49 protein-coding genes and 1 tRNA gene (1 of these 50 only partly in view) are annotated in these 56,439 nt (G+C 64.1%); 35 read left to right on the top strand and 15 right to left on the bottom strand.

Going from position 1 to position 56,439, the window contains the following annotated elements; genetic code table 11:
- Positions 1–69 precede the first annotated feature (69 nt).
- Entirely contained in the window at positions 70–2,631 is a 2,562-nt protein-coding gene (gene mutS / locus ACLD02_RS11250) for a DNA mismatch repair protein MutS (RefSeq protein WP_410298738.1), read from the bottom strand.
- Positions 2,632–2,872: 241 nt separating this feature from the next.
- Between mutS and ACLD02_RS11245 the strand changes: the two genes are divergently transcribed.
- The 11 genes from ACLD02_RS11245 to ACLD02_RS11195 all read left to right on the top strand — a co-directional run bounded on the left by ACLD02_RS11245 (position 2,873) and on the right by ACLD02_RS11195 (position 14,312).
- Positions 2,873–3,325, top strand: coding sequence for a helix-turn-helix domain-containing protein (locus tag ACLD02_RS11245; protein WP_410298737.1), 453 nt, complete (start codon positions 2,873–2,875; stop codon positions 3,323–3,325).
- The gene (locus ACLD02_RS11240; RefSeq protein ID WP_410298736.1) at positions 3,325–3,888 is read left to right on the top strand and encodes a PIN domain-containing protein; all 564 of its coding nucleotides are present in this window, start codon (positions 3,325–3,327) and stop codon (positions 3,886–3,888) included. The genes ACLD02_RS11245 and ACLD02_RS11240 overlap by 1 nt, the downstream gene beginning before the upstream one ends.
- 119 nt (positions 3,889–4,007) lie before the next feature.
- Entirely contained in the window at positions 4,008–4,277 is a 270-nt protein-coding gene (locus tag ACLD02_RS11235) for a CopG family ribbon-helix-helix protein (protein ID WP_410298735.1), read from the top strand.
- Between the two features lie 139 nt (positions 4,278–4,416).
- Positions 4,417–4,551, top strand: a complete 135-nt coding sequence (locus tag ACLD02_RS11230; RefSeq protein ID WP_410298734.1) for a hypothetical protein — start codon at positions 4,417–4,419, stop codon at positions 4,549–4,551.
- A gap of 10 nt (positions 4,552–4,561) precedes the next feature.
- Positions 4,562–6,046, top strand: a complete 1,485-nt coding sequence (locus tag ACLD02_RS11225) for an N-6 DNA methylase (protein WP_410298733.1) — start codon at positions 4,562–4,564, stop codon at positions 6,044–6,046.
- On the top strand, positions 6,043–7,239 hold the full coding sequence (locus ACLD02_RS11220) for a restriction endonuclease subunit S (protein WP_410298732.1): 1,197 nt from the start codon (positions 6,043–6,045) through the stop codon (positions 7,237–7,239). Before ACLD02_RS11225 ends, ACLD02_RS11220 begins: the two co-directional genes overlap by 4 nt.
- A gap of 6 nt (positions 7,240–7,245) precedes the next feature.
- Positions 7,246–10,644, top strand: a complete 3,399-nt coding sequence (locus ACLD02_RS11215; RefSeq protein WP_410298731.1) for a DEAD/DEAH box helicase family protein — start codon at positions 7,246–7,248, stop codon at positions 10,642–10,644.
- A 303-nt stretch (positions 10,645–10,947) separates the two neighbouring features.
- Entirely contained in the window at positions 10,948–12,159 is a 1,212-nt protein-coding gene (locus ACLD02_RS11210) for an MFS transporter (RefSeq protein WP_203102103.1), read from the top strand.
- Positions 12,160–12,175: 16 nt separating this feature from the next.
- Positions 12,176–12,520: a cyclophilin-like fold protein gene (locus ACLD02_RS11205; protein WP_410298730.1), complete on the top strand. Its 345-nt coding sequence runs from the start codon at positions 12,176–12,178 to the stop codon at positions 12,518–12,520.
- A 15-nt stretch (positions 12,521–12,535) separates the two neighbouring features.
- Positions 12,536–13,447, top strand: a complete 912-nt coding sequence (locus tag ACLD02_RS11200; protein WP_203102107.1) for a LysR substrate-binding domain-containing protein — start codon at positions 12,536–12,538, stop codon at positions 13,445–13,447.
- 112 nt (positions 13,448–13,559) lie between these two features.
- Positions 13,560–14,312, top strand: coding sequence for an SDR family NAD(P)-dependent oxidoreductase (locus ACLD02_RS11195; RefSeq protein WP_203102109.1), 753 nt, complete (start codon positions 13,560–13,562; stop codon positions 14,310–14,312).
- A gap of 33 nt (positions 14,313–14,345) precedes the next feature.
- On the opposite strand, the gene ACLD02_RS11190 is transcribed toward ACLD02_RS11195, so the two are convergent.
- On the bottom strand, positions 14,346–15,101 hold the full coding sequence (locus ACLD02_RS11190; protein WP_410298729.1) for an AraC family transcriptional regulator: 756 nt from the start codon (positions 15,099–15,101) through the stop codon (positions 14,346–14,348).
- A 110-nt stretch (positions 15,102–15,211) separates the two neighbouring features.
- On the opposite strand from ACLD02_RS11190, the gene ACLD02_RS11185 reads away from it, so the two are divergent.
- Positions 15,212–16,612 (top strand): MFS transporter, encoded by a 1,401-nt coding sequence (locus ACLD02_RS11185; RefSeq protein ID WP_203102113.1) that lies wholly within the window; start codon positions 15,212–15,214, stop codon positions 16,610–16,612.
- Between the two features lie 139 nt (positions 16,613–16,751).
- On the top strand, positions 16,752–17,957 hold the full coding sequence (locus tag ACLD02_RS11180) for an MFS transporter (protein WP_410298728.1): 1,206 nt from the start codon (positions 16,752–16,754) through the stop codon (positions 17,955–17,957).
- Positions 17,958–17,960: 3 nt separating this feature from the next.
- Here the strand turns inward: ACLD02_RS11180 and ACLD02_RS11175 are convergent, their stop codons facing one another.
- Genes ACLD02_RS11175 through ACLD02_RS11165 form a run of 3 tightly spaced genes read right to left on the bottom strand, consistent with a single transcriptional unit; the run spans position 17,961 to position 23,666 of the window.
- Positions 17,961–21,608, bottom strand: coding sequence for an ATP-binding protein (locus ACLD02_RS11175; protein WP_410298727.1), 3,648 nt, complete (start codon positions 21,606–21,608; stop codon positions 17,961–17,963).
- Positions 21,599–22,246 (bottom strand): DUF4194 domain-containing protein, encoded by a 648-nt coding sequence (locus tag ACLD02_RS11170; protein ID WP_203102119.1) that lies wholly within the window; start codon positions 22,244–22,246, stop codon positions 21,599–21,601. Before ACLD02_RS11170 ends, ACLD02_RS11175 begins: the two co-directional genes overlap by 10 nt.
- Positions 22,221–23,666, bottom strand: coding sequence for a Wadjet anti-phage system protein JetA family protein (locus ACLD02_RS11165; protein ID WP_410298726.1), 1,446 nt, complete (start codon positions 23,664–23,666; stop codon positions 22,221–22,223). Before ACLD02_RS11165 ends, ACLD02_RS11170 begins: the two co-directional genes overlap by 26 nt.
- Before the next feature lie 142 nt (positions 23,667–23,808).
- Here ACLD02_RS11165 and ACLD02_RS11160 point away from each other — a divergent pair, with 142 nt between their 5' ends.
- The 7 genes from ACLD02_RS11160 (at position 23,809) to ACLD02_RS11130 (ending at position 30,968) form a co-directional block, all read left to right on the top strand.
- Entirely contained in the window at positions 23,809–25,212 is a 1,404-nt protein-coding gene (locus tag ACLD02_RS11160; RefSeq protein ID WP_238400895.1) for a PLP-dependent aminotransferase family protein, read from the top strand.
- A gap of 114 nt (positions 25,213–25,326) precedes the next feature.
- Positions 25,327–27,000 (top strand): nitrite/sulfite reductase, encoded by a 1,674-nt coding sequence (locus tag ACLD02_RS11155; RefSeq protein WP_410298725.1) that lies wholly within the window; start codon positions 25,327–25,329, stop codon positions 26,998–27,000.
- Positions 26,997–27,512 (top strand): DUF934 domain-containing protein, encoded by a 516-nt coding sequence (locus tag ACLD02_RS11150; RefSeq protein ID WP_410298724.1) that lies wholly within the window; start codon positions 26,997–26,999, stop codon positions 27,510–27,512. The genes ACLD02_RS11155 and ACLD02_RS11150 overlap by 4 nt, the downstream gene beginning before the upstream one ends.
- The gene (locus tag ACLD02_RS11145; RefSeq protein WP_203102128.1) at positions 27,505–27,741 is read left to right on the top strand and encodes a DUF2970 domain-containing protein; all 237 of its coding nucleotides are present in this window, start codon (positions 27,505–27,507) and stop codon (positions 27,739–27,741) included. Before ACLD02_RS11150 ends, ACLD02_RS11145 begins: the two co-directional genes overlap by 8 nt.
- A gap of 112 nt (positions 27,742–27,853) precedes the next feature.
- Positions 27,854–29,278 carry an alkaline phosphatase PhoX gene (locus ACLD02_RS11140; RefSeq protein WP_410298723.1) on the top strand — a complete coding sequence of 475 codons (1,425 nt, stop codon included), beginning with the start codon at positions 27,854–27,856 and terminating at the stop codon, positions 29,276–29,278.
- A 76-nt stretch (positions 29,279–29,354) separates the two neighbouring features.
- The gene (gene argC, locus ACLD02_RS11135; RefSeq protein ID WP_410298722.1) at positions 29,355–30,302 is read left to right on the top strand and encodes an N-acetyl-gamma-glutamyl-phosphate reductase; all 948 of its coding nucleotides are present in this window, start codon (positions 29,355–29,357) and stop codon (positions 30,300–30,302) included.
- A 228-nt stretch (positions 30,303–30,530) separates the two neighbouring features.
- Entirely contained in the window at positions 30,531–30,968 is a 438-nt protein-coding gene (locus ACLD02_RS11130; protein ID WP_203102132.1) for a Fur family transcriptional regulator, read from the top strand.
- A gap of 83 nt (positions 30,969–31,051) precedes the next feature.
- Here the strand turns inward: ACLD02_RS11130 and ACLD02_RS11125 are convergent, their stop codons facing one another.
- Positions 31,052–31,546: a PaaI family thioesterase gene (locus ACLD02_RS11125; protein WP_203102133.1), complete on the bottom strand. Its 495-nt coding sequence runs from the start codon at positions 31,544–31,546 to the stop codon at positions 31,052–31,054.
- A gap of 122 nt (positions 31,547–31,668) precedes the next feature.
- On the opposite strand from ACLD02_RS11125, the gene ACLD02_RS11120 reads away from it, so the two are divergent.
- Complete coding sequence (locus ACLD02_RS11120; protein WP_203102134.1) at positions 31,669–32,481, top strand: thioesterase family protein; 813 nt, start codon at positions 31,669–31,671, stop codon at positions 32,479–32,481.
- Positions 32,482–32,495: 14 nt separating this feature from the next.
- Here ACLD02_RS11120 and ACLD02_RS11115 read toward each other — a convergent pair whose 3' ends face one another.
- On the bottom strand, positions 32,496–32,942 hold the full coding sequence (locus tag ACLD02_RS11115; protein ID WP_410298721.1) for a pseudoazurin: 447 nt from the start codon (positions 32,940–32,942) through the stop codon (positions 32,496–32,498).
- Positions 32,943–33,071: 129 nt separating this feature from the next.
- Between ACLD02_RS11115 and ACLD02_RS11110 the strand changes: the two genes are divergently transcribed.
- The 4 genes from ACLD02_RS11110 to ACLD02_RS11095 all read left to right on the top strand — a co-directional run bounded on the left by ACLD02_RS11110 (position 33,072) and on the right by ACLD02_RS11095 (position 35,975).
- Positions 33,072–33,560, top strand: a complete 489-nt coding sequence (locus tag ACLD02_RS11110; protein WP_338015176.1) for a CinA family protein — start codon at positions 33,072–33,074, stop codon at positions 33,558–33,560.
- A 129-nt stretch (positions 33,561–33,689) separates the two neighbouring features.
- Entirely contained in the window at positions 33,690–34,727 is a 1,038-nt protein-coding gene (recA, locus tag ACLD02_RS11105) for a recombinase RecA (protein WP_203102136.1), read from the top strand.
- Positions 34,720–35,199 carry a regulatory protein RecX gene (locus ACLD02_RS11100; RefSeq protein ID WP_203102137.1) on the top strand — a complete coding sequence of 160 codons (480 nt, stop codon included), beginning with the start codon at positions 34,720–34,722 and terminating at the stop codon, positions 35,197–35,199. Before recA ends, ACLD02_RS11100 begins: the two co-directional genes overlap by 8 nt.
- A gap of 11 nt (positions 35,200–35,210) precedes the next feature.
- Positions 35,211–35,975 (top strand): sulfite exporter TauE/SafE family protein, encoded by a 765-nt coding sequence (locus ACLD02_RS11095; protein WP_410298720.1) that lies wholly within the window; start codon positions 35,211–35,213, stop codon positions 35,973–35,975.
- A 5-nt stretch (positions 35,976–35,980) separates the two neighbouring features.
- On the opposite strand, the gene ACLD02_RS11090 is transcribed toward ACLD02_RS11095, so the two are convergent.
- The 3 genes from ACLD02_RS11090 to ACLD02_RS11080 are packed head-to-tail and all read right to left on the bottom strand — an operon-like array spanning position 35,981 to position 38,693.
- The gene (locus tag ACLD02_RS11090) at positions 35,981–36,931 is read right to left on the bottom strand and encodes a Gfo/Idh/MocA family oxidoreductase (protein WP_410298719.1); all 951 of its coding nucleotides are present in this window, start codon (positions 36,929–36,931) and stop codon (positions 35,981–35,983) included.
- On the bottom strand, positions 36,928–37,707 hold the full coding sequence (locus ACLD02_RS11085) for an alpha/beta fold hydrolase (RefSeq protein WP_203102142.1): 780 nt from the start codon (positions 37,705–37,707) through the stop codon (positions 36,928–36,930). Before ACLD02_RS11085 ends, ACLD02_RS11090 begins: the two co-directional genes overlap by 4 nt.
- A complete protein-coding gene (locus ACLD02_RS11080; protein ID WP_410298718.1) occupies positions 37,707–38,693 on the bottom strand; it encodes a hypothetical protein in 987 nt (328 codons plus the stop codon). Before ACLD02_RS11080 ends, ACLD02_RS11085 begins: the two co-directional genes overlap by 1 nt.
- On the opposite strand from ACLD02_RS11080, the gene ACLD02_RS11075 reads away from it, so the two are divergent.
- On the top strand, positions 38,593–39,846 hold the full coding sequence (locus ACLD02_RS11075; protein WP_410298717.1) for a LysR substrate-binding domain-containing protein: 1,254 nt from the start codon (positions 38,593–38,595) through the stop codon (positions 39,844–39,846). The two genes, ACLD02_RS11080 and ACLD02_RS11075, sit on opposite strands and share 101 nt — an antisense overlap.
- Here the strand turns inward: ACLD02_RS11075 and ACLD02_RS11070 are convergent.
- The 3 genes from ACLD02_RS11070 to ACLD02_RS11060 are packed head-to-tail and all read right to left on the bottom strand — an operon-like array spanning position 39,837 to position 42,612.
- Positions 39,837–40,715: an ABC transporter permease gene (locus tag ACLD02_RS11070; RefSeq protein WP_410298716.1), complete on the bottom strand. Its 879-nt coding sequence runs from the start codon at positions 40,713–40,715 to the stop codon at positions 39,837–39,839. The two genes, ACLD02_RS11075 and ACLD02_RS11070, sit on opposite strands and share 10 nt — an antisense overlap.
- On the bottom strand, positions 40,712–41,506 hold the full coding sequence (locus ACLD02_RS11065) for an ABC transporter ATP-binding protein (RefSeq protein ID WP_410298715.1): 795 nt from the start codon (positions 41,504–41,506) through the stop codon (positions 40,712–40,714). Before ACLD02_RS11065 ends, ACLD02_RS11070 begins: the two co-directional genes overlap by 4 nt.
- Positions 41,503–42,612, bottom strand: a complete 1,110-nt coding sequence (locus ACLD02_RS11060; RefSeq protein ID WP_410298714.1) for an ABC transporter substrate-binding protein — start codon at positions 42,610–42,612, stop codon at positions 41,503–41,505. Before ACLD02_RS11060 ends, ACLD02_RS11065 begins: the two co-directional genes overlap by 4 nt.
- Before the next feature lie 230 nt (positions 42,613–42,842).
- Between ACLD02_RS11060 and ACLD02_RS11055 the strand changes: the two genes are divergently transcribed.
- Genes ACLD02_RS11055 through ACLD02_RS11040 form a run of 4 tightly spaced genes read left to right on the top strand, consistent with a single transcriptional unit; the run spans position 42,843 to position 46,283 of the window.
- Positions 42,843–43,667 carry an aspartate dehydrogenase gene (locus ACLD02_RS11055; protein ID WP_203102148.1) on the top strand — a complete coding sequence of 275 codons (825 nt, stop codon included), beginning with the start codon at positions 42,843–42,845 and terminating at the stop codon, positions 43,665–43,667.
- Between the two features lie 40 nt (positions 43,668–43,707).
- Positions 43,708–44,829, top strand: a complete 1,122-nt coding sequence (locus ACLD02_RS11050; RefSeq protein WP_410298713.1) for an FAD-dependent oxidoreductase — start codon at positions 43,708–43,710, stop codon at positions 44,827–44,829.
- Positions 44,830–44,838: 9 nt separating this feature from the next.
- Positions 44,839–45,825 carry a hydroxyacid dehydrogenase gene (locus ACLD02_RS11045; protein ID WP_410298712.1) on the top strand — a complete coding sequence of 329 codons (987 nt, stop codon included), beginning with the start codon at positions 44,839–44,841 and terminating at the stop codon, positions 45,823–45,825.
- Between the two features lie 35 nt (positions 45,826–45,860).
- Positions 45,861–46,283, top strand: coding sequence for a VOC family protein (locus ACLD02_RS11040; RefSeq protein WP_203102169.1), 423 nt, complete (start codon positions 45,861–45,863; stop codon positions 46,281–46,283).
- Positions 46,284–46,308: 25 nt separating this feature from the next.
- On the opposite strand, the gene ACLD02_RS11035 is transcribed toward ACLD02_RS11040, so the two are convergent.
- A complete protein-coding gene (locus ACLD02_RS11035) occupies positions 46,309–47,124 on the bottom strand; it encodes a phytanoyl-CoA dioxygenase family protein (RefSeq protein WP_410298711.1) in 816 nt (271 codons plus the stop codon).
- A gap of 182 nt (positions 47,125–47,306) precedes the next feature.
- Between ACLD02_RS11035 and alaS the strand changes: the two genes are divergently transcribed.
- The 4 genes from alaS (at position 47,307) to ACLD02_RS11015 (ending at position 51,814) form a co-directional block, all read left to right on the top strand.
- Positions 47,307–49,904, top strand: coding sequence for an alanine--tRNA ligase (gene alaS, locus ACLD02_RS11030; protein WP_410298710.1), 2,598 nt, complete (start codon positions 47,307–47,309; stop codon positions 49,902–49,904).
- A gap of 161 nt (positions 49,905–50,065) precedes the next feature.
- Positions 50,066–51,292, top strand: coding sequence for an aspartate kinase (locus ACLD02_RS11025; protein WP_203102175.1), 1,227 nt, complete (start codon positions 50,066–50,068; stop codon positions 51,290–51,292).
- A gap of 185 nt (positions 51,293–51,477) precedes the next feature.
- A complete protein-coding gene (csrA, locus tag ACLD02_RS11020; protein WP_161384976.1) occupies positions 51,478–51,669 on the top strand; it encodes a carbon storage regulator CsrA in 192 nt (63 codons plus the stop codon).
- Positions 51,670–51,723: 54 nt separating this feature from the next.
- A tRNA-Ser gene (locus ACLD02_RS11015) sits at positions 51,724–51,814 on the top strand.
- Between the two features lie 450 nt (positions 51,815–52,264).
- On the opposite strand, the gene ACLD02_RS11010 is transcribed toward ACLD02_RS11015, so the two are convergent.
- Positions 52,265–53,974 (bottom strand): hypothetical protein, encoded by a 1,710-nt coding sequence (locus ACLD02_RS11010; RefSeq protein ID WP_410298709.1) that lies wholly within the window; start codon positions 53,972–53,974, stop codon positions 52,265–52,267.
- A gap of 338 nt (positions 53,975–54,312) precedes the next feature.
- On the opposite strand from ACLD02_RS11010, the gene ACLD02_RS11005 reads away from it, so the two are divergent.
- On the top strand, positions 54,313–56,439 hold the 5' portion of the coding sequence (locus tag ACLD02_RS11005; protein ID WP_410298708.1) for a parallel beta-helix domain-containing protein. It continues 873 nt past the right edge of the window; 2,127 of the gene's 3,000 nt are visible here — the first part of the coding sequence; it begins with the start codon at positions 54,313–54,315; its stop codon lies beyond the right edge, outside the window.

Raw genomic sequence — 56,439 nt, 5'->3', positions numbered from 1 at the left:
TAGTCTACCGGACTGCCAGCCTCAGGCAAGCGCCGCAACCCGTCCCTGTACGCATATGGATATAACGCGTCACCCTTTGCCCAACGCCTTCAACGCGTACAACCGCTCCAGCGCCTGCCGGGGCGTCAGCTCGTCCGGGTCGATATCCGCCAGGGCTTTCTCCACCGCGCCGGGCGCGCCGAACAGATCCGCCTGGGCCGGCGCGGTGGCCGGGGCCGGGGCCGCCGACTTGGGTCGCTCGCCCTGTTCCAGCTCGCTCAGCTTCTCCGTGGCGCGGTGGATCACGCCCGCCGGCACCCCGGCCAGTTGCGCCACCTGCAAGCCGTAGCTGCGGCTCGCCGGCCCCTCCTGCACCCGGTGCAGAAACACGATGCGGTTGTTGTGCTCGCTGGCGGTGAGGTGGGCGTTGTACACCCCGGGCAATTGCTCCGGCAGTTGCGTCAGTTCGAAGTAATGGGTGGCGAACAAAGTGAACGCCCTGAGATTACGCGCCAGGTGCTCCGCCGCCGCCCACGCCAGGCTCAGGCCATCGAAGGTGCTGGTGCCACGACCGATCTCGTCCATCAGCACCAGGCTTTCCGGGGTGGCGTTGTTAAGGATGTTGGCGGTCTCCGACATCTCCACCATGAAGGTGGAGCGGCCGCCTGCCAGATCGTCGGAGGAGCCGATGCGGGTAAAGATGCGGTCCAGCTTGCCCACCCGGGCGCTGGCCGCCGGCACCGCGCTGCCGATATGGGCGAGCAGGGCGACCAGGGCGGTCTGGCGCATATAGGTGGACTTACCGCCCATGTTCGGGCCGGTGATGATCACCATGCGGCGCTGGTCGTCCAGATGCAGGCTGTTGGGCACGAACGCATCGTCCAGCACCTGCTCCACCACCGGGTGGCGGCCATCGACGATCTCCACCACCGGTTCGGTCACCAGCTGCGGCTGCACCCAGCCCAGCGCCTCGGCACGCTCCGCGAAGGCGGCCAGCACATCCACCTCGGCCACCGCCGCGGCGCTCGCCTGCAGCGGGCCCAGGTCCGCCGCCAGGGTCTCGATCAACTGCTCGTAGAGCCGCTTCTCCAGGGTCAGCGCCTTGCTCGACGCGGACAACGCCTTGTCCTCGAACTCCTTGAGCTCCGGCGTGATGAAACGCTCCGCGTTCTTCAGCGTCTGGCGACGCTGGTAATCCATCGGCGCGTTGTCCGCCTCGCGGCGGGACAGCTCGATGTAATAGCCGTGCACCCGATTGTACTTCACCCGCAGGGTAGAGAAGCCGGTGCGCTCGCGTTCCCGGGTCTCGATATCCACCAGCACCTGGCCGGCGTTTTCGCTGATCGAACGCAGCTCGTCCAGCTCCGCGCTGTAGCCCTCGGCGATCACGCCGCCATCGCGGATCAGCATCGGTGGATTCTCGATCACCGCCTGGTCCAGCAAGCCGGCCTGCTCCGGAAATTCATTGAGCCGCTCATGCAGGCCCTGGAACGCCTCGTGGTCCGGCAGCGCCGCGTGCAACGCCGGCAACGCCTCCAGACTGGCGCGCAGGCGGGTCAGGTCCCGGGGCCGCGCCGAGCGTAACGCCACCCGACCCAGAATCCGCTCCATATCGCCGATCCGGTCCAGCACCTCGCGCACCGCCTCGAACCGCCAGCCATCGCGCAACGCCGCCACCCGCTGCTGGCGTTCGCCCAGCACCGTGCGGTCGCGCAATGGTCGATGAATCCAGCGCTTCAGAAGGCGCGCCCCCATGGCCGTCTCGGTGCTGTCCAGCACCCAGGCCAGGGTCGGCACCTCGTCGCCGTTCAGGGTCTCGGTCAGCTCCAGATTGCGGCGCGTGGCCGCGTCCATGGCCACGCCGTCGTCGAACGCCTCCATGGCCAGACCCGTCACATGGGGCAGGGCACTGCGCTGGGTATCCCGGGCGTACTGCAGCAACGCCCCGGCGGCGGCCACCGCCACCGCCGGCGGCTGCCCGAACCCGGACAAATCCTGCACCCCGAACTGCTGGCACAACTGGCGCACCGCCGCCTCGCCGTCAAACTCCCACGGCGGACGCTTGCGGCACCCCGGCCGCTCCACCAACGACGCCGGCAGACCATGGTCCTCGCACACCAGCAACTCCGCCGGCTGCCAGCGCTCCAGCAACGCCTGCAACTGCTCGTGGCCCTCCACCCGGGTCACCACGAACCGGCCCGCCGCCACATCCAGGCTCGCCGCGCCCACCGCCGGCCCGTCCTCGAACAACGCGCACAGCAGCGTATCCCGGCGCTCCTCCAGCAACGCCTCATCGCTCACCGTCCCCGGCGTCACGATGCGCACCACCTTGCGCTCCACCGGCCCCTTCGCCAGCGCCGGATCGCCGACCTGCTCGCAAATCACCACCGACTCGCCCAGCTTCACCAGCCGCGCCAGATAGCCCTCCGCCGCGTGATACGGAATCCCGGCCATGGGAATCGGCTTGCCATTGCTCTGCCCGCGCTGGGTCAGCGTGATGTCCAGCAACCGCGCCGCCTTCTGCGCGTCGCCGAAAAACAGCTCGTAGAAATCCCCCATCCGGTAGAACAGCAACTGATCCGGATGGTCGGCCTTCAGGCCGAGATACTGCTTCATCATCGGGGTGTGGCCGGAAAGGTCGTCCATTGCCATAAGCGCGGTATCGCCTGTTTTCTGAAAAGAGTGGAGCGGCTCAAGGGCAGGGCGCGGGAACGCTGGCTGTAGGAGCGGCTTCAGCCGCGATCCCACCCAAACGGAGCCAAGCGCGAAAGAATAGCAAACCCTTGCGCATGGCTCTATTAGAGGGCGCGGGCACAGCGTTTCGTTTATTGCGATTTTCGTTTGTTTCGAATACTTTATGGATATCGCGCGATATCGCTGTCAGAGGTAACCCATGAACACCGCGCAAGATCACGACAAGCTCCCGGACCCCCAGGCTGCGGACCTGGCCCGGGAAAGCGCCGCCGCCCTGGCGCGGCTGCTGAAGGACCACCCCCGGCAGGATCGTGCCAGGGTGCGCATGGACGACACCGATCTGGTGCTGCCCCGGCACGCCCTGGAACTGCTGCGCAACATCCTCACGGAAATGGCCCAGGGCAATGCCGTCACCCTGATGCCGGTGCACGCCGAAGTGACCACCCAGGAAGCGGCCAATCTGCTGAACGTCTCCCGCCCCCACCTGGTCAAGCTGCTGGAGGAGGGTGCCATCCCCTTCACCCGGGTTGGGACGCACCGACGCATCCGCTTTCAGGATGTCATGGCGTATCGGACGGCTCGCGCCGCCGAAAGCGAAGCCGCGCTGCAGGCGCTGGCGGATCAGGCCCAAGAGCACGATATGGGGTACTGATGCGCTTTTCGGTCATCTACGACGCCTGCGTTTTGTACCCGGCTCCGCTCCGCGATTTTCTAATTCGGCTGGCGCTATCGGGTTTGTTCGCAGCGAGATGGTCGGACGATATTCAGAACGAATGGTCCCGGAATCTGCTGGAGGACCGACCGGAACTCGCCGGACATCTGCCTCGCACCATCGAATTGATGAACCAGGCCGTGCCGGACTGCCGAGTTACCGGCTACGAAAACCTGATCGCGGGGCTGACATTGCCAGACCCCGACGACAGACATGTACTCGCGGCGGCCATTGTGGCCGGTGCTCAACTGATCGTTACCTTTAACCTAAGAGATTTTCCAGAGGCCGTGCTGGCGAGGTTCGGAATAGAGGCAGTTCATCCGGATGATTTTGTTGTTCAGCAGTTCGATCTTCACGAAGCAAGGGTTATTGAAACGGCGAAAAACCATAGGGGTTCGTTGAAAAAACCTCCGAAAGGGGTGGAAGAGTATCTTGAGACGCTGGCCGCTCAGGGCCTGGTCGTGACCGTCGATAGGTTGCGGGAATATGAGGGCTTTATCTAAACGCGGAGCCAAGTGCGAAGGAATAGTAAACCCGTGAGCACGGCTTTATTGGCGCGACAGGGAGGATGGACGGAAGCCCCGCACGTGCCTAGGGTATTACCTTTCGATACGAGGCCGCCATGGCAACCTCCATCAAAATTGACGACGAGCTGAAAGGCCGCGTCCGGGCACTGGCCAGCCAGCGCCGCCGCTCACCGCACTGGATCATGCTGGAAGCCATCAGGCAATATGTGGCCCGCGAAGAGACCCATGAGAGCTTCAAGCGGGAAGCCCTGGAGTCCTGGCGGTCCTACCGCGAGACCGAGCGCCACCTCACGGTCCAGGAAACCAATGAGTGGCTGGAGTCCTGGGGCCGTGGCGATAAGGCGCCACCCGGGTGCCACGAGTAATCGTCACCGAAGGCGCCGTTCGGGGACTGGCGCGGTGCCGGGCCATCCTGGAAGCCGGAGAATTGTCCGCCCGTGCCGGCCAGGCCATCGCGCGGCCTATGCGAGTGCTGGAGACCGCGCCGGACATGGACCGCCCGGCATGATCGAGAAAAAGATCGTTCTGATCGACGGCCAGGAACTGGCCAGGCTGATGATCCAGTACAACCTGGGCGTGGCCACCAAGGAAACCTACGACGTCAAACACATCGACAGCGATTACTTCAACGAGGAATAACAGCAACCCCATGATCACCGGCGAACTCAAATCCAAGGTCGATAAAATCTGGGACACCATGTGGTCCGGCGGCGTCTCCAACCCGCTGTCCGTGATCGAGCAGCTCACCTACCTGCTGTTCATCAAGCGGCTGGATGAGATACATACCCGCCAGGAGAACAAGGCGCAGCGCTTCAGCAAGACCATCGAAAACCCGGTGTTCGGCCCCGACCAGGACCACCTGCGCTGGTCCCGCTTCAAGGACTTCGCCCCGGAGGACATGTTCAACACCGTGCGGGATCAGGTGTTCCCGTTTATCAAAACCCTGGGCAACAAGGGTGAGGAAGACGGGGAGGGCGGCAGCACCTACACCCACCACATGAAGGATGCGCTCTTCATGATGCCCACCCCGCGGGTGTTGGCCAACGTGGTGGACCAGCTCGACAGCATCGATATGAGCAATGCGGACACCAAGGGCGACCTGTACGAATACATGCTCGGCAAGATCGCCAGCGCTGGCCAGAACGGCCAGTTCCGCACCCCGCGCCATATCATCAAGCTGATGGTGGAGATGACCGCGCCCACCCCCAAGGATGTGATCTGCGACCCGGCCTGCGGCACCGCCGGTTTCCTGGTGGCGGCCTCCGAATACATCCAGCAGCACCACAGCAAGGCCATCTACAAAAACGACGAGGCCCGCCGCCGCTTTAACGAGGGCACCTTCCACGGCTACGACTTCGACAGCACCATGCTGCGCATCGGCAGCATGAACATGCTGCTCCACGGCGTGGAAAACCCGGACATCGGCTACAAGGACTCCCTGGCCCAGGCGGACGACCTGGACGAGGAGAAATACTCCCTGATCCTGGCCAATCCACCCTTCGCCGGCAGCCTGGACTATGAATCCACCGCCAAGGACCTGCTGCAAACGGTCAAAACCAAGAAAACCGAGCTGCTGTTCCTGGCCCTGTTCCTGCGCCTGCTGCAAACCGGCGGCCGCGCGGCGGTGATCGTCCCCGACGGCGTGCTGTTCGGCTCGTCCAAGGCCCACAAGAGCCTGCGCAAGATGCTGGTGGAAGAGCAGAAACTGGACGGGGTGATCTCCATGCCTTCCGGCGTGTTCAAACCCTACGCCGGGGTCTCCACTGCCATCCTGCTGTTCACCAAGACCAACTCCGGAGGCACCGACAACGTCTGGTTCTACAAGATGGCGGCGGACGGCTTCTCCCTGGACGACAAACGCACCCCGCAGCCGGACAAGACCGACCTGCCCGATCTGCTCGCCCGCTGGCAAAACCGGGAGAACGAAGGCGAACGCAAGCGCACCGAACAGAGCTTCCTGGTGCCCCGCGAGGAAATCGCCGGCAACGACTATGACCTGTCCATCAACCGTTATAAGGAAGTGGAGTATGAGGCGGTGGAATATGAATCGCCGCAGGTGATTTTGGAGCGGTTGGCAGAGCTGGAGGAGGAGATTTCAAAGGGGCGGAAAGAGCTGGAGGGGCTGCTCAAATGAGTTGGCAATCAGTTACTCTCGGTGATCACGCAGCTTTGATTCGAGGCGTTACCTATAAGCCTGCGGATATTCGAGATTACCTTGAGCATGGTGCAGTTGCGTGTATGAGGACTAAAAATGTCCAGGAGCAACTTGATCAATCTGACATTGTTGGAATTCCGGGGGAAATAGTTAAGCGCAGCGATAAGATACTCCGGGCTGGAGATATTCTGGTTTCCAGTGCAAATAGCTGGAATCTGGTTGGCAAATGTTGCTGGGTTCCTCAGCTAGATTATCAGGCAACGGCAGGAGGCTTCATTTCAATATTAAGGCCAAAGGACGAGAAGCTTGATAATCGCTATCTGTATCACTGGTTTTCATCTGGGGCGGTTCAGCACGTTGTTCGATCTTTTGGTAATAAGACAACGAATATTTCCAATTTGAGTCACAAGCGTTGTCTTGGCATGAAGATTCCTCTGCCTCCCCTGGACGAACAAAAACGCATTGCGAAAATTCTGGATGAGGCGGACGCGCTGCGGGCCAAGCGCCGCGAGTCCCTCGCCCAGCTCGATGCGCTCCTGCAATCCGCCTTTCTCGATCTCTTTGGTGATCCTGTTGAGAACCCCAAGAAATGGAAAACGTTACCCTTTTCAGAAGTTGGCTCCTTTAAGAGCGGAGGCACACCAAGTAAGGCGAATAACCTTTACTGGGGTGAGGGGTTTCCTTGGGTTAGCCCAAAAGATATGAAAGTCGATAGAGTATATGAATCCAAAGATTCAATAACTTCTCTGGCATTGTCAGAAACCAATATGAGGCTTGTTGATCCTGGCCATATTCTTATTGTTGTAAGAGGGATGATCTTGGCGCACTCATTCCCAGTTGCCGTCAACAATGTTTCGGTGGCTATTAACCAGGATATGAAAGCAATACGGCCGATTGAGAGTATTAATTCTGATTATTTGCTGTATTGTTTAAAGGCAAAAAAAAGGGAGGTTATGGATTTGGTGTCATCCGCAGGGCATGGCACTCGTAGGTTTGATAGGAATGCAATGAATGAGTTGCAAGTGCCTGTTCCAGATATTGCGCTCCAGGAAAAATTTTCGATTCTTTGTAATTCTTTGCAGAAGCAAAAGATTAGGTTGGTTAAGTATGCGGAAGAACTGAATGGGCTTTTCGGTGCTCTTCAAACTAAAGCCTTCTCCGGGGAGCTATAAAGCACGATGACCAATTTCGCCTTCCTGCCCAACGACTTCAAGGACTTGAGTCAGGCCGCCAGCCGGGCGGAAGGCCATATTCTCGGTGATCCCCGCGCCGCCTGCTTCCACGCCCGCTTCGCGCTGGAGGCGGCGGTGCACTGGCTGTATCGCCATGATGCCAGCCTGCGCATGCCCTACGACAACAAGCTGGGGGCGCTGCTGCACGAACCCACCTTTATGAACCTGCTGCCGGAGGCGGTGTTCCAGAAGGCCCGGGTGATCCAGAAGGTGGGTAATATCGCGGTTCACCAGACCAAACCGATCAAGGCCGAGCAGGCCATGCAGGTGGTGAAGGAACTGCACCATGTCTGCTATTGGCTGGTGCGGACCTACACTCCCAGTGCCTCCCGCGAAGGCGCGGCCTGGCGGGATGATCGGGTGCCGCAACCGCTGGATACGGACAAGGTGGTGCCGCGGGCTGAGTTGGAGGCCCTGGAGAAAGAGCTCGCAGCCCAGCATGAGGCGGCGCTCAAGCAGCAGAAAGAGCGCGACGCCCTGGATCAGGAGCTGCAGGCGCTGCGCCAGGAGCTGGCGGCCCTGCGTCAGGTCCGGGAGCAGGTGCCGGATAGTCACGATTACACCGAGGCGGAGACCCGCCGCTACCTGATTGATCTGGAGCTGCACCGGGCCGGCTGGCCGCTGGACCAGGAACAGGACCGGGAGTACGAAGTCACCGGCATGCCCAACAACAAGGGCATTGGCTATGTGGACTATGTGCTCTGGGGTGACGATGGCAAGCCGCTGGCGCTGGTGGAAGCCAAGAAGACCACCGTGGACGCCACGGTGGGCAAACAGCAGGCCAAGCTCTACGCGGACTGCCTGGAGGCAATGCACGGCCAGCGGCCGCTGATTTTCTTCACCAACGGCTACGACACCTGGCTATGGGATGATCAGGCCTACCCGGCCCGGGAAGTGGCGGGCTTCTACAAGAAGGACGAACTCACCCGCCTGATTCGTCGCCGGGACAGCCGCAAGCCGCTGGATGTGGCCGCCATCAACACCGACGTCGTTGAGCGCTATTACCAGAAGCGCGCCATCGGCAGTATTTTCGAGCAGCTTAAGAACGCACAACGTAAGGCCCTGCTGGTGATGGCCACCGGCACCGGCAAGACCCGTACCGCCATTGCCCTGGTGGACGTGCTGCAACGGGCCAACTGGGTCAAGCGTGCCCTGTTCCTGGCGGACCGGGTGTCGCTGGTGAATCAGGCGGTAAATGCCTTCAAGGCCCACCTGCCGGAATCCAGCCCGGTGAACCTGGTCACCGAGAAGGACACCGAAGGCCGGGTGTATGTGTGTACCTATCCGACCATGATGGGTCTGATCGATGCTAACAACGGTTCGGATACCGACGAGGCCCGTTTCGGGGTGGGGCACTTCGATCTGATCATCATCGATGAAGCCCACCGCTCGGTGTACCAGCGCTACCGGGCTATTTTCAGCTATTTCGACGCCATGCTGTTCGGCCTTACCGCCACGCCCCGGGAGCAGGTGGACAAGAACACCTATGACCTGTTCGATCTGGAACAGGGCGTGCCCACGGACGCCTATGAGCTGGGCAAGGCGGTCAGCGATGGCTACCTAGTGCCGCCCAGGGTGCAGCAAGTGGATCTGCGCTTCCCCCGGAAAGGCATCCGTTACGACGACCTGAGCGAGGACGAAAAGGCCCAGTGGGAATCCCTGGAGTGGGGTGACAATGTGCCCGAAGGCACCCTGATTCCGGAGCAGGTGGACGCTACCGCCCTGAACAATTGGCTGTTCAACGAGGATACCGTGGACAAGGGCCTCAAGCATCTTATGGAGCACGGCCATAAGGTGGAGGGTGGCGACCGCCTGGGCAAGACCATCATCTTCGCCCGCAACCAGGCCCATGCGGACTTTATCGCAAAGCGCTTCGACCACCATTACCCGAAACACGCCGGGCACTTTGCCCGGGTGATTTCCTACAAGGTCAAATACGTCCAGACGTTGATCGACGATTTCTCCCAGAAGGACAAGGCACCCCATATCGCCATTTCCGTGGACATGCTGGACACCGGCATCGATGTGCCGGAGGTGGTGAATCTGGTGTTCTTCAAGCCGGTGTATTCCAAGATCAAGTTCTGGCAGATGATCGGGCGGGGCACACGGCTGTGCCCGGACCTCTTTGGTCCGGGGGAGGACAAGGCGGACTTTCGTATCTTCGATTTCTGCTGCAACTTCGATTTCTTCAACGAGAACCCGGAAGGCATCGAGGCCGGCGGTAGCGAGCCGCTCAGTACCCGTGTCTTTCGTGCCCGAGTGAATTTGTTGGGTTTGTTGCAACTGTCCCCGGAGGCCGATCCGGAGGCCAAGGTGGCCGGTAACACCACGGAAGCGCTTTATCGCGAAGTGGCCGCCATGAACCCGGACAACTTTATCGTTCGCATGAAGCGCCAAGCCGTGGACCACTTCAAGGATCGCAAGCGTTGGGACCGGCTAAGCGAGGACGACCAGCGGCTGTTAAACGCGGAGGTGGCGACCCTGCCCACCGAGCTGGAGTACGACGACGTCGCTTCCCGCATGTTCGATCTCACCGCCTTGCGTCTGCAGCTTGCCGTGCTCACCGCCGACCAGGCGGCCTTTGAACGCTATCGCAAGCGGGTGGTGGAGATCGCCACCATGCTGGAAGAGAAAACCAGCATTCCCGCCGTTGCCCGGCAGCTTGAATACCTGCAGGCGGTGCAGGACCCGGCTTTCTGGGACGGCATGGACGTGCGCACCTTGGAAGAAATGCGGCTGCGTCTGCGCGGCGTGGTGCCGTTTCTGAACAAGAAACGGCGCGAGGTGGTGTACACGGATTTCGAGGACGAGGTCATGGGGGTACGCGATGGCACCGTGCTGCCACTGCCGAGGATGACCAGCGTGCAGTACGAGAAGAAAGTTCGGGAGTACCTGCGCAACCACCTGGATAACATTGTGATCCACCGGTTGAGAACCAACCGGCCGCTTACTGCCAGTGACCTGGAAGCGCTGGAAGATATGCTCGCTGGCCTGGGCGAGGATGACGGCAGGACGTTGCTGTCCGATCTGCTGGAGCGCACCGAAGCGCCTTCCCTGGCGCACTTTGTCCGTAGCCTGGTGGGCATGGACGAAGCCACCGCCAAGGACGCCTTCGCCCGTTTCCTGGACGATACCAGCCTCACCGCCCCGCAGATCCGCTTCGTGGAAATGATCATCGAACAGCTCACTTCACGGGGCGTAATGGAGCCCGCCGCGCTCTATGAGCCGCCCTTCAGTGCCTTGCATAGCGGCGGCCCGGAGGCGCTTTTTGCCGGAAGAGATACGGTGGTCGAGGGCCTCTTTGACGCACTGGATGGCTTGATGCCCGAGGTGAACGAAAGCTAGACGAAGAGAGGTATCGTGACCTGGGGCCATTGTTCATGCTCCATGGCCCATATCCCACCTTTCATGAATCCCATTCATGACTACATTCGATTGAGCCCGGTTTATTCATAGGCCGGCGCCATACTTAAATGGTCATCCAGGGTCATGCCCTCTCGCTTACGGCGCAGGACAACCCGCCAAAAGGAGTGCCGACGGTTCCGCCGGCGCTCTCCCATCGATCCGAAAACGTAAGGCAAGGCAATGACTCAGAACGGCCAAGACGAGGCGGCAGCTCGCATGCGCCGCCCGGGGCGCTGATCAGGCATGGTGGAGACCACGAAACAATCCGGCGACGGGCTGACGTTCGTCGCCGCCAGCCTGTCCCTGGTGATGGCCTACGCGGCGTCGGCGACGCCGATTCCGCTGTATGGCATTTACCAGGCGGTGGACGGGGTGAGCTACGGGGCGCTGTCGTTGAGCGCGGTGGTGTATTTCGCCGGTGCGGTGATGGCGTTATTGGTGTTCGGGCGGTTGTCGAACCATCTGGGGCGGCGCGCGGTGTCGTTGCTGGCGGTGGCACTGGCCGGGCTGGCGAGTGTCACGTTGATGACGGTGCATGAGGCGGCGCCGCTGATTATCGGGCGGTTGTTCCAGGGGTTGTCCTGCGGGTTGGCGTCCACGGCGCTGGCGGCGTGGCTGGTGGATACGGCGCCGGTGTCCCCGTCCTGGGTGGCGCCGGCGATTCTCAGTTGCGGGCCGATGACCGGCTTGACCCTGGGCGGGGTGGCGTCCGGCGTGATGGTGGAATACGGGCCGTCTCCGCGCACCTTGCCTTACCTGGTGATTCTCGGCGTGCTGGTGGTGTGCGCGCTGTTGCTGCTGCGCGGTCGGGAGACGGTGGCCGGTGAGCCGGGCTGGCGGGCGTCGTTGCGACCCCGGTTCGGGTTGCCGCCGTCGGCGCGCAAGGCCTATCCGGTGGCCGCCTGCACCTTTGTGTGCACCTGGGCGCTGGGCGGTTTTTACCAGGCGTTCGGGCCGATCATGGCCCGCGAGCAGCTGCATTCCAGCAATGCGCTGGCCGCCGCGCTGGTGTTCGCGTCGCTGATGGCGCCGAGCGTGATCGGCGCCTCCATCGCCGGCCGGTTGCGGCCTTCCAGCGCCCAGTGCCTGGGCATGCTGGCGTTCACCGCCGGGCTGGCGGGGGTGCTGCTGTCGTTGAAGCTGGGGCTGCTGGTGCCGTTCCTGATCACCAGCGTGCTGGCGGGTATCGCCCAGGGCACCACCCTGAGCGGCGGCATTCAGATGATGGTGGCGGGTACCGAACAGGAGGAGCGCGCCGGTATTCTGTCGGTGATCTACGCCACCTCCTACACCGGGGCGGCGGTGCCGACCCTGGTGGCCGGTCAGCTTTCCGGGCGGCTGAGCTTGCTGCAGGTGGCTTCCGGCTACGGGGTGCTGGCGCTGTTCGGCTGTATCGTGGTGTTGCTGGCCGCTGCCCGTCGCCGGCGCGCGACCGCCGCCGTTCAAGAGACTTAACACTCGGGAGTCGATCATGCGGCTTTATCTGGACATCGAAGGCATCACGCTTACCGCCACCCTGGACGATAGCGACAGTGCCCGGGACTTCGCGTCCCTGCTGCCGCTGGAGCTGACCCTGGAGGATTTCGCCGCCACCGAGAAGATCAGCGATCTGCCCCGGCGGCTGTCCACGGAGGGAGCGCCGGCGGGCATCACGCCCCGCGCCGGCGATCTCACCTACTACGCGCCCTGGGGCAACCTGGCCCTGTTCCACAAGGACTTCAAGCACGCCAGCGGACTGGTGAAGCTGGGCGCGCTGGATGGCGGCGTGGAGGTCCTGCGCCGGTCGGGGCCGCTCCAGGCCACCTTCCACCTTTAAGCAAGGAGGTACGGCGTGCGCGGGACGGAATTTGCTGAGCTACAGGGGTTCATGGCCATCGTTACTCATGGCAGCTTCGTGCGTGGGGCCGAGTCACTGAACATAACGCCATCGGCATTGAGCCAGAGCATGAAGGCGTTGGAGGCGCGCCTTGGCGTGCAGCTACTGCATCGAACCACACGTCGCGTTCGGCTTACGGAAGCGGGGGAGCGCCTGGCGGCGAGGCTGGAGCCCGCTCTTGGTGAGCTCTCGGCGGCGCTGGCCGATGCCTCGCTGCTCGCGGACCGGCCACGTGGGAAGATCCGTATCCATGCCATGCGTTTGGGGTCGCGGCTTTATCTGGAGCCGCATTTGCCCGAGTTCCTCGATGAATACCCCGAAATCAAGGTGGATGTGTGCGTCGACGATGCGGCCGTCGATACGGTGGCGGACGGCTACGATGTGTCGATTCGCCTTGGCGAGATGCTTGATCAGGATTTCGTGGCGTTGCCCCTTGGTCCGCCTATCCGGCAAATCGCCGCGGCGGCGCCCGATTATCTTGAGCGGTTCGGTCATCCGGCCAGCCCGGCCGATCTTCGCGATCATCGGTGTATCACTTGGCGTTGGCCCGGCCACCTGGGTTGCTATCAGTGGGAGTTCTTCAGGAATGATCGCTGGTTGCGGGTCACCTTGCAGGGCGTTCTGTCTTTCAACGATCAGCGTCTGGCGCTTGAGGCGGCTGTAAGGGGCGCCGGTGTGGCCTTTTGGGCCGAGGATCAGATCAAGCCCTATGTGGCACGAGGAGAGCTGGTGCCATTGCTCGAGGATTGGTCGGCGCCGTTCGAGGGCTTCTATTTGTGCTTCCCCAAGCAGAATCAAAAATCGTCCGTGTTGAGGTGCTTTATCGACTTCATGAAGGAAAGAAGCCCCTCTCCGCGAATTGGTTAGTAGTACTTAATAATGCATTCACTTTGAACGGGATTATTCATTGCTCCCCGGTCGTTACTGTGTCCGCTCGTGCCGCCAGCGAGCGGGCATTTCGAACTGTGAGGAGTGAGACATGAGTGATCTGAATCGGGAGTTTGAAGGAAAGGTGGTCATAGTGACCGGCGCCGCTGGCGGCGTGGGTGGCGAGACGGCCAGGCTATTCGCTGATCGTGGCGCCTGTGTCGTGGCGGAGGATGTCAAAGCAGGGGTGGTTGAGTTGGAAGACTATTCGGACCGTATTGTTACCTTGACCGGTGACCTGTCCGAAGAGACAACGGCGACTCGCGCGGTGGAGTTGGCGCTGCGGCGCTTTGGTCGTCTCGACATCCTGATCAATAACGCGGCGCGCATCATTAATAAGACCGTTGCCGAAATGTCCCTCGAGGACTGGGATTCGGTGCTCAACGTTAATTTGAGAGGGAGCTTTCTGCACTGCCGGGAAGCGATGAAAGTCATGATGCCGGCGCGGCGGGGAAGCATCGTGAACGTGGGGTCTTATGCGTGCCAGGTCGCCTTCCCGACGATTGGAGCCTATGCCGCGTCAAAAGGCGCCATCGCGCAATTGACGCGGGTTCTGTCACTGGAAGGCGCGCAATACGGTATTCGGGCGAACGTGGTCGCTCCCGGTGATATCGTCACCGGGATCCTTGATGATGTGATGCCGAACGGGCGTGACTTTCTTGCCGAGCATGGCAAGGGATCTCCCATTGGCCGCGCCGCCGAGCCGTCGGAGATCGCCGAGGTAATTGCCTTCGCGGCCAGTGATCGCGCCAGTTACATGACCGGGACCGTGGTCATGGCGGATGGTGGATACACCGCTGTTTAGCCAAGGTACATACCGGCGTCGCCTTCGCGTTGCTCACCCCACGAACCCGGAAGGCGTCTCCCCGGTCACCTGCCGGAACGCATAGGAAAACGCCGAGGTACTACTAAACCCCGCCAGCCCCGCCGCCTGGGCGATGGTCTTGCCGCGCGCGAGATGGTCGATGGCCATGACGATGCGCGCCCGTTGCCGCCAGGCGCGGAAGGTGAGGCCGGTTTCGGCGGGGAACAGGCGGCTGAGGGTGCGCACGGAGGTGGCGGCGCCGGCGGCCAGGTCCGGGGTGGTGAGGGCGAGGCCGGTGTCGGAGAGCGCCAGGTGGGCGACGCGCCGGCCCACGTTGCTGGTGGGCAGGGGCAGGTAGGTGGGGGCGTCCACCACGGTGCTGAGTTCATGGAGTACCAGTTGCGCGATGAGGGTTTGTTTGTCGGCGTCGGTGTTGGGGGCGAAGGCGGCGTGGATCAGTTCGCGCAGCAGCGGCGAGACGCGCAGGGCGAATTCCCGGTCCAGGTTGGCGTTGGGGGCCCAGCGCTGGATCGCTTCGGGGTGCCAGTGGAGCAGCCGCATTTCCGCCCCGGAGAGCACGTCCAGGCGGTGGGTGATGCCGGCGGGAATCCATACCGCCAACTGCGGCGGCACCAGCCAGCGGCCGGTGTCGGTGTAGATCTGGGTGGTGCCGGAGAGGGCGAGAATGAGTTGGGCTTCGTCGTGATGGTGGGCGCCGATGGTCTCGCCACGTTGTCGTGCCCGTTGGCGGGTTCGGAAAAGCGGGGCGGAGGTGGATTGGCGCTTCATCGATAATCGTTGGCGTAAAGTGTGAATGCGCTGATGCTAGCATGGCCCGATTGTGATGGTCGACCGGGTGCTCCGGGCCGGCGGTCCGGTCTCGGGAGCCCTTTATCCAAATGCGTGACACCACCTCTGCGTCGTCGTCTTCCCCGTCCTTGATTGGCGACGGTTTGCCGCCTGGCGAGCGGCGTTGGGCGGCATTGGCCGTTTTGCTGGGTATTGCCCTGAGCAATCTGAGCACGGCGGTGGTGAACATCGCCTTGCCGGACATGGCCTTGTCCCTGGGCGCCAGCGACGCGGCCACGGTGTGGGTGGTCAACGGCTATCAGCTGGCGGCGGTGGTGTGTTTGCTGCCGGTGGCGGCGATGGTGGAGGCGCTGGGTCTGAGGCGCTTGTTCATTACCGGTTTGACGGTGTTCACCCTGGCGTCGTTGGTGTGCGCGGTGGCGCCGACGTTGGGCACACTGGTGGCGGCCCGGGTGTTGCAGGGGGCCGGCGGCGCCTTTCTGTCGGTGGCCGGGGTGGCGCTGGTGCGGGTGATATACCCGCGCCATCTGGTGGGCAAGGGCATGGCGTGGCTGGCTCTGGCGGTGGCGGTGCCGGCGGCGCTGGGGCCGACGTTCGCGGCCATGGTGCTGGCGGTGGCGTCCTGGCCCTGGGTGTTTCTGATCAACGTGCCGCTGGGCGTGGTGGCGCTGTGGTTGTTCTGGCGGACGATGCCGGGCAGCGCGCGGACGCCCCATCGGTTCGATGCCCTGGGTACGCTGCTGAACGCACTGGCTTTTGGTTTGCTGGTGGTGGGCGTGGGTACCTTGGGTGGTGGTGATACGCGCTGGGCGGTGGCGGAGATCGTGGTCGGATTGCTGTGTTTCGTGCTGTTGTTCGTTCAGCAGCGCCGCCATCCGTCGCCGATGCTGCCGTTTGATCTGCTGCGGCTACCGGTGTTTTCCCTGGCGCTGCTGACCTCGTCCTGTTCCTATACGGCGCAGATTCTGGCCTATGTGTCGTTGCCGTTTCTGTTCGAGCGGGTGCTGCAGATGACGCCGGTGCAGAGCGGGCTGCTGATCACGCCCTGGCCGTTGACCACCGCCGTCGCTGCCCAGTTGGCCGGGCGGTTGGTGGTCCGTTATCCGGCGGCGGTGCTCAGTAGTCTCGGCTTGGGGATTATGGCGGCGGGCCTGGTGCTGATGGTGTTTCTGCCGACGGAGCCGGCCTATTGGCAGATTGGTTGGCGCATGGCGCTGTGCGGGGTCGGCTTCGGTCTGTTCCAGACCCCCAACAACACCGCCATGATGACCACCGGCCCGGCGTCGCGCAGTGGCGCCGCCTCCGGCATGAACGCGGTGGCCCGGTTCGCCGGCTGGACCCTGGGTTCGGCGCTGGTGACGCTGTTGTTCGCTCTGGGCGGCGAGCGCGGGCCGGCGTTGTGCCTGGCGGTGGGCGCCACCTTCGCTGGCGCCGGCGCGGTGGCCAGCGCCGCGCGCCGCTGGCGGGAAGTGCGCGCGAACGCGGTTTGACGCCCACATTATCCGAGCGCCGGCCTCGGCCCGTGCCCGGGTTGTGCGGGCGGGTTCTTTAGCCGGTTCAAGAATGTTTGTCCGTGGTGATGAATCAGGAAACAATGCCTGGCTTTGCCATTGGCCGGGGATAACCAGGATGAACGATCGGAGTTTCGAGCTTCCCGAACACGTACAGCGGGGCAATATCTGGCGGCTGTCGGTGTCCCAGGCGCTGGCCGGCGCCAACGCGGTGGTGGTGTACGCCACCGGCGCCATCGTCGGCGATGCGCTGGCGCCGTCGCCGGTGCTGGCTACCTTGCCGGTGTCCATCTTCGTGGTGGGCATGGCGGCTTCGATCATGCCGGTGGGGATGGTGGCCCGGCGCCATGGTCGGCGCACGGCGTTCTTGCTCGGCGCCGGGGCCGGTGTGCTGGCTGGCCTGGTGGCCACGGTGGCGGTGTTGGTGGCGTCGTTCTGGCTGTTCTGCCTGTCCACTTTCTTTGGCGGTGCCTACGCGGCGGTGGTGGTGTCCTACCGGTTCGCCGCGGCGGACGGTGTGGCGCCGGCGCGGCGGGCGCGGGCCCTGTCCCTGGTGATGGCCGGCGGCGTGGCCGCCGGGGTGATCGGGCCCCAACTGGTGACCTGGACCATGGATCTGTGGCCGCCGGTGACCTTCTCCGCCACTTTCGTGGTGCAGGCGGTGGTGGCGGCGTTGTCCGCGCTGCTGTTGCTTGGCGTGCGCCTGCCGCCGCCCTCGGCGGCGGAGCAGGCCGGTGGCCGGCCATTGGCGGTGATCGCCCGCCAGCCGCTGTTCGTGGCGGCGGCGATTTGCGGCGCCGTTTCCTACCTGGTGATGAACTTCCTGATGACCTCGGCGCCGCTGGCCATGCATTTCTGCGGGCACTCCCAGGCGTCCGCCAATATGGGGCTGCAGTGGCACGTGATCGCCATGTACGGGCCGAGCTTTTTCACCGGCAATCTGATCACCCGCTTCGGCGCCGGCCGGGTGGCCGCCGTGGGCCTGGTGCTCACCGGTGTGTCCGCCGCCGTCGGTTTGATGGGCGTCGAGGTGCTGCACTTCTGGTGGATGCTGGTGCTGCTGGGCCTGGGCTGGAACTTCGGCTTCCTGGGCGCCTCCGCCATGGTGCTGGAATGCCACCGCCCGGAAGAGAAAACCCGGGTGCAATCCCTCAACGACTTTATCGTCTTCGGCCTGATGGCGCTGGGCTCGTTCTCCTCCGGCGGCCTGCTCAGCGCCTACGGCTGGGAGCGGGTGCTGTGGGTGTCGTTCCTGCCCCTGACGCTGGCGGCCCTGGCGCTGCTGGTGGCGCTGCGCCGCCGGGCGGCGGCGCCAGTGGGCTGATCGTCACACCTCTTCCATGAAATCCAGGGCGCCCTGCTGGCGGATCACGCGGCGGTGTTGCTCCCACAGGTCGCGGATGCGTTCCTGGTTGAGTTGCTGGCGGTCCACCAGTACCCGGGTGTTGAGCTCGCCCACCGGGATCGGGCTGGGCACCTTGCTGAACACGAACTGGTTGCTGATCAGGTCCAGGAAGGGGCCGGCCTTGCTGGTGGGCATGATGAAGATCAGTTGCAGGCCCAGGGTTTCGGTGAGGTAGCGGATCACGCTTTTGGAGCGGTTTTCGTCCATGTGCATGAAGGCTTCGTCGACGATCACCATACGCAGGTGGCTGTCGCCTTCGTTGAAGCGGAAGGCGCTGGTGATGGCGGCGGCGCGGATGATGTAGGCCGGCGTTTCCAGTTGCCCGCCGGAGCCGGTGCCGTACTGGCTGAGGCTGATCGGCGCCTTGTTTTCCGGGTGTTTGAGGATGTCGTACTGGCGGTAGCGGCGGTAGTCGCTGATCCGTTCCAGCTCGCGCAGGGCCTGTTGTTCGTCGCCGTCCAGCAGCAGGCCGAGCAGCCGGTCGCGTACCTGTTCGGCCTTGGTCGAGAGCGGGGTGTCGAACAGGCTGGCTCCGTCGCCCAGGTTGGGAATATCGATCACTTCCTTGAAGAAGTTCCAGTATTCCTTGTACTCGGGAATCCAGTCCCATTCGAAGGAGAAGCGTTCCCGGTCGGCGCCGAACTGGTGGTGTTCCAGCTCGCTGTTGAGGCTTTTCAGAATCCGTTCGCCGTCCTTGATGGCCTGGTGGATCTGGCTGCACAGGTCACTGATGAAGGTGGTGTTGAAGGTGTTGCGCAGGTCCGCCAGTTTTTCCTGTTTTTCCAGTAGCACATTGTTGCGCAGCCGATTGTGCAGGTTGTCCAGTTGCTGGTTGAGCGTGTGCACGTGGCCGAAGAAGGGGGCGCCGTGCAGGGCCTCCTGGCTGTCGGCGAGTACCTGATCGGCGGGCTGTGCTTGCTGGTTGTAGTGGTCCAGGGTTTTCTGCAGGGCCACGGCGTTCTTGGTGAGCTGTTCGGTGAGGGCGTTTTCCTCGGCGACGAAGTCGATGTCGCCCTGGGCGTCGCGCAGGCGCCGGTCCATGGCCTCGATGCGTGGTTCCACGTCCAGTTCCGGCCAGTAGCGGGTGCTGGCGTGCAGGTTGGCCTCGGCGTCGTCCTGTTCCTGCTGGAAGCGGTCGCTCTGGTCCGCCAGCTTGCGCAGGGTGACGCCGCAGGCGGCCAGTTCCGCGCCGAGTTTGCCGTGGGCTTCGGTGAGCGTCTTTTGCCGGGCTTCCAGGTCCTGGTGCAGGGCGCGGGCCTGGCGTTGTTTCTCCTCCAGTTCTTCATGGTCGCCCAGGTCCAGGTTGGCCAGGGCGTTTTCGGTTTCCTGGAGCTGGTGCTGGGCGTCCAGCAGGTGGCTGGCGGCGCCGATCCAGTTGAGGGGCTGGAACGCCTTGACCTGATCGTGGAGCTGTTTGACCGCCTGATAGCCCTGGGCGGCCTGTTGGTACTGTTCCTCCAGGGCCAGCTGTTCGTTGCGTTTGGCCTGCAGGTTGCGTTCCCGGGCGCCTTCGCCGAACACCAGTTGACCGTCGTCCAGGTCGCAGCGGAACAGGGCATAGTTGCCGGAGCCCAGGCCGTCGGCGGTGATGCCCCGTCGGGTGGTGCGCAGGGTGTCGGCGTCGTCCACCCGCACCACGTTGCCGTAGGAGGCTTTCAGGTAATGCTCGGTGGTGCGGTGACTGAAGCGCAGGGCGTGGAACAGGGAGTGCTCGGGCAGGGACAGTTTTTCCGCGTCGCGGCGTGCCTGCTCGCCCTGAATCACCCGGGCCCGGTTGCGTTGCTTGCCGGCCAGCCGGCGCACGATGCGGATCGCCTCGGCTTCGTATTCGGCTTCCACCAGAATGCCGAAACGGGCGCCGCCAATGTAGCCCTCGATGGCCATCTGCCAGAGCGGGTCGGCCACTTCCACATGATCACACAGCACCCGGGGTTGCGCCTGGGGGCATTCCTGGCGGATCGCTTGCAGGGCGATCTCCACGTCCTGCGGGTAGTTCACCCGTTTGGATTCCAGGTTGCGGATCTGCTGTTCAATGGTTTTTTGTCGTTGCTCCAGGGCTTCCAGGTTCTGGCCCCGTTTGCCCACCAGCCGGTCCAGGCGCTGGGCCAGGGAGGCGGCGTCCTGGCCCGGTTGTTCCTGGCGCTCGCCATGCAGGTGTTCGGCGATCTGGTTGTGCAGTTGTTGCTCGCCGCGTACCCGGGTGAGGCCCTCTTCCAGGGGCGACAGGTCGATCCAGTCCCGGGCCAGCATCTGGTTCAGGTCCGGCAGCGGGTTGTGCTGCTCGGCGATTAGCGCCTTGCTGGTTTGGCGCCAGTGCTTGCTGGAGAAGGCCGGCAGTTCCAGCTCAATGCTGTGGCGGGTCAGCAGGCCAAGCATGTTGCGCAGGGCTTCCAGGTTAGTGGTTCGTTGCTGGTCCTGTTCGAGCAGCGGTCGGGCACCGTCGCGCAGTTGCTGGCTGAGCTGCTGGTGGCGTTGCTCCAGTTGCTGCTTGTCGCGCAGGGCGGGGATGCCAAGGATGCGCGCCTGCAGTTCCACCAGCTCCTGGTGGGCCTGATCCAGGCGCCGTTGCACCTGCTCCGCTTCTTCCTGGTTGCTTTCCTGTTGCTGGCGCAGGCGATTTTGCTCTTCCTTGCGTTCCAGGTAGTCCGCCTGGTTGCGCTGGAATTGCCGGGCGGCGGCGCCGTAGGCCTGGGTGGTGCGTTCCAGCCAGTTTTCCAGGTAGGCGTCGGCCTGGTCGCGGGCCTGGCCGAGCAGGTCCACGTTGCGCTGCAGTTGCTCCGCTTCTTCCGCCATGCCGTGGACGGTGCGCATCAGGTCGCGGATGCGGCGCAGGGTGTCGCCCATGTCGTGGGGTTCGAGCACCTCGCTGGCGACGAACTGGTTGATCGATTCCACCGGCTTGTAGGCCATGAAGCGGGCGAAGGTGCGCGCCGCGTTGCGCGCTTCGTTGCGCGATACCGCGTCGCGCTTGCCGCGCAGGGCGCCGTACAACCGCGCCAGGTAGGCGCCTTTCTTGTCGTAGGTTTCCACCGCTTTCTTGCCGAACCGCCGGCGTAGCTGGTTGGCGATGTCGGTGATCGCCACCGTGTGTTTGCCGTCCACGTGCTCGTGCACGAAGTCCGACAGGCTCAGCATTTCGCCGGCCACGATCATCAGCAGCAGTTCGTCCTGGCGGGCCTGGGCGCTGCTGCCGGCCCGGTCCAGGTGGGCGCGCACGCCGATCACGGCGGTGAACGGCTCGGCGGTTTCGCCCTTGGTGGGGTGGAACACGCCGGCGATGTAGCCGTCGCTGTCGTAGGGGCGGGCGAAGGCGCCATCGTCACAGCCCAGGACGTAGGAGGCCAGGGTGCGCACCTGCTTGCCACCGCGCCCGCGCTGGGTGGTTTCGTCCTGGCCCGGGTTGTAGGTGAACAGGTTGTCGTGGGCGGCGGTCATCAGGGTTTGCAGGGCGTCGGCGGCGGTGGTCTTGCCGGAACCGTTGCCGCCGGAAAACAGGTTTACCGGCCCGTATTCGAACTCGCCGGCGGGCAGGTTGCCCCAGTTCACGGTGATTGAGCGTTTCAGGTACATGGTTGGTCGTCCTCGCGCTCGATCAGGGTGGCCAGCACCGCGTCGGTGACCAGGCTGGTGATGTCGGGGCGAATCGTCAGCCAGGCTTCGCCGTCTTCCAGCCCGCCGTCGCCGGCGCCGCGGATCAGCCGCAGCTGGCGCATGCGCCGGAACAGCGCCTCCCGTTCGGTGCGCCCGTCCGGCAGCGGCCGGCCGAGCAGGTTCTTGCTGGCCAGGTTGAGTGCTTCCAGGGGCAGGGTGGCCTGGCCGTGTTCGTCGATCTGGCCGTCGCGCAGGGATTTGTCGTATTCCGCGCGCAGCACCAGGATCAGCGCCACTTCCTGCTGGCTGAGCCGGTTGCGCAGGCCGCTGTTGAAGCCCTCGTCCTGGTCCGCCTCGCCGGGGATCTCGGCGCCGGGCGGAAACAGCCGCAAGGAGGCGAAACGGCGCTCATGGTGCAGGCGCACCCGCAGCACGCTCAGGTAGTCCTCCACCAGTTCGGGGATGTGCAGGTAACGGTCGTACAGCTCCGCCTCCTTCTTGCTTTCGTCGCGGCACAGCACGCCGTGGTCGAGCAGGCGGATCATCAGTTCCGAGAACTGCGCCGGGGTGACGCCACGGGCGTCCAGGGCGTCATTCAGGGCTTGCCTTGGAGTCATCCTGTTCCAGTTCCAGCAGGAAGCCGTCGCGATGCACGAAATAGTGCTCGTCGCGGACGACGTCGGTGGGTTCGATGCGCAGCCGGAAGCCGGCGGCGGCGTGGTCGGCGCTGCCCAGTTCGATAACGTGGCTCAGGGCCAGCAGGTCACGGGCGTTGTTGACGGGCAGGTCGCGGTTATCGATGCGGCGGCTGGCGCCCAGGGCCTCGCGCAGGTAGTCCCGCAGGGCGCCGCCGTTGATGTTGAAGGCTTTTTCCAGCAGTTGTTCGGTGGCCAGATCGCGCAGGGTGTCGCGGTCCGGCTCGTCCAGTTCCACCATTTGATGATGCACGGTCCGTTGCGCGCGCTGTTCGCGCAGGCGTATCTGGGCCGGGTCGATCAGCCCCAGGTGCAGGCTGGCCATGGCGTCGCCGGCCTGGCGCAACCGCTCCCCGTAGGTGGCGTCGTCCAGTTCCGACAGGCTTTGACACAGCCCGACGATGTCGTTGTGCTTCTGGGTGTGCAGATAGCTGAGCTGGCGGATGATGATGTCGGCGCGCCGGGTGAAGCTCTGCAGGGTGCGGCGCAGGGCCGGCAGCATGATCTCCGAGGCATTGCGCATGCGCATGTCGATGCTGTCCAGCAGTTGGAACAGCACCGAGGCATCCTGGCTGACGATCAGGTCCGGGGCCCGGTGGCGCAGGTCCCGTTCCGCCTGGGCTTTCCAGCTCTTCGGCTTTCTCTTGATCCGTTCCACGGCGCTTTGGACGCGGTCGCGGTGTTTCTCGACGCTGTCGGCGGACATGCGGATCGCCACGTCCGGCTGAAAGCGCCGCTCCATGAATTCGAAGAACTGGTCACTGGCCTGCTGCACCAGTTGCCGGGCTTCCACCTCCTTCACCAGTTCCCGTTTGCGCTCCTCCAGCTCGGCGATGATGTCGGTGAAGTCGGCGATGATGCGCTCGGAATGCTCGTGGGCGTCGAGCAGGTCATACACCTCGCCCCGTTCCGCGAAGGCGTTCAGCGCGTTGAGGGTGTTGCGGGTATTGCGGTGTCGGGTGCGCACGCTGCGCCCGTCCACCTCCACCAGGGTCTGGGTGAACAGCCGCCCGCTGCGGCTGAACGGGTAGGTGGACTGGAACGAGGCTTCGTCCTTGTCGCGCTTGAGCCAGCCGTGCTCCACCAGCAGGTTGAGAATCCAGCCGGCCTGTTCCCGATTGTTGCGAAAGCGCCCGGCTTCGTCGTCGCCTTCCAGCAGCGGCGCCCGTTCCAGAGCCTCGCCGAACACGTCCAGCACCTGGTCGCGCTTGAGCGATTCGCCGTAGTCCGCCTGGCTGCTGTACAGCCGCTCGTGGAGCAGGCGCACGCACTCCACCACCTGCTCGCGGTACTTGCCGGTCAGCGGTTTGAAGAACTGCTCGCGTTCGTCCGTGAAGAACATGGGGCTTGCCGTCGGCTCAAACCGCCTATTTTAGTCCGGTTGCCGGGGGGCTCCAAGTGCGGGGTGGGCGTCGCGGCGCTTGAATCGCCGATCAGGCCAGGTGTAAAAAAGCAGGCATCAATAGGGACAGATGGGGACGGCGTTGACGGCGTATCGGTATCAGAGGTTGGAGGCCTGGCTTTCCCGGGGCATCGAGGAGGGCCGTTGGCGGCTGGGCGAGAAACTGCCTTCGATCCGGACCCTGTGCCGCGAGCACGGGCTGTCCAAGGCCACGGTGCAGCATGCCCTGCGCCGTTTGGAGGCGCGCGGTTTGCTGGAGGCGCGGCCCAAGGCTGGCTATTTCCTCAGCCTGCGCCCCGAGAGTCCGCGCGCGCCGCGCAGCCGGGCACGCATCGCCGCGCCCCGTCCCGCCAGCGTCAGCGATCTGCTGCTGGACATCATGGCCCGTGGCGCCGCTTTCGACCTGGTGCCGGACCCGCTGGCGGGCAGCCTGCCGCCGGGGGTGCTGGGGCTGAATCGCGCCATCGGCCGTGCCCTGCGGCGCCAGCGCGGCGGCGCTTACCAGTACTATGACGCGCCGGCCGGTGAGCCGGAATTGCGCGAGCAACTGGCGTTGCACCACGCCCGGCGCGGCTGGCCGGTGGAGCCGGAGCGATTGTGCGTGACCTCCGGCTGCCAGCACGCGCTGTTTCTGGCGTTGATGGCCTGCTGCGAGCGCGGTGATGTGGTGGCGGTGGAATCGCCGGGTTTCTATGGCGTGTTGCAGTTGCTCGAACAGCTCCAGTTGCAGGTGGTGGAAATCCCGGCGTCGCCGGAAACCGGCATGGATATGGAGGCGCTGGAAGCGGTGCTGGGGCGTTGGAAGGTGAAGGCCTGCGTGGTGTCGCCGGCGTTCGCCACCCCGGGCGGCGCGCTGATGCCGGAGGCGGCGCGGCGCCGGCTGCTGGCGCTGGCGGAGCAGCACGATCTGGCGGTGATCGAGGACGACATCTACGCCGAGACCGCCCTGGGCCCGGTGCCGGACCCGCTCAAGGCTCTGGATAGCCACGACCGGGTGATCCTGTGCGGCTCCTTCTCGAAGTGCCTGGCCCGGGACCTGCGGCTGGGCTGGGTATCCGGTGCCCGCTGGCACCAGCGGGTGGTGCGCCTCAAGCTGGTGACGCAACTGGCCGGCAGCCGCTTCCTGCAGCAAGGGGTGGCCGATTTCATGGCCGATGGCGGGTTCGCCGCCCATCTGCGTCGCCAGCGGCACGACCTGCGCGTCAACCGGGACCAGCTGATCGACCGGCTGCGGAGCTGGCCCGGCGAGGTGAGGGTAAGCCGGCCCCAGGGCGGCCTGGCGGTGTGGGTGGAGCTGGATGCCCGCATCGATACGCTGGCCGCCTATGGCCGCGCTCTGGAGCAGGGCGTGGTGATCACCCCGGGGCCGCTGTTCTCCGGTTCCGGCCAGTTCCGCCATTGCCTGCGGATCGGCTTCGCGCACCCCTGGCACCCGGATCGGCTCGCTGCTCTGGAGCGGCTGCCCGGGCTGCTGCGTGCCGCCTGAGGAGGCCGGCATTTTATAACTGTCCCTATCCGATTTAAAAAAATTGCGCCTGAACCTATCACCGGTCGGGCGCTACAGTGGCGCCCGGATTAACCGTCATCAGGGGCAGGCCGAGTGTACAACTACGACAGCTTCGACCGTGATCTGGTCCAGGCACGGGTGGCTCAGTTCAGGGATCAGGTCAATCGCCGGCTGGGCGGCGAACTCAGCGAGGAGGAGTTCCTGCCGCTGCGGCTGCAGAACGGTGTCTACCTTCAACGCCACGCCTACATGCTGCGCGTGGCGATTCCCTACGGCACCCTGTCGGCGGAGCAGATGCGGGTGCTGGCGCGGATCGCCGAGGAATACGACCGGGGCTACGGGCATTTCACCACCCGCCAGAATATCCAGTTCAACTGGGTGGCTCTGGAGCAGGTGCCGGACATTCTGCAGGTGCTGGCGGACCGCGACATGCACGCCATTCAGACCTCCGGCAACTGCGTGCGCAACATCACCACCGAGGCCTTCGCCGGCGTCGCCGCGGATGAGATCATCGATCCTCGACCGCTGGCCGAGATCATGCGCCAGTGGTCCACCATCAACCCGGAATTCCTGTTCCTGCCGCGCAAGTTCAAGATCGCCATTTCCTCCTCGGCCCAGGACCGGGCCGCCGTGCGTGCCCATGATATCGGCCTGTACCTGTACCGCGATGACGGCGGCGAAATGCGTCTGCGGGTGATGGTGGGCGGCGGCCTGGGCCGCACGCCGATTCTCAACCAGACCATTCGCGAGGGGCTACCCTGGCGGCACCTGCTGACCTACGTGGAAGCGGTGCTGCGCGTCTACAACCGGTACGGGCGCCGCGACAACAAATACAAGGCGAGAATCAAGATTCTGGTCAAGGCGTTGGGCGTGGAGGCGTTCGCCGCCGAGGTGGAGCGGGAGTGGGAGCAAATCCGCGACGGCGCCGCCGAGCTGACCGAGGCGGAGTACCAGCGGGTGGCCGGCGATTTCAACCCGCCACGCTATGAGCCGGTGGCCGGCCAGGACCCGGGCCACCTGGACCGGCTTGCCGGGGAGCGGGCGTTCGCCACCTGGGTGCACAACAACACCCGGGCGCACAAGGTGGCCGGCTACGCCTCGGTGGTGCTGTCCACCAAGCCCGGCGCGGCGGCGCCGCCCGGGGACGTGACCGCCGCGCAGATGCGCGCGGTGGCGGAGTTGGCCGAGCGCTACGGCTTCGCCGAGATCCGTGTCACCCACGAGCAGAATCTGGTGTTGCCGGACGTGCGTGAGCGGGATCTGTACGCGCTGTGGTCGGTACTTCGCGAGCACGGTCTGGCGACGCCGAACATCGGTCTGCTTACCGATGTGATCGCCTGCCCGGGCGGGGACTATTGCTCTCTGGCGAACACCCGCTCGTTGCCCGTGGCGCGGGCCATCCAGGAACGTTTCGACGATCTGGATTTTCTCCACGACCTGGGCGAGCTGAGCCTGAATATTTCCGGCTGCGTCAACGCCTGCGGCCACCACCACATTGGCAACATCGGCATTCTCGGTGTGAACAAGAACGACGAGGAATTCTTCCAGATCACCATTGGCGGCGCGCAAGGGCGGGACAGCGCCCTGGGCAAGGTGATTGGCCGTGCCTTCCGGGTCGAGGAGGTGCCGGACGCCATCGGCCGGTTGCTGGATACCTATCTGGCCCGCCGCGAGGTGGACGAGCCGTTCGCCGAGACCGTGCGACGCCTGGGGCTGGAGCCGTTCAAGGAAAGCGTTTACGGCCCGGCCCGGGGAGCGGTGCAATGAACAATACCATCGGTTATCTCGAGGGCGTGGCCACGCCGCTCCAGGACGATCCCTGGTACCTGGACGAGGCCGGGGCCGGTGCCCCCCACGCGGTGCTGGGCTGGCCCCGCTGGCAAACGCGGGTGGAGAGGGAAGGAGGCGATCCGTCCCGCCTTGGCGTGCTGCTGGAACCGGACCAGGACCCGGAAGTATTACGAGCGGAGATCACCCGCCTTCCTCTGATCGCTCTGCGTTTTCCCAGCTTTCGCGATGGCCGCGCCTACAGCCAGGCGAGCCTGCTGCGAATCCGATATGGCTTCCTGGGCGATCTGCGCGCGGTGGGCGATGTGCTGCGGGACCAGTTGGCGCTGATGCGCCACTGTGGCTTCTCGTCGTTCGCCGTGCGCGAGGACAAGAGCGTGACCGACGCCCTCAAGGGGCTGGCGGATTTCGAGCGCGTTTACGCGCGCTCGGTGGCGCAGCCCGAACCCCGCTTCCGCCGCCATTCTTCAGTCAGGAGCGACCATGGGTAGCAATTCCAGTAACGACGACCCCCGTTCTCCGTCGCCGGATCAGAAAAAAGCCAGCCTTCTGGATGTGTGCCAGGGCGTGCTGGCGGGACTGTTCGGCGTGCAGAGCCAGAAAAACCGTGAGCGGGATTTCAAGAGTGGCCGGGGCGGTGACTACCTGCTGATCTACGCGTTGATGGTGGTCGGCCTGGTGCTCGGCGTGATGGTGGTGGTCGCCATGGTGGTGCCCTGACGATCCCGTTACCTTTCTCCAACAAGAAAGGAACAGTGGCGTTTCACGCTTCAGCGTGGTGGTCATGTTTCCGGCCTAGCCTGGGTTCAATCTGGATCTGAAGGGTTGGACCATGACGATTTCCCGACGCGATATTCTGCAACTGATGTTCCTGGGTGGCGGTGGCGCCGCTCTGGCCGCCTGTGGTGGCGGTTCTTCCTCCGGCTCGTCGTCCGACGGCGACAATGGAACACCCCGCGACCCGGACGATGGCGGCGGCACGCCGGAGCCGATCCCGGAGCCACAGCCTCCGGCCCGGGAGCTGCCCCTGCGGGCCGGGCCGTTGTCCGGCATTGGCCCGCTGGTGGATTCCGGCGTCGATGGTGTGTTGATCCCCGAGGGGTTCTCCCTGCGCTTGGTGGCCACCGCCGGCCGGCAGCCGGTGCCCGGGGTGCCGCTGTTCCTGTGGCACCCATTGCCGGACGGCGGCGCCGTCTTTCCGATGGCCGATGGTGGCTGGGTGTACGTCTCCAACAGCGAATTCCTGCCTGGCGGGGTGGGGGCGCTGCGTTTCGGCGCCGACGGTGAACTGCTGGACGCTTACCCGATTCTCAAGAACACCCGCATCAACTGCGCCGGTGGCGCCACGCCCTGGGGAACCTGGTTGTCCTGCGAGGAAGTGGAGGATGGTCTGGTCCATGAATGCGACCCCCGGGGCACGCCCCGCCAGGCCCGGTCCCACCCGGCCATGGGGCGCTTCAAGCACGAGGCCGCCGCCGTGGACATGGCCACCGGCTCGGTGTTCATGACCGAGGACGAGGGCGATGGCCGTCTGTACCGCTTCCGCTCCGCCGGCCGGGTCAGCGCCATCAACGGTAACCAGGGCCTGGATCTGGACAATGGCGTGCTGCAGGTTCTGGAGGTGGAAGAATTCGAGAACGGCGCCTACATGGAAGAGTTGGAAAGCGCCCGCCAGATTCGTCGGGTCAAATGGGTGGACGTTCAGTCCCCGGACCAGCCGCAAAGCAGGGTGCGCTCCAGCATCGAGGATGGCACCGGCCAGGGCGCGCCGGGCACTCGCTTCAAAGGCGGTGAGGGCATCTGGATTCAGTACTGGCCGGAGGGTGAGCAGCCCCAAGTGTCCGGTTTCGAGCATCCGCTGCGGGCGGTGGTGTTCTTCGCCTGCAAGGGCGATAACCGGGTGCATGCCCTGGACGTGGACAACGATCTGATCGAGGTGGTGTTCGACAACGAGCAGTTGATCACCGCTGGTGAGGACAAGTTCGACGACGTGGACAACCTGGTGGTGAGTCCCATGGGGGACGTGGTAGTGGCCGAGGACGGCGACGCCATGCGTCTGATGGTAATGGTGCCCAACCAGCCGGCGAAAATTCTGCTGCAGGTGCCCGGCGGTGGCAGCGAACTGACCGGTCCGGCGTTCACGCCGGATGGCGGGCGGCTTTACTTCAGCTCCCAGCGGGCGCCGTCCGGGGTCACCGGCATTCTGCCTCTGGGGCGCACCTACGAGCTCACCGTGCCGGCCTCGTTCCGGCCCTGAAGCGGCTTTGATCGTTGCATCCAACCGGCCTTGTGCCTAGGCTTTCCGGTCCGGCACACCGAGAGAGATGGCGACAATGGCATTCAAGGTTTATGTAGACGGTCAGGAAGGCACCACCGGGCTGCGCCTGTTCGACTACCTGGAAACCCGCGACGACGTCGAGCTGCTGCGCATCGACAGCGCCCTGCGCAAGGACCCGGTCGAGCGCGCCCGTCTGCTGAACGCCGCCGACGTGGCCTTTCTGTGCCTGCCCGACGCCGCCTCCCGGGAGGCGGCCGCCATGGTCGATAACCCGGACACCTGCCTGATCGACGCCAGCACCGCCTTTCGGGTAGCGGACGATTGGGTGTACGGCCTGCCGGAGTTGGCCCCGGGCCAGCGTGAGGCGATCCGCGCCAGCAAGCGGATCGCCAACGTGGGCTGCCACGCCAGCGCCTTCATCCTGGCGGTGCGGCCGCTGGTGGACGCCGGCCTGCTGCCGGCGGACTACCCGCTCACCGCCACCTCCATCACCGGCTACAGCGGCGGCGGCAAGAAGATGATCGCCGACTACGACGCCGACAGCGAAGGCCGCTTGAGCGCGCCCCGCTCCTACGCGCTGGGCCTGGAGCACAAGCACCTGCCGGAAATGCAGCGCTACGCCGGCCTGGGGTCGGCGCCGGTATTCGTGCCCACGGTGGGGCCCTTTCTGAAGGGCCTGGCGGTGACCGTGCCGCTGCACCTGTCGCACCTGAAGGCCGGCACCGACGCGGACGCGCTCTACCAGACCTTCAAGGAACGTTACGCCGGCGAGCCGTTCGTGCGCGTGCACGCCCCCGGTGACCCGGATGCGCTGGACGGTGGCTTCTTCGATGTGCAGGGCAGCAACGACACCAATCGGGTGGAGCTGTTCCTGTTTGGCAACGGCGAGCGCCAGTGCGTGGTCGCCCGGCTCGACAACCTGGGCAAGGGCGCCGCCGGCGCCGCCGTGCAGAACATGAATGTGCATCTGGGCCTGGACGAGACCACCGGCCTGACGGTCTGACGTGTTCGCCCGTCGCGGCTGGGGCGGTGTTCCGCTTCAGCCGCGATACTCCTTTTCCGATACCTCCCTCTTTCCCCATACCTCCGCGGCTTGGATTCTGCCCAATCCCGGTTGAGAATGGGTATCATTACAATAATGCATGGCGATGTGACGCCGTTCACGGTGGGAGATGTGAACCCGGGGCGTTTCGTTCGTCTATAGGGAGAGAGGAACAAGGAGGTAGCGGTAATGAGTCGAGAACGTCAGGTCCTGGCGCGGGCGGGGCTGAAGGCCACGGCGGCCCGGGAACGGATCTTTCAGTTGCTGGAGTCGGCCATGCCGGAGCGCCACCACCTGAGCGCCGACGATATCTACGCGCGGCTGCGTCAGGCCGGGGAGCGCATGGGCATATCCTCCATCTACCGGGTGCTCACCGATCTCGAGGAAGCCGGCCTGGTGCATCGCCATCACTTCGACCGGCATGCCATGGGGCGCAGCCTGTTCGAGCTGGCCGATGGCGCCGAGCATGACCACATGGTGTGCGTGGAAACCGGCCGTATCCTGGAATTCCAGGACCCGCTGATCGAGGCCCGGCAACGGGCCATCGCCGAGCGCCACGGCTTCGAGATCGTGGGGCGCAAGCTGGTGATCCGGGTGCGCCGCTCCGGAGCGGATCGCGCTCCGTAGTGCCCCGTAGAGCCTCGTAGGAGCGACTTCAGTCGCGATCTCCGGCGCCGAATCGCGGCTAAAGCCGCTCCTACGGGGGGCGATCAGCCACCGCTCGCCGCCTTCGCCAACTGGTCCGTGTCCACGCGCACGAACACGGAGTCGGCGGTGGCGGTGAGCACGTCGCCGGCCCACACTTCGCAGATCACCCGGCTTTTGCGGCCCACGTCGCCTTCCACCCAGGCTTTCAGGCGCAGCGGCACGCCCATGGGCGTGGGTTTCAGGTAGCGGATGTCGAGCCGGCCAGTGACGCAATTGATGATCGGCTCGCTGCCGGGTTCCCGGTTTTCGGCCCGGTAGTGCCAGGCCATGGCGGTCCAGTTGGAGTGGCAGTCGATCAGCATCGCCAGCAGGCCGCCGTACACCAGCCCGGGCCAGCCGGTGAACTCCGGTGCCGGGGTGTGGGTGGCGATCACGTGCCGGCCTTCTTCGTCCCAATGGCTCTTCAGACGCAGGCCGCTGGGGTGGGCGCTGCCGCAGCCGTAACAGACGCCGTCCGGATGGCCCCGGTCCTGCAGGGCAAGGGGGTGTTCGCTCATGATGGGTTTCCCGTAGCCAGGGTTCCCGCCTTGAGCCTCAAGCCTCCCTTGCTCATGGCGGGAACGGTTCTTATGATCGGTTGCTCTTTGCAAGCGCCGCATAATAACGAGGATCGCGCATCATGAGTACGGCCCTGTTCCGCCGCGACGGCGACCTGTATCACCCCTCCGAGAATGCCCAGGGCCCGTGGAGCCCGGATTACCTGCATGGCGGTTCCCCGGCGGGGCTGCTGGCCTCGGTGCTGGAGCCGGTGGGCACGGAAGGCGGCCTGCGGCTGGCCCGCTTCACCCTGGACCTGCTGCGGCCGGTGCCCGCCGCGCCGTTGTCGGTGCGCGTGGAGACCGTGCGTGATGGTCGCCGCCTGCGTCTGCTGCAGGGTGATCTGTTCGCCGGCGAGGTGCTGGTATGCCGGGCCACGGCGCTGTATCTGGAACAGGTGCCGCTGGACGTGCCGGAAGCGGCGCGCTTCGAACCCGGAAATCTGCCGCCCCGGGAGCCGGGCGGGGAGGCCAGCCTGGCGGATCTGGCGGCGCGCGGTGAGCGGGAAGCCCTGCCGTTGCCGGGCCTGCACCACACCGTGGCGGTGACGCTGGTGGACGGGGTGGAAGGGCACGGACGCGGCCGTGTCTGGATGCGTCTGCCGGTGCCGGTGGTGGCGGGGCAGGTGTGCTCGCCGTCGGTGCAGGCCGCCACCCTGTCGGATTTCGGCAACGGCGTCGGCCAGCTCCAGGTCAACGAAAACACCGGCAGCATCAACGCTGACATCAGTCTTTATCTGCACCGCGCGCCGGAGGGGGAGTGGCTGGGTCTGGACGCGCGGGCGCGCATGCACACCAATGGCAATGGCCTGGTGGAGACCACGCTCCATGACGAGCGCGGTCCCGTGGGCCGGATTCTGCAGGCAACCCTGGCGATGCCGGTGTACGGTGGTTAAGCCATGGCGCCGGATCAGTTCACCTTGCCGAGGTAGTCGGCGAAGCGCCCCTTGTTCATGGCCATGCCGGCGCTGAGCGTCCCGGCTTTCTCCTTGGCGGCGTCCAGATTGCCGGCGGCGCCAACCTGGATCACGCCCACCATGCCCAGCGGCATGTGCGGGTCGCACTGATACAGGTATACCCCTTCCTTGGACAGGGTCACCGTGACTTTCTCATTGAGCTGGCCCTGCCAGGCGTCGGCGCCGGCCGGGGTGAACACGGCGTGGCTGTTATGGGCCGCGTCCTCGGGCACGAAGGTGACGGTGTCGCCGGGGGCCACTTTCAGGTAACCGGGTTCGAACACCATGGTGCCGTCGGCACCCTGGTTCTTCATATGGACTTCGTGATCGGCGGCCAGCGCCGGAGCGGTGGCGATCAGGCCGGAAACCAGGACGGCCAGGGCGGAGCGGGAAACGCGCATCGATGAACTCCTCGACAGGAAAGTGATAAGCGGCGCCCAGGGTAACGCGCCGGGCGCGGCGCCCCATGACCTGGGTCAAGCACGGCGTTATGATGGCGGCTTCATTGGCCGGCGACGCGAGGAGCCTTCGTGACGGACATCGACCAGACGGTGCGGGCCTTGGCCCGTGACCTGCTTGAGCGGGGCCTGAAGGTGGCCACCGCGGAATCCTGCACCGGCGGCGGCATTGCCCAGGCGCTCACCGAGGTGGCCGGTTCCTCGGACTGGTTCGAGCGCGGCTTCGTCACCTATTCCAATGATGCCAAGATGGAGATGCTGGGCGTGGCTGCCGCGACCCTGGAGCGCCACGGCGCGGTCAGCGAGGCCACGGTGCTGGAAATGGCGCGCGGCGCCCTGGCCCGCTCGCGGGCGGATCTCAGCGTGGCGGTGAGCGGCGTGGCCGGCCCCGGCGGCGGCACTGACGACAAGCCGGTGGGCACGGTCTGGATCGGCTGGGCGCAGACGCCAGGCTGGTCCCGTGCCGAGCGGTTCCACTTTCCCGGTGACCGCTCCGCGGTGCGCCGGGCCACCATCGTCGCCGCTCTGGAAGGGCTCCGGGCCCGTCTGGCGGCGCTTTGAGCGCCGGGGGTTGCAGCCCGGCCAAACACTGCCCATAATGCTGTCCAAATAGACAGTGCTGGTCATCGGGTCAGGATTGGATGACTGTTATCACGATGGCGGCACACGGAATCGAAGAGGGGTTCACCAATGAGCGACAAGAGCAAGGCACTGTCCGCGGCGCTGTCCCAGATCGAGCGTCAATTCGGCAAAGGGTCGGTGATGCGCATGGGCGACCAGAAGCGCGAGCGTATTCCCGCCATCTCCACCGGTTCCCTGGGGCTGGATATCGCCCTGGGCATCGGTGGTCTGCCCAAGGGCCGCATCGTGGAAATCTACGGTCCGGAATCCTCCGGTAAGACCACCCTGACCCTGAGCGTGATCGCCCAGGCGCAGAAGAAAGGCGCCACCTGCGCCTTCGTCGACGCCGAACACGCCCTGGACCCGGACTACGCCGAGAAGCTGGGCGTCAACGTGGATGACCTGATCGTGTCGCAGCCGGACACCGGCGAGCAGGCGCTGGAAATCACCGACATGCTGGTGCGCTCCGGCGCCGTGGACGTGGTGATCGTGGACTCGGTGGCCGCTCTGGTACCGAAGGCCGAGATCGAAGGCGAAATGGGTGATGCCCACGTGGGCCTGCAGGCCCGCCTGATGAGCCAGGCGCTGCGCAAGATCACCGGCAACGTGAAGAACGCCAACTGTCTGGTGGTGTTCATCAACCAGATCCGCATGAAGATCGGCGTCATGTTCGGCAATCCGGAAACCACCACCGGTGGTAACGCCCTCAAGTTCTACTCCTCCGTGCGCCTGGACATCCGCCGCATCGGCGCGGTCAAGCAGGGTGATGAAGTAATCGGCAACGAGACCCGCGTCAAGGTGGTCAAGAACAAGGTGGCGCCGCCGTTCAAGCAGGCCGAATTCCAGATTCTCTATGGCCAGGGCATCAATCAGCTCGGCGAAGTGCTGGACCTGGGCGTGCAGCAGGGGCTGGTGGACAAGTCCGGCGCCTGGTACGCCTACCAGGGCGACAAGATCGGCCAGGGCAAGCAGAACGCCTGTGATTATCTGGCTGAGCATCCGGACGTGGCCCAGGCCATCGAGAAGGAAATCCGCTCCCGTCTGCTGGCGGTGCCCGGCGACGCACCCGCCGAGGCCGACGAGAAGTCCGAAGCCACGGATGAGTGAACGGCATGACGGGGCCGGCGACGGCCCCGTGGATGAGGCCACCCTGCGCCAGTACGCCATCAAGCTGCTGGCGCGGCGGGACCACGGCCACCACGAACTGCGCGGCAAGATGCGGCGCAAGTTCGGTGACGCGGCGGCGCTGGACCCGGTGCTGGAATGGTGCCAGGAGCACGACTTTCTCAATGACCGGCGTTTCGCCGGTTTTTTCGTGCGCTCGCGCATCGAGCGTGGCCAGGGGCCCCTGCGTATCCGCGCCGAACTGCGGGAGAAAGGGCTGGGCGACGAACTGATCGGCGCGGCCCTGGATGAAGCGGACTGCGACTGGTTTGCCCTGGCCCGCGAAGTCCACGGCCGCCGCTTCCGGCATCCGCCGGCGGATCGTAAGGAAAAAGGCAAACAGTTACGCTTTCTGCAGGCCCGGGGGTTTGACGCGGAGCAGTGCTTCGCGGCTCTGGATGCTTTCGAGGATTAAGGCGCTTCCCAATGGAATACCTCGCCGACCCCTGGCTGGTCGCCGCACTGCTGGGCTCCGGCGTGATCGCCGGCTTTATCAACACCCTGGCCGGCGGTGGTGGCTTGCTGATTCTACCGTTGCTGATGCTCACCGGCATGGGCCCGGCTCTCGCCAACGGCACCATGCGCGTGGGCGTGCTGATCCAGTGCCTGGAGGGCGTGCGCCAGTTTCACCGCCACGGCTCCATGCCATTCGACACCTTGCCTGGCATCCTGGTGCCGACCCTGGCCGGCGCCTTGCTGGGTAGTCTGGCCGCTTCCTTTCTGCCCAGCGATATTCTGGAACCGGTGCTGCTCGGCACTCTGGTGCTGATGGCGGTGGTCATGGTGCTCAAACCGGCCACCCTGGTGGCCGGCCCCGATGAAGCGCCCCGGGCGCTGGCCTCCACGCCGGCGGCCTGGGTGGGCCTGTTCCTCACCGGCGCCTACGGCGGCTTCGCCCAGGCCGGGGTGGGTTTTCTGCTGATCGCCGTGCTGGCGGGCCAGCTCCGCTATGATCTGGTGCGCACCAACGGCCTCAAGCTGGCCATCACCGGTGGCTTTACCGTGCTCGCCCTGAGTGTTTTCGCCTGGCGCGGGCAGGTGGCCTGGCTGCCGGGATTGCTGGTGGGGGCGGGGATGCTGTTGGGCGTGCGGCTGGGCGTGGGCTTCGCCCACCAGGTCTCGCAGAAAGTGCTCAAGTGGATTCTTCTGGTGATGGTCGTGCTGGTTTGCGCCGCCGCTTTCATTCGTTGATCGAATCAGCGTTGGCCACTCATGATGGTCTGCAAACGTTGTAGCAAGCTCATGGCCGGCAGCACCGAGTGAATGCTGCTTTCGGGAGTGTCACCGTCACGAACCGCCTTCAGGAAAGCCCGGTCCTGCTCCAGGAAAGCATCGCCGTTGTCGGTCAGGGTTCTGTCTTCGCTATCGGTCAACGTATTGCGAAATACCCGGTAGGTTTGTTCCTCTCCGATGTAGCGGTAGAAACCACCGAAGGGACCGCGATTGTTGAATGACAGCGCCATGGATGCCAGTTGCCCGCCCGTGAGCGAGCGCATTCCCACGGTCATGTCCATGGGAATCCCAAGTTGCGAATGCGGTGGTCCGCATTGTCCCCACACATCGAATTCATGGCCCTCCAGCAGCCATGTGAACAGATCGATGCTGTGACAGGCATGGTGCCATAGGAGGTTATCGGTCCAGTCCCGGGGTTCACCGAACATGTTGAGGTTTTCGCGGCGGAAGAAATAGGTCTCCGATACCAGGTGCTGAAGATGAAAGCGGCCATTTTGCAGGTGTTCGCGCAATATCCTGTGTGCTGGCGAAAAACGGCGGCTATGCGCGACCATCAGTGGCACGCCGGCGCGGCGCTGTGCGGCCGCCAGAGCCTTGCAGTCTTCAAAATTGAGCGCCGCCGGAATTTCCACCAGGCAGGGCAGGCCGGCATTTATTGCCTGCAATGCCTGCTTGGCATGAAGGGTGGATGGTGAGGCGAGAATTACCGCGTCCAGGTCGCGGCGGGTCAGGATGGTCTCATAGTGGGTTGTGACTTCATCGATCCCGTGCCGCCGGGCCAGCTCGCTACCCCGTCGCGGCTTCTTGGCCACCAACAGGGTGATGCGTGCGCCATCGAGACGGGCCAGGGTGTCCGCATGGGTGGCGCCCATGGCCCCCTCACCAATCAGAGCAATGCGCAGCGGGTCAGTCATGACAGGACCCCTTCATTACGCCACCAGTCATCCAGTAGCCGGTTGAACCGGTCCGGCGCTTCAAAATAGGGTGAATGCCCGACGCCGGAGAAACAATGAAAACCGGAGCCGGCTATTTGCTCATGAAGTAAGGCGATTTCCCGGGCGGGGAACAGCACATCCTCATCGCCCGCTACCAGCAGGATGGGAACGCCGGTGGCGGCGAGGGCGGCGGGTGAATGCTGTTGTTGGTGACCGCTCAGGGTGCGCACATTGGTGATGTTGAAGGATGCGATGGCGCTGTACAGCGCGACCTGGTCGGGATGTTTTTCGATAAAGGTACGGCCCAGTACTCGCTCGATTTGTGACCGTTGCGCGTTGCGGTCGCTGAGCGCTTGCATCCGTTGTGCCTGAGCCGCGGGCAGTTCGAAGCCGAACAGAGTATCCACCAGTACCAGACCACGGACCCGTTCCGGGTACCGGCAGGTAAAGGTCACGGCGGTCCCTCCCCCCATGGATTGCGCCACCAGCACGGCGCGTTCCACCCCGGCGTGGTCGAGAATCGTCTCCAGGTCCTCGACGAAACGGTCCCGCCCCAACCGGCCGGGGTCGGTGGAACGGCCGAAGCCTCGCGCGTCGGCGATTAACAGCCGGTAACGCGAGCGCCAGTGGGCGACCTGGTGGAACCAGCTGGCGTGATTGCCGCCCACGCCGTGCAGAAATACCAGGGTGTCCCGGCTTGGTGCCTCGTCATGATACTCGTAGTAGAGATGCGCCTGGTCGGCCTCCACCCACATTAGTGCCACACCGCGAAAGCCATGGCACAGCCGGTGCCGGCGGGGCTGCGATAGCAGGGCACATAATCGATCAGATCCATCTTCATACCCTGGACGGCGCCGGCCAGAGCCGACCAGCAACGGAACTCGGAGTTACCTGATTGGAGTTTCTCTCTCGGTAAGGAGGCATGGTCTTCCAGGGTGCCGGTGGCCATGATATCCAGGAAGCGGCGATCAAAATCCTCGTCGACCACGAAATGGCTCAAGCCGCCTGTCGCGATCACCGCCACGCGCAGATCCGCGGGCCAGCCCTCGATAATCTCGCGAATCGCGCCACCCAGATTATAGGCGCGAGCCGGGGTGATCTGGTTGGGCGGATAATAGGTGTTGATGCTTACCGGAACGATGGGAATCGGATCGCCTTCGATCATCTTGTAGTACACATACCCGAATGAGTGACTCATGCCCTGTTCAGGTTGATAGTGGCGTGAATGGGCCACGTCGAAATCGCGTTGCATAAGCGATTCGATCAACGAACGGGCCAGCTTCGAGGCAACCGGGTATTCCCGCTCTTCCTGCGGATACCAGTCCGTGGCACGAAGATCCTGGTCATACTTCCATTTCATCATGCCCTGCGGCTTATAGGGCAATGTTTCGCCCCAGTACACGGACAGCGCCGGCATATTGTCGTCCTGGAATACTTCCTTATGATCATCTCCGATGACCAGAATCACATCCGGCTTAGCTTCGCCAAGGATGGTCCTTATCTCCGCCACGGCTTTCTGGTTTGCTTCATGGCGCTTCCAAAGAACATCCATCTCGATTTCCTTGAGAATCGCCGGGCTGGCCTTGGCGAGCAGCTCCTCATAGCTGACCCGGGCACCTTCGAAGTCATGCAGGGCATGAATGTGTACATCGTCCTGCCCCGCGCGCGCCAACCAGGCGGGCGGTTCCATCAAGAGAGTGGGGCTGTGGGATGAGCCCACGCCGAGAATCACCTTTGCCATAGTTTTTTCCTCACGATACCGGAGAGAGAAGGCTCCGAGTCAATTTGCCAACTACGGTTATAGAAAACGTGGTTGGGGTGGACAAACGATTTGTCGCGGCTACACCCATGAGTTATGTTCATGTATGTCTCGAACGGCGATCAGCCAGGAGTCGATCATGCCGGTCCGTTACCCACCTTTGCTTTCGTTGCGCGCTTTTGAAGCGGCCGCACGGCACCTTTCCTTTACCCACGCGGCTGACGAGTTGTGCTTGACGCAGAGCGCGGTGAGCCGTCATGTCCGCTCCCTGGAAGATTATCTGGGCCAGCGAATGTTCGACCGCCTGACTCGCCGCGTGGAGCTGACACCGGCGGGAGAGGAATATTTCCGTGCCGTGCATCATGCTTTGGCCGAGATCGAGAAGGCCACGCGGGATGTCATGCAGCCGGACCGAAAAGCCTCGCTTACCCTCAGCGTCATGCCGACGCTGGGTGCCAATTGGCTGATGCCTCGCCTTGGTAGCTTCAGCGAAACCTACCCGGACATCGAAGTGCGCATGATTTCTTCCATTGAGCCGGTTAACTTCGACGCTCGGGAAATCGATGTGGCGATTCGCGTGGGGTCGCCTCCCGGCGTGCTGCGTGACAAGCATTTGCCACGCGTGGAAATGGACATGGTCACCAATTGGAAAGGCGTGACGGCTGAGTACCTGTTTCCCGATCTTCTGGTGCCGGTACTGTCGAGCAAGCTGTTGTCCCAGGGCGCGGCCATCAATGAAGCGCGGGACCTGCTTAAGTATCGGCTGATTCATAATGCCAGCCGCGAATACGCCTGGCCGGACTGGCTGGCCGCTCACGATGTCACCCTGACCGAGAAAACCGATGCCATTACCTATGGCCATTTCTTCATGACCATTCGTGCCGCCCTGAACTGCAAGGGCGTGGCCCTGATCCCTTCCGTGATCCTCAACAACTGCCTGGAAGGCATGGATCTTGTGCAGCCTTTGAAGGGCGATGTGGAAAGCGCGGGTTCCTACTATTTGCTGACCCGGGAAGAAAATCGCAACGAATACGCGGTGCGCACTTTTTGCAACTGGCTTCTGGCCGAGGCCGATAACGAAAAAACGCGTGATCTGGCGGTGGCCCCGGATGATCTGGAAGACGTTCAACAGTAACGACGCATGGCTAGCCACTCGCCTAACGCGACCAGGCCGTACAACACCAGACCAATAGCACAGAGAATCAGAATCGCGGCCAGAATCAGCGCGGTATCGGCTTGTGACGACGCGAATACGATCAGATAGCCCAGCCCTCGTTCGGCGCTGATGAATTCAGCGACGATGACGCCAATCATGGCCAGGGTAATAGCGATTTTCATGCCGCTGAAAATATACGGCACGGCATAGGGAAGGCGTACCAGGAAAAAAACCTGCCATGGCGTCGCGGTCAGTCCCTGACAAAGGCGCAGGGCGTCGCCTGGCGTGGCGCGTAAACCGGCCATCGTCGAAATCACCACGGGAAAAAACGCCATGAAGGCGGCGAACTCGATACGAGTAGTGCTTCCGATCCCCATCCAGACGACGAACAGAGGAGCCAGCGCGATTTTGGGGATCAGTTGGAAGAACACGACGATCGGGTAAAAGGAGGCGTTCATCAACGTCGATGATGTCAATGCCAGTGCCAGTACCACGCCTCCGACGGTGGCGATGAGAAAGCTGACCATGGTTTCCAGGGTGGTTGGCCAGGCATTGGTCATCAAAGGCGAGAAGGTGGTGCGCATGCGTTCGTACACATAACTGGGCGCGGGCAGCAAACTGCGTGGAATGTCCATATGATGGACCGTGAACTCCCAGCCGCCCAGGAACACCGTGACCACCATCAGCGGCATGAGTACGCGTTGAAGAAGTTGTACCTGCGCGGGGGTCAATGTGGGCCTTGATGGTCGTTGCGCTCGGGCATGCGCCGACGGAACAGTCGCGCGCGCACTGCCTCGGGGCGTGCAGGGCACGGTGGAATGGTAGCCGTTGGTTTTTCCGATTCTCATGTGGAGACATCCTCCGTGCGCTTATGCCCGCTTTGAATGTATTGTTTGAGTTCGCCACACAGCTTGTTGAATGCCGGGCTTTCCGCGATATCGTCGGGCCGTGGTCGACCGAACGGAATTTTGATATCACACACCACTTTGGAAGGGCGGCCGCCCATCACCAACACCCGATCGGAGAGCAGAACCGCCTCACGAATGCTGTGGGTGATGAATACGCCGGTCTTCGGGTTCCTCTGCCAGATATCGAGCAGGGCAAGATTCATTTCGTCACGGGTGATGGCATCCAGGGCGCTGAACGGTTCATCCATCATCAACAGCGGGGGATCAAGAATCAGGGCGCGGCAGATTGACACCCGCTGGCGCATACCACCGGATAGCTGCGAGGGGCGGTGATTCTCGAACTTCGAAAGGCCTACCATGGCGAGCAGGTCATGCGCGCGTCGTAGATATTCGTTTCTTGGTTTTTTCAGTATTTTCACCGGGAACAGGACATTGTCCAATACCGACAGCCAGGGGAGCAGGGTGGCGTCCTGGAAGATCAGGCCCACGTCTTCCCGTGGGCCGGTCACCTGTCTGCCGTGTTCGACCACGACGCCGTCGGTGATACTTTCCAGACCGGCAAGCATCATCATCAAGGTGGATTTTCCACAGCCACTAGGGCCGAGGATGGAGACAAAATCTCCCTCCTCGATGGACAAGGTGACGTCACTGACCGCCTCCACTGGCCCTTGGGCACTTTGGTAGGTCTTGCTGACCTGCCAGAGATCCAGGTGCTTGGCTTTGGCTGTCATGCCGCGCCTCCGGACAGCATCGCCGGGAAGGCGGCACTGTAATCCTTGACCTGCTTCCACTCCCCGGCACTGAGGGTGGTGGAGCCGATGAAACGGTTGGTGAACAGCACCTCGGGATCAGGACGTTTGGCGGATTCCGGTGCCGCGTATTGCATGATCAGATCGGTCATCTCGGCGACGCGGTCCAGATCGCTATAGCCCAGGGCGTGATCCATGGCTTCAGGATAGGGCAGTGATGCCAACATGAAGCCCATGCTCAGGCGTACGTTTTCCTTGCCCGCTTCGCTCAGCGCCAGTTGAGGTTGTTTTTCGAGCAGAATGTCGGCGGCTTTTTGCGGGTCCCGGGCGGTGAAGGCAAGGGCCTCCAGCAGGGCGTCGCAAACGTCTTCGCACAATTGTGGGTCGCTTTCCAGAACTTCCGGGCGGGTCACGATGTTGTTGGAGTAGAACGACATGCCGTAATCACTCAACAGCATGGCGCGGGTCTCCACACCGAGACCCTTCGCCACCGCGTAGGAGCTGCTGGTGACACAGTAAGAAGCGTCCACTTTACGCTCCACCAGCAGCCGCTCAAGGATGCGCGGATCGGCCTGAACGATTTCCACATCCTCCGGTTTAATCCCGGCCTTCAGCGCGAAGGCCTCCCAAAGCGGAAACTCCACTGATGAAGGCACGCCGCCCATGCGTTTCCCGACCAGGTCCTTGGCGGTCTTGATGGGTGAGTCGGCTCTTACCAGCGCGCCCAGATAGGCTTCATAGTTGGTGGTGCCCAGGGCCACCAACGGCAGGCCGGTGGCGGCGGAAAGGATGGTTGAGCTAGCGGAAACCAAACCAAAGTCGAACTGCTTGTTGGCGATCGACTGCGCGGCCGCCAGCGAGCCATGCCCGCGTGTTACTTCCGCTTCGATTCCCCGTTTTTTGAACATGCCCTGATCCTGTGCCACGTAGGCATAGGCGGTGGCGCCCTGCGGTAGCCAGGGGAGAGTAAACTTGATGTTTCGTGTTTTTTTGGCGAGCACCGCGGGCGCCATCGCCACGGCGCCGGCCGCGGCCGCGCCTTTCAAAAAAGTACGACGATCGAGTTTAAAACCTTCTTTACTGGACATGCTGGTTCACTCCGTTGCAGGGAACGGCCACAGGGCCTGGATGATTTTTATGCAAGATATGGGCACAGAATCATGGGCGGCAAATGATTAATCGGGCCCTGATGCATGAGTCTTAATCAGGCATGACGGATGACTTGAATGAATGCATGGCGGGGAAAAAAGTCGTTTGTTCGAAGCCGCCCTGTTTCGTCACCATCCGCTCCATGAATCATTCAGGGCGGAGAGCCGATATGACATTGAACAACCACGCCGGTGTGATCAGAGTGGGAATCGCCGGGTTGGGAACCGTGGGACGGGACGTGGCGACCGCCCTGAATGGAAGGGTCCCTGGCGTGGCGCTGAGCGCGGTGTCGGCGCGTAACGTGGAAGCGGCCCGAGACTGGCTGCGGGAAGCGGGGCTGGACGTGCCGGTGGTGGGCATCGATCAGTTGGAACCCCACTGTGACGTGGTCATCGAGTGCGCGCCATCCGCGTTGATGCGGCGCCTGGCCGAGCCGGTACTGCGTGCCGGTAAGAAGCTGGTGGTACTCAGTTCCGGGGCCATGCTCGACAATATGGACCTGATCGAACTGGCCGATCGGCACGGTGCGCGGATTATCGTACCCACCGGTGCCTTGTTGGGGCTGGATGCGGTCAAAGCCGCGGCCGAGGGCCGCATAGAGTCGGTGAAAATGGTGTCGCGCAAGCCCGTGGAGGGATTTCGCGGGGCGCCATTCCTGGTCGCCAATGGCATCGATATAGAAGGGATAGACGTTCCCAAACGCCTGTTTTCCGGCAAGGCCCGCGAGGCGGCCACCGGCTTTCCCGCCAATCTGAACGTGGCGATTTCCCTGTCGCTGGCGGGCATCGGTGTTGACCAGACCCAACTGGAGATCTGGGCGGACCCGACCATTCAACGCAACACCCATACCATTACGGTGGTTTCAGACAGCGCTTTGTTCTCCATGACCATTGAGAACATCCCCACCAGTAATCCGAAGACCGGGCGGATCACGGCACAGAGCGTGCTTGCCGTATTGCGACAGATGACCGCCCCGATGCGGGTAGGCACCTGAAAACATCGCTCACCCCCGAAGACCCAAGGAGAAAACGATCATGAGTGAAACAAGACACGCGGAAATCGCCGGCGCGGGCTTCGCCGGCCTGGCCAGCGCCATCGCCCTGAAACAGCGCGGCTGGTCGGTACGGGTGCACGAAAGCAGCCCGGAACTGCGTGCGTTCGGTGCCGGCATCTATATTTGGGACAATGGTCTGCACGTGCTCGATTCCCTGGGCGCCTACCAACAGGTGCTCGATGGTGCCTTCGCGGCACCGGCGTACGAAACGCGCACCAACGGAGAGCGGCTTTCCTACCAGCGTATCAACCAGCCGGGCTATCGCCGTTTGCTGACCATGACCCGACAACATCTTTATGAGGCCATGCTGGACTCGGCCCGGCGCCACGACATCGAGATCGTTACCCGTTCGCAGGTGGTGGCGGCGGACCCGGAAGGGCGCTTGAAGGTGGCCGGCGGTCGCTGGTTCGAAGCTGATCTGGTGATCGGCGCCGACGGCGTCAAATCAAAGGTGCGCGACTCCCTGGATATCCCCTTGGAGCGGCAGCGCTATCACGACGGCCTGACCCGGGTGCTGGCGCCGCGCGGACCGCTCAAGGGGGGTGATTGGGACAACGTGATCGATTTCTGGCACAAGGGCGAGGATGGGCGAACCCTGCGCATTCTCTATACGCCGTGTAGCGAGGACACCTTGTACATGGCGATGATGGCGGGGCTTGACGACCACGAAGCGGCGGCCATTCCGGTTAACCCCACCCCCTGGGTGGAGGCTTTCCCGGGCCTGCGTCCGGCTCTCGAGAGTCTGGGTGATCGGGGGCGTTACGATCTCTACGAAAAAACCGTTTTGAAGGAATGGGCTATCGGCAAGGTGGCCGTGGTGGGCGATTCCGCCCACGCCATGCCCCCGACCCTGGCGCAGGGCGCCGGCTGCGCGATGATGAACGCGCTGGGCCTGGCGGTGGCGATGGAGGAAAGCGATACCGTGGAGGAGGGGCTGGCCTTGTGGCAACGGCGCGAACGGCCGCTTACCGACCATACCCAGGGCCGGGCGGCGGAGCTGGCCGCATCCCGGGAACTGGCCCATGGCATGTCCTGGTCGGATACTGATATGCGTGCCGCCGGGCATCTGCCCACCGGCACTTCCGCCGCGTTCAGCGCCTAGGAGCCGGTGATGCCCGTTTGCCTGATCGCTGAACCGATCCACCCGGTGGCCACCGAGAAACTGGAGCAGGGCGGCGTTACCGTGCGCGCCGCCTCCAGCCCTCGCCTGGAGACCATCGCCAACGAACTGACCGACGTGGATGCGATCATCGTCCGTGACGCGCTGCCGGCCGCGGCCATGGATTTGGCGCCACGCCTGGCGATCATCGCCAACCATGGTACCGGCACCAATGCGGTGGATGTGGCCCATGCCCACCGGCTCGGTATTCCGGTGGCCTATACGCCGACCAGCAATGTCCGCTCGGTGGCCGAGCACACCATCATGCTGATGCTCGCCGCTCTGCGTCGGGTGGTGCCCGCCGATGAGGCCACGCGCGCCGCCGACACCCGTTTCCGCTATGACCAGCCGATCCACTCGGTGTATGAGAAGACCCTGGCGGTGATCGGCTTCGGTCATGTCGGCAAGCTGGTGATCGCCATGGCCCGTGAGTTTGGCATGCGGGTGCGGGTGTTCTCGCCCAGCGCCGACCCGGATGAAGTCCGAGCCTATGGCGTGGAATACCACTCGACCCTGGCCAGTGCACTGGACGGCGTCGATGTGGTGACCCTGCACCGCCCCCTGCGCGACGACACCCGGCACACCCTGAATCGCGAGAATCTGGCGCTGCTGCCGCCCTCGGCGGTGGTGATCAACACCTCCCGGGGCGGGTTGATCGACGAGCAGGCCCTGGCACAAGCACTTCGCGACAAACGCCTGTTCGCGGCGGGGCTGGATGTGCTCGATCAGGAACCGATGGCGCCGGATTCGCCGCTGGCGGGGCTGGATAACGTGGTGTTTACCCCGCACATGGCCGGGTCCAGTCAGGAGGCCCTGCTGAAAACCGCGTTGCAATGCGCGGACCATGTGCTCAATGGCCTGAGTGGGCGCCGCCCTTCCGCCTTGGTGGACCCGGACGTGTGGCAGCGTCGCCGCTTCCCCTATGTGAGCACCTTCTGAGCCGCCCCTTAAGAACCACCAAAAAAGGAAACGTTATGGCACTGCAACCTTTTCATTTGGCGATCCCGGTGCACGACCTGGCCCTCGCGCGCCATTTCTATGGCACCGTCTTCGGGTGCTCGGAGGGTCGCAGCAGCGATCATTGGGTGGATTTCGATTTTTTCGGCCACCAACTGGTGATCCATTACCAGGCGCCGGCGCCCGCCCATCCGGCGGCCACCAGCGGCGTGGGCGATCATGACGTGCCGGTGCCGCATTTCGGCGTGGTGTTGAGCTGGGAGGGCTGGGAGACACTGGCGGCCCGGTTGCGCGAACAGGGCGTACGTTTCGAGATCGAGCCCTGTATCCGCTTTGCCGGGCAGGTCGGCGAGCAGGGCACCATGTTCCTTTACGATCCCTGTGGTAACGCGCTGGAGTTCAAGTGCTTCAAGGATATTGACCAGCTTTTCGCCCGTTGAGCGGCTCCGTCACGGCGGTCGGACGTCAGTCCGCCGCCGGCCACACCACGGGAAACAGGTCCGAGTCCATCGGGTCGCCATCGCGCAGACCCGGATCGCGGATTGGCCGGGTCACGTTCGGGTGCTCCCGGTACGTCACGTCATCCCCCATCCAGCGAGTGGAGATTACCCGGCGCCGGCGCTTGCCATGGCGGTTGCCGCTGGCGCCATGCACGGCCATGGCGTGAAAGGCTATGCAGTCGCCGGGCTCCACATGCTCCCAGGTCAGCACCGGGTAGCGCTCCGGGTCGGCGTCAATGTCCGGTAACGGGGCAAGCTCGGAGGCGTAATCGGTCTTGAACTGGAAATCCGGCGCCCGAAAATGCGTCGGCCAGCGGTGTGAGCCGCGCACGAAGCGCAGCATGCCGCCATCCCGGTCCACCGGGTCCAGCGCCACCCACAGCGAGCACAGCTGGTCACCGCGTACACACCAGTAAGGCAGGTCCTGATGCCAGGGCGTGGGCGCCTCGGAACCGGGCTCCTTGACCAGTAAATGATCATAGAACAGTCGCGTTCGGGTGGCCCCCATCAGCCGCGCCGCGATCGCGCCGCCCGGGCCGTTCAGGACATAGTCGTGGAATCCAGCGTCGAAGGTCCACATATAGCGGTCCCCATGGAAGGTTCCCGCATGGCTGCTTTTCCCATAGCGGGTACCGAGCGGGCCCGGCTGCTCCAGGTTGCGCCGCACCGCATCGCGCAGCGGTTCCACCCAGTCGCTGAACAGGCCGGGCAGGTGCACGGCTCCGTCTTCCTGGTAACGCGCTACCTCGGTGTCGGAAATCAGGGGTGAGCATGCTGGCATGGGGCCTCCGGGTGTGAATGACATGCTGGAATTCAGACAGTCCGGGCCAGCGCCGACAAACGATTATTCCGTCGCCGTGCCATGACTTTGGCTTATCCGTGGCCAGCCCCATCGCCCATCGCAACGATCCCGGGACAACGCTATACTGCCGTTCCCCAATTTCCGGTAAGTGTTTGTTCCGTATGAAGAGCGCTGAGATTCGCCAGGCCTTTCTCGATTACTTCGCCCGCCAGGGCCACGCCAAGGTGCCGTCGTCCTCCCTGGTGCCGGAGAACGACCCGACCCTGTTGTTCACCAACGCGGGGATGAACCAGTTCAAGGATGTGTTCCTGGGCCGCGAGAAGCGGGACTACACCCGCGCCACCAGCGCCCAGCGCTGCGTGCGCGCCGGCGGTAAGCACAACGACCTGGAAAACGTGGGCTACACCGCCCGCCACCACACCTTCTTCGAGATGCTGGGCAACTTCAGCTTCGGCGATTACTTCAAGCGCGACGCGATCCGCTTCGCCTGGGAATTCCTCACCGGGGAGCTGGGTCTGCCGGCGGAGCGTCTGTGGGTTACCGTGCATGTGTCCGACGACGAGGCCGCCGATATCTGGCTCAAGGAGATGGGTGTCAGCGCCGAGCGCTTCTCGCGCCTGGACGAGGACAACTTCTGGCAGATGGGCGACACCGGCCCCTGTGGCCCCAGCTCCGAGATCTTCTATGACCACGGCCCGGACGTGCCCGGCGGCCCGCCCGGCTCCGAGGATGGCGATCTGGATCGCTACATCGAAATCTGGAACCTGGTGTTCATGCAATACGACCGCCAGGACGACGGCGAGCTGCTGCCGCTGCCCAAGCCCAGCGTGGATACCGGCATGGGCCTGGAGCGCATCGCCGCGGTGAAGCAGGGGGTGCACTCCAACTACGAGATCGATCTGTTCCAGAACCTGCTCAAGGCGGCGGCCGGGGCCACCGGTTGCGACGATCTGGAAGAGAAATCCCTGCGCGTGATCGCCGACCACATCCGTTCCGCCGGTTTCCTGATCACCGACGGCGTGGTGCCCTCCAACGAGGGTCGTGGCTATGTACTGCGCCGCATCATCCGTCGCGCCCTGCGCCATGGCCACAAGCTGGGCCAGGACAAGCCATTCTTCCACACCCTGGTCCGGGCCCTGGTGGACGAGATGGGCGACGCCTATCCCGAACTGGCCCGGGAGCAGGCCCGGGTGGAGAGGGCGCTGCTCGCCGAGGAAGAGCAGTTCGGTCGCACCCTGGCCGCCGGGATGAAGGTGCTGGAAGGCGCCATGGCCGAGCTGGACGGCGACACCCTGCCGGGGCAGGTGGTGTTTCAACTCTACGACACCCACGGCTTCCCGCCGGATCTGACCGCCGACGTGGCCCGCGAGCGCGGCCTGGGCGTGGACATGGACGGCTTCGAGAAGGAAATGGAAGCCCAGCGCGAACGGGCCCGGGGCGCCGGTGCCTTCGGCAACGACTACGGCGACCGCCTCAGCATCGATTCAGTCACTGATTTCTCCGGCTACGAGAAGCATGAGGATCAGGCGGAAGTGGAAGGCCTGTATCGGGACGGTGCCGCCGTGGACCGCCTGGAAGCCGGCGACACCGGCATGGTGGTGCTCAAGCGCACGCCGTTCTACGCCGAATCCGGCGGCCAGGTGGGCGACCGTGGCGTGCTGGCCGGCGCCGACGGTCGCTTCGACGTGGAAGATACCCGCAAGCGTGGCCAGGCGCACATCCACATCGGCACGGTGCGCGAGGGCAGCCTCAAGGTGGGCGACAAGGTGGACGCCTATGTGGACCTGGAGCGGCGCCGCGCCATCATGCGCCATCACTCCGCCACCCACCTGTTGCACGCCGCCCTGCGCCAGGTGCTCGGCGAGCATGTGCAGCAGAAAGGCTCCCTGGTGGCGCCGGACTACCTGCGCTTCGATTTCTCCCACGGCGAGGCGCTCAGCGCCGAGCAGCGCGACGAGATCGAGACCCTGGTCAACCGACAGATTCTGGCCAACGCCGCCGTCACCACCGAGCTGATGGACATGGACGCCGCCCGCAAAGCCGGCGCCATGGCCCTGTTCGGCGAGAAGTACGCGGACGAGGTGCGGGTGCTGACCATGGGCACCGACGGCTTCTCCAAGGAACTGTGCGGCGGTACCCACGTACAACGCACCGGTGATATCGGCCTGTTCAAGATCACCCTGGAAACCTCCGCCGCCGCCGGCGTGCGCCGCATCGAGGCGGTCACCGGCGAGTACGCCCTGGCGGCCGTGCGCGACCAGGAGCGGGCCCTGGGTGAAATCGCCGCCACCGTGAAGAGCAGCCCGGAGCTGGCCGCCGAGCGGGTGGCCGCCCAGGTCCGCCGCCTGCGCGAGCTGGAAAAGGAAGTGGACCGCCTGAAGCAGAAACTGGCCTCCGGCGCCGGTGGCGATCTCACCGCCGAGGCCCGCGAGGTGAACGGTGTCAAGGTGCTCGCCATCAAGGTGGATGGCGCCGACGCCAAGACCCTGCGCGTGACCATGGACAAGGTGAAGGACAAGCTGGGATCGGCGGTGATCCTGCTGGCCGCCGCCGACGGCGATAAGGTGGCCCTGGTGGCCGGCGTCACCAAGGACCTTACCGACCGGGTCAAGGCCGGCGACCTGATGAAGCACGTGGCCGAACAGGTGGGCGGCAAGGGCGGCGGTCGCCCGGACATGGCCCAGGGCGGCGGCACCGACGCGGCGGCTCTGCCCGCGGCTCTGGAAGGTGTGTACGGCTGGGTGGAAGAGCGGCTCTGAAAACCCATCGCGGCGCGCGGAATCGCGGTCGGACCACCGCTCCTGCGGTGCCTTTAACCCGGTAGGAGCGGTGGTTCCACCGCGATCCTCCGCCCCTTCACATGAAACCCCGGCGCGAAAATGCTATCCTTTCGCGCCCCTTTTTGCAGAAAAAGTCATTTATGGCACTCATCGTTCAGAAATACGGCGGCACCTCGGTTGGTACCGTCGAACGCATCCAGGCCGTCGCCGAACGGGTGGCGCGCTTCCAGGAACGGGGGGATCAGGTGGTCGTGGTGGTCTCCGCCATGAGCGGCGAAACCAACCGCCTGATCGAGCTGGCCAATGGTGTTTCCGACAATCCCAGCACCCGGGAAATGGACGTGCTGGTGTCCACCGGCGAGCAGGTCACCATTGCTCTGTTGTCCATGGCGCTGCACCAGCGCGGCGTCGACGCCCGTTCCTACACTGGCTGGCAGGTGCCGATCCGCACCGATCACAGCCACTCCAAGGCCCGCATCGAGGACATCGACGAGAACAAGATGCGCGGCGACCTGAATGCCGGTCGCGTGGTGGTGGTCGCCGGTTTCCAGGGCATCGACGACGACGGCAACATCACCACCCTGGGACGGGGTGGCTCCGACACTACCGCCGTGGCCCTGGCCGCCGCGCTGAAGGCCGATGAATGCCAGATCTACACCGACGTGGACGGCGTCTACACCACTGATCCCCGGGTGGTCGACAACGCCCGCCGTCTGGACAAGATCACCTTCGAGGAAATGCTGGAAATGGCCAGCCTCGGTTCCAAGGTGTTGCAGATCCGTTCGGTGGAATTCGCCGGCAAATACAATGTGCCGCTGCGCGTACTGTCCAGTTTTCAGGAGGGCCCGGGCACCCTCATTACCGTCGACGACGAGGTGGATATGGAAAAGCCGGTTATCTCTGGCATTGCTTTTACCCGTGATGAAGCAAAGATCACCGTGCGCGGTGCCCCGGACACCCCGGGCATCGCCTTCAAGATTCTCGGCCCGGTGAGCGACGCCAACATCGAGGTGGACATGATTGTGCAGAACGTGGGCGCCGACGGCGCCACGGACTTCACCTTCACCGTGCACCGCAACGATTTCGCCAAGGCCAAGGAGGCCCTCAAGAAGGCCGCCGAGGAACTGGGCAACCCGGAAATCATCGGTGACGACAAGATCGCCAAGATTTCCCTGGTGGGTGTGGGCATGCGCTCCCACGCCGGCGTGGCCAGCAAGATGTTCGAGACCCTGGCCGCCGAGGGCGTCAACATCACCATGATTTCCACGTCCGAGATTAAAGTCTCCGTGGTGGTCGCCGAGAAGTATCTGGAACTGGCCGTGCGCGCGCTGCACCAGGCCTTCGAACTGGACCAGCCGGCGGCCTGATGGCCCCGTCGCGCCGGCCGCCAGGGCGGTCGGCGCCGGATTCCCGGAGGCGGGAAGACTTTGCCGGTTCGTTGCTGCATAATGCGGCCTTCGTACCCCGGTGCGAGTGAGGGATTCGCATGATAACGACCGAGGTGCGATAACGCGCTCACTGAATAATCTGATGGACCCAGGAGGGATTTTCCATGCTGATACTTACGCGCCGCGTTGGCGAGACGCTGATGGTTGGCGATGACGTCACCGTCACCGTGCTCGGCGTCAAGGGCAATCAGGTCCGCATTGGCGTTAACGCGCCCAAGGAAGTCGCCGTGCACCGGGAAGAGATCTACCAACGCATTCAGCACGAAAAAACCGGCGACGGCAGCGAGAATGTGTAATTTTTGGGCTGTATTTTCCAGCTAAGCTGGTATGATGCGCGCCAATAAAGTTCCGGAGAGGTGGGTGAGTGGCTGAAACCAGTTCCCTGCTAAGGAACCATACGTATTACTCGTATCGAGGGTTCGAATCCCTCCCTCTCCGCCAGATACTAAAAAGCCCGGCCTGAGCCGGGCTTTTTAGTATCTGGCGGAGAGGGAGCACTTCATTCGAACCCTCCGGTTCGACAAGCCGGCCCGGCGGGCCGGCGCAGGACGCCGCCGCAAAGCGGCGGCGCCCCGAAGGGGTGAGACGGCGAAGCCGGCGAATCAATCCCTCCCTCTCGGCGCGCGTAGCGCGCCCAAGCGCCCGAAGCCACCCCACACGCCGAATCGCGACTGAAGCCGGAACGCCGCCCGGCCGCTCCTACAAACATCGCGCCCAAGCCCAAGCCCAAGCGTTAGCAGCGATCCCTACCGCTGGATCGCGACTGAAGCGGGGTGCCGCCCAGCCGCTCCTACAGCAACCAGGTCCATCCCGAAGCCCCCGTAGGAGCGACCGGGCGGCGTACCGCTTCAGCCGGGATAGCCCGGCAAACGCCGGGCTCCAACGTCCTCCTCAATAAACGAACACCGCCCCACTGTTCGAGGCGCCATTCCCGGTGCCATCGTCATTCGGCGCCCCCACCGCCAGCGTGTCGCAGTCGGCGGCCAGGGCTAGCCCCTGGCCGAACCGGTCGTCGGAATCCGGCGTCGGGGCTTTCAGGTAATGGCGCTGCGCCCAGACTCCGCCATCCAGACGGAACAGGTACACCGCGCCGGCGCCATCGGAAACGTTGTCCGCTTGGCTGCCGTCGATACCGGCGGCGGTGCTTTGTTCGCCCTGGGCGGACACCGCCAGGGCTTCGCCGGCGGCGTCCAGGGCCACCCGGAAACCGAAGCCGTCATCGGCATCGCTGTTGGCGGCCTTTACATAGGCGCTCTGGGCCCAGGCGCTGCCGTTATGGTGGAAGACGTAGGCGGCGCCGCTGCTGAGCGCGCCGTTGTCGGCCTGGCCGGCATCGACGCTGTCGCTGTCGCTGTCTTCCTGGTTGGCGCCCACCGCCAGGGTGTCGCCGTCCCGGTTCAGGGCCAGGCTGCGCCCGAAGTTGTCCGCGGACTCGGTGTTGGAGGCCTTGATGTAGGCGTCCTGGTTCCAGCCACCGTTCAGGCGGAACAGATAGACGGCGCCGGCGGTGGCCGCCGTGTCGTCGTTTTGTTCGTGGTTCACGCCGGTGGCGGCGCTGGCTTCGCGCAGGGCGTTGGCGGCCAGCACCGTGCCGTCGCCGGACAGGGCCACCTGGTGGCCGAACCAGTCCGAGGCGGCCAGGTTGGACGCCTTGAGATAGGCCTCCTGGGCCCAGGTGCCGTTGTCGAGGTGGAACAGGTAGACCGCGCCGGCCTGGCTGGCGCCGTTGTCGTCGCCGTCGCCGGCCACGCCGCTGGCCTCGAACGGCGCGCCCACCGCCAGCCGCTCGCCGCTGTCCGACAGGGCCAGGTCGAAGCCGAAGTAATCGCCGGCATCGGTGTTGTCGGCCTTGATGTAGGCCTCCTGATGCCAGGCGTCGCCGTCGCGGCGGAACACATAGGCGGCGCCGCTGCTGGCGGCATTGTCGTTGGCGCCGTCGCCATCGATGCCGGTGGCGTCGCTGCTTTCGCGGACCGCGCCCGCCGCCAGCACGGTGCCGTCCGCGTTCAGCGCCAGGGCCTCGCCCAATTGGTCGTACTGGCCGGGATGGTCGGCGCGCAGCACCGCCTCCCGGCTCCAGTCCGCGCCGTCACGGCGGAACACCTGAACGGCGCCGGCGTAGGCCACGGTGCCGTCCGTGCCCTCGTCACCGGGGGTGCCCACCGCCAGGGTGGAGCCGTCAGCGGACAGCGCCACATCCGTTCCAAAGTAGCCGTTCACGGCGTTGTCGTCCCTGCGCAGCGCGCCGATAGCCTGATTCAGGCCGCCGCTCACGTAAACCGCCTCGGAGCTGGCGCAGCCCCGGCTGTTGCAGGCTTCCAACATGTAGGCGGCGTTCAGACGGTCGGGCAGAAAAACGATCTGGTCGTAACGGTCCCGGGGGCCGCTGAACCCGGCCGCCAGGCTGTAGCCGGAGGCACCGTCCGGATTCACCAGCAGGCGGTAACGGGTGGCGGCGCCGTTGTCATCCCACTCGAAACGCAGTGTTTTCGCGTTCGTGGGGGTCATCGTCAAGGTGGGTGCGTCCGTGTCCTGGACCGGTGGATCGGCGTCATCCTCGCTGCAGCCGACGAGTGCCAGCGCCGTGGTGATCAATGCCACCAACGGCGCGTGGCGCGACCGTTGAGAGCGTATGCCGTATCCCCCAACCCGATAAAAGGGGCTCTCGTAGTACGTCATGATGTATAGCCTTTTGTTTTGTGTATCCGGCACCTTGCATGCCGTGTCGGTGAGTAAGTGGCGAGGCTGGTTATTTGAGTGAGAAGGGCCCCGTCACCCCGGGGCACTATAGACAGGGGGACGAGCCCCCCGCAATGCGCCGCCGCCGCCGGCCGCCATTCACCAAGCCTTCACAATATCCATACACCACTTCACGCCGAAACGTCGTACAACCGTACCAATCGCTGCACCCGACAACACAAAAGCAAGAGGGCAGGATGATGACAAGCGAGACTCAGAGATATTCAGCGGTGGCCTGGGTACTGGCCGCCATTCTGACGTTGACCGCCTGCGGCGGCGGGGGCTCCGGCGGGGGAGGTAACGACGGTGGCGCCGATCCCACGCCCAATCAGCCCGAGGAAGAGGTGCCGGACCGTTTCACCGAGGGCCGCACCTTCCGGGTGGAACCGGGCCCGGACGCCACCGCCGACATGGTGGACGCCATGATCCGCCTCAAGCCCCGCGACACCCTGGAATTCGGCTGCGGCTATTTCGACCTGGACGAGGGCCTGCTGATCCAGGCCACGGAGAACGTGCGGGTGAAAGGCTGCGGCAAGGACAAAACGGTGTTGTCGTTCCGCGACAGCGTCAATGTCACCGGGCTGGAAGCGCTCAACGTGAGCGGCCTGGTGGTGGAAGGGATCACCATCCTCGATTCCCCCGGCGATGCCTTCAAGCTCAAGGGCGTGAAATGGGGCACCCTGAGCGACGTGCGCGCCCTGTGGTCCGGCGGCGGCGGGGTGATCACCAAGGATAACTATGCCCAGCGCATCAACGTGGCCTGTACCGCGCCGCCGTTCAACGAAGGCGACCCGGCGCCGGACTACGTGCCCAGTTCCGACAGTGGCCGCTATGGCATCTATCCGGTGGAGTCGGAAAATATCCTGGTGGAGAACTCGGAATCCATCGGCGCCTCCGACGCCGGCATCTACGTGGGCCAGACCAACACCGCCATCATCCGCGACAGCCGCGCCGCCTATAACGTCATGGGCTTCGAGATCGAGAACGTGCAGGGCGGCGAGTACGACAACAACGTGGCCGAGTGCAACACCGGCGGCTTCCTGATCTACGATCTGGAGAACATCACCCAGTACGGCGACACCTCGGTGATGGTCAACAACCTGGCGCGCAACAACAACACCTACAACTTCGCCCACAGTGGCCTGGTGTCCGTGGTGCCCCGGGGCGTGGGGTTCATCACCCTGGGCTACGACAACATCGAGGTGTTCGACAATGTGTTCGAGGACCACAGCACCGCGGCGGTGCTGTACATCAGCTATGAGCTGATCGACGGCCCCGGCAACACCGCCGACAAAAAACTGGACCCCTACACCGAGGGGCTGCACATCCACGATAACGTGATGACGAACTCCGGCTATGACCTGCCTCCGCCGGATTTGCAGAAAACCCTGGCCGGCGACATCGAAAGCGTGCTGCCCACCCTGATCGGGCTGAAGAACCTGCCCACGCTCAATAACCCGACCGAGTTGCTGTCCAGCCTGCAAAACCTGGCCAACCTGGGCAAGGGCGCGCACATCATCTGGGACGGCCTGCTTGATGACCTGGACGAGGACTGTCCCTATCCGCTGGACGCCCAGGGCAACCCGGTGCCCCAGGACGAGAATGGCAAGCCGCTGCACACCAACGAGCACCCCAACCCGTCCTGCCACTACAACGCCTACAAGTTCGACGACCAGGGCGAACGCAAGCAGCCTACCTGGGGCTCCTGCATCCACGATAACGAGCTGTCCGACGACAGCGCGCCCTACCTGAACTTCCATGGCACCGATGGCCTGGAACTGGTCATGGGCCTGCTTGATCAGGATCTGTCGATCCTTACCCCGGGCGGCCTGGTGGACATCATCGGCGGCCTGTTGAACTTCCCCTCCGATACCCGGCTCGAGGACCATGATTGCCAGGCGCGCTTTGGCCGGGTGCTGGAGCCGCTGCCCCGGGTGGAGATCCCGCCGTTCGAGCCCAGCGGCGACTACGATCCGGCCACCACCGAGGAATACATTGCCCATCTCTGCGAGCAGGAGGTGGAAGAGGGCGAGGTCAACCGCGCCGCCCTGGAAGTGGACTGCCCGCTGCTGTCGCAATACAACCTGTTCGCCGACGCCGAGGACCCGCGTAGCCTGCCCCATGAAGGTGGCGTGCCGTTCGTGCTCAATACCAAGCTGTTCTCCGATTACGCCACCAAGTACCGGGTGGCGTTCATCCCGCCGGGCGAGCAGGCGGTGTACCGGGACGGCCAGGACGGCAACAACCTGAACGGCGCCATCGACTTCCCGGTGGGCACGGTGATCGCCAAGACCTTCGCCTTCACCGATGAAGCCAACGGCAGCGAG

The sequence above is a fragment of the Alloalcanivorax sp. C16-2 genome (assembly GCF_046507615.1).
Lineage (GTDB): Bacteria > Pseudomonadota > Gammaproteobacteria > Pseudomonadales > Alcanivoracaceae > Alloalcanivorax > Alloalcanivorax marinus_A.
This window is presented reverse-complemented; position numbering and strand designations above follow the sequence as displayed.

Excerpts from the sequence above, each read along its gene's own strand:
- ACLD02_RS11070 (WP_410298716.1), bottom strand. The coding sequence starts at position 40,715 with ATGAGAATCGGAAAAACCAACGGCTACCATTCCACCGTGCCCTGCACG.
- ACLD02_RS11225 (WP_410298733.1), top strand. The coding sequence starts at position 4,562 with ATGATCACCGGCGAACTCAAATCCAAGGTCGATAAAATCTGGGACACC.
- ACLD02_RS11230 (WP_410298734.1), top strand. The coding sequence starts at position 4,417 with ATGATCGAGAAAAAGATCGTTCTGATCGACGGCCAGGAACTGGCCAGG.
- ACLD02_RS11170 (WP_203102119.1), bottom strand. The coding sequence starts at position 22,246 with ATGACTCCAAGGCAAGCCCTGAATGACGCCCTGGACGCCCGTGGCGTC.
- ACLD02_RS11165 (WP_410298726.1), bottom strand. The coding sequence starts at position 23,666 with ATGTTCTTCACGGACGAACGCGAGCAGTTCTTCAAACCGCTGACCGGC.
- ACLD02_RS11190 (WP_410298729.1), bottom strand. The coding sequence starts at position 15,101 with ATGAAGCGCCAATCCACCTCCGCCCCGCTTTTCCGAACCCGCCAACGG.
- ACLD02_RS11100 (WP_203102137.1), top strand. The coding sequence starts at position 34,720 with ATGAGTGAACGGCATGACGGGGCCGGCGACGGCCCCGTGGATGAGGCC.
- ACLD02_RS11045 (WP_410298712.1), top strand. The coding sequence starts at position 44,839 with ATGCCCGTTTGCCTGATCGCTGAACCGATCCACCCGGTGGCCACCGAG.
- ACLD02_RS11195 (WP_203102109.1), top strand. The coding sequence starts at position 13,560 with ATGAGTGATCTGAATCGGGAGTTTGAAGGAAAGGTGGTCATAGTGACC.
- ACLD02_RS11095 (WP_410298720.1), top strand. The coding sequence starts at position 35,211 with ATGGAATACCTCGCCGACCCCTGGCTGGTCGCCGCACTGCTGGGCTCC.
- ACLD02_RS11035 (WP_410298711.1), bottom strand. The coding sequence starts at position 47,124 with ATGCCAGCATGCTCACCCCTGATTTCCGACACCGAGGTAGCGCGTTAC.
- recA (WP_203102136.1), top strand. The coding sequence starts at position 33,690 with ATGAGCGACAAGAGCAAGGCACTGTCCGCGGCGCTGTCCCAGATCGAG.
- ACLD02_RS11090 (WP_410298719.1), bottom strand. The coding sequence starts at position 36,931 with ATGACTGACCCGCTGCGCATTGCTCTGATTGGTGAGGGGGCCATGGGC.
- ACLD02_RS11065 (WP_410298715.1), bottom strand. The coding sequence starts at position 41,506 with ATGACAGCCAAAGCCAAGCACCTGGATCTCTGGCAGGTCAGCAAGACC.
- csrA (WP_161384976.1), top strand. The coding sequence starts at position 51,478 with ATGCTGATACTTACGCGCCGCGTTGGCGAGACGCTGATGGTTGGCGAT.
- ACLD02_RS11215 (WP_410298731.1), top strand. The coding sequence starts at position 7,246 with ATGACCAATTTCGCCTTCCTGCCCAACGACTTCAAGGACTTGAGTCAG.
- ACLD02_RS11210 (WP_203102103.1), top strand. The coding sequence starts at position 10,948 with ATGGTGGAGACCACGAAACAATCCGGCGACGGGCTGACGTTCGTCGCC.
- mutS (WP_410298738.1), bottom strand. The coding sequence starts at position 2,631 with ATGGCAATGGACGACCTTTCCGGCCACACCCCGATGATGAAGCAGTAT.
- ACLD02_RS11140 (WP_410298723.1), top strand. The coding sequence starts at position 27,854 with ATGACGATTTCCCGACGCGATATTCTGCAACTGATGTTCCTGGGTGGC.
- ACLD02_RS11240 (WP_410298736.1), top strand. The coding sequence starts at position 3,325 with ATGCGCTTTTCGGTCATCTACGACGCCTGCGTTTTGTACCCGGCTCCG.
- ACLD02_RS11055 (WP_203102148.1), top strand. The coding sequence starts at position 42,843 with ATGACATTGAACAACCACGCCGGTGTGATCAGAGTGGGAATCGCCGGG.
- ACLD02_RS11040 (WP_203102169.1), top strand. The coding sequence starts at position 45,861 with ATGGCACTGCAACCTTTTCATTTGGCGATCCCGGTGCACGACCTGGCC.
- alaS (WP_410298710.1), top strand. The coding sequence starts at position 47,307 with ATGAAGAGCGCTGAGATTCGCCAGGCCTTTCTCGATTACTTCGCCCGC.
- ACLD02_RS11245 (WP_410298737.1), top strand. The coding sequence starts at position 2,873 with ATGAACACCGCGCAAGATCACGACAAGCTCCCGGACCCCCAGGCTGCG.
- ACLD02_RS11050 (WP_410298713.1), top strand. The coding sequence starts at position 43,708 with ATGAGTGAAACAAGACACGCGGAAATCGCCGGCGCGGGCTTCGCCGGC.
- ACLD02_RS11145 (WP_203102128.1), top strand. The coding sequence starts at position 27,505 with ATGGGTAGCAATTCCAGTAACGACGACCCCCGTTCTCCGTCGCCGGAT.
- ACLD02_RS11185 (WP_203102113.1), top strand. The coding sequence starts at position 15,212 with ATGCGTGACACCACCTCTGCGTCGTCGTCTTCCCCGTCCTTGATTGGC.
- argC (WP_410298722.1), top strand. The coding sequence starts at position 29,355 with ATGGCATTCAAGGTTTATGTAGACGGTCAGGAAGGCACCACCGGGCTG.
- ACLD02_RS11025 (WP_203102175.1), top strand. The coding sequence starts at position 50,066 with ATGGCACTCATCGTTCAGAAATACGGCGGCACCTCGGTTGGTACCGTC.
- ACLD02_RS11175 (WP_410298727.1), bottom strand. The coding sequence starts at position 21,608 with ATGTACCTGAAACGCTCAATCACCGTGAACTGGGGCAACCTGCCCGCC.
- ACLD02_RS11060 (WP_410298714.1), bottom strand. The coding sequence starts at position 42,612 with ATGTCCAGTAAAGAAGGTTTTAAACTCGATCGTCGTACTTTTTTGAAA.
- ACLD02_RS11075 (WP_410298717.1), top strand. The coding sequence starts at position 38,593 with ATGTGTACATCGTCCTGCCCCGCGCGCGCCAACCAGGCGGGCGGTTCC.
- ACLD02_RS11080 (WP_410298718.1), bottom strand. The coding sequence starts at position 38,693 with ATGGCAAAGGTGATTCTCGGCGTGGGCTCATCCCACAGCCCCACTCTC.
- ACLD02_RS11130 (WP_203102132.1), top strand. The coding sequence starts at position 30,531 with ATGAGTCGAGAACGTCAGGTCCTGGCGCGGGCGGGGCTGAAGGCCACG.
- ACLD02_RS11150 (WP_410298724.1), top strand. The coding sequence starts at position 26,997 with ATGAACAATACCATCGGTTATCTCGAGGGCGTGGCCACGCCGCTCCAG.
- ACLD02_RS11220 (WP_410298732.1), top strand. The coding sequence starts at position 6,043 with ATGAGTTGGCAATCAGTTACTCTCGGTGATCACGCAGCTTTGATTCGA.
- ACLD02_RS11235 (WP_410298735.1), top strand. The coding sequence starts at position 4,008 with ATGGCAACCTCCATCAAAATTGACGACGAGCTGAAAGGCCGCGTCCGG.
- ACLD02_RS11180 (WP_410298728.1), top strand. The coding sequence starts at position 16,752 with ATGAACGATCGGAGTTTCGAGCTTCCCGAACACGTACAGCGGGGCAAT.
- ACLD02_RS11125 (WP_203102133.1), bottom strand. The coding sequence starts at position 31,546 with ATGAGCGAACACCCCCTTGCCCTGCAGGACCGGGGCCATCCGGACGGC.
- ACLD02_RS11205 (WP_410298730.1), top strand. The coding sequence starts at position 12,176 with ATGCGGCTTTATCTGGACATCGAAGGCATCACGCTTACCGCCACCCTG.
- ACLD02_RS11120 (WP_203102134.1), top strand. The coding sequence starts at position 31,669 with ATGAGTACGGCCCTGTTCCGCCGCGACGGCGACCTGTATCACCCCTCC.
- ACLD02_RS11115 (WP_410298721.1), bottom strand. The coding sequence starts at position 32,942 with ATGCGCGTTTCCCGCTCCGCCCTGGCCGTCCTGGTTTCCGGCCTGATC.
- ACLD02_RS11085 (WP_203102142.1), bottom strand. The coding sequence starts at position 37,707 with ATGTGGGTGGAGGCCGACCAGGCGCATCTCTACTACGAGTATCATGAC.